At 40.7% G+C, this 53,943-nt stretch carries 55 protein-coding genes and 1 rRNA gene; 54 read left to right on the plus strand and 2 right to left on the minus strand.

Going from position 1 to position 53,943, the window contains the following annotated elements:
- Positions 1 to 149: 149 nt before the first annotated feature.
- The 11 genes from rrf (at position 150) to rsmI (ending at position 7,818) form a co-directional block, all read left to right on the plus strand.
- Positions 150 to 266 (plus strand): 5S ribosomal RNA (gene rrf / locus AC59HZ_RS29645).
- Between the two features lie 324 nt (positions 267 to 590).
- A complete protein-coding gene (locus tag AC59HZ_RS29650; RefSeq protein WP_496549316.1) occupies positions 591 to 809 on the plus strand; it encodes a sigma factor G inhibitor Gin in 219 nt (72 codons plus the stop codon).
- Between the two features lie 163 nt (positions 810 to 972).
- Entirely contained in the window at positions 973 to 2,400 is a 1,428-nt protein-coding gene (locus AC59HZ_RS29655) for an aminotransferase class I/II-fold pyridoxal phosphate-dependent enzyme (RefSeq protein ID WP_496549317.1), read from the plus strand.
- Positions 2,401 to 2,429: 29 nt separating this feature from the next.
- Complete coding sequence (gene tmk, locus AC59HZ_RS29660) at positions 2,430 to 3,053, plus strand: dTMP kinase (protein ID WP_496549318.1); 624 nt, start codon at positions 2,430 to 2,432, stop codon at positions 3,051 to 3,053.
- Positions 3,054 to 3,159: 106 nt separating this feature from the next.
- Positions 3,160 to 3,489 carry a cyclic di-AMP receptor DarA gene (gene darA, locus AC59HZ_RS29665; protein WP_223596413.1) on the plus strand — a complete coding sequence of 110 codons (330 nt, stop codon included), beginning with the start codon at positions 3,160 to 3,162 and terminating at the stop codon, positions 3,487 to 3,489.
- Between the two features lie 203 nt (positions 3,490 to 3,692).
- Complete coding sequence (gene holB, locus AC59HZ_RS29670; protein WP_496549319.1) at positions 3,693 to 4,700, plus strand: DNA polymerase III subunit delta'; 1,008 nt, start codon at positions 3,693 to 3,695, stop codon at positions 4,698 to 4,700.
- On the plus strand, positions 4,693 to 5,520 hold the full coding sequence (locus AC59HZ_RS29675) for a PSP1 domain-containing protein (RefSeq protein WP_223596411.1): 828 nt from the start codon (positions 4,693 to 4,695) through the stop codon (positions 5,518 to 5,520). Before holB ends, AC59HZ_RS29675 begins: the two co-directional genes overlap by 8 nt.
- Positions 5,521 to 5,532: 12 nt before the next feature.
- On the plus strand, positions 5,533 to 5,904 hold the full coding sequence (gene yabA, locus AC59HZ_RS29680) for a DNA replication initiation control protein YabA (protein WP_496549320.1): 372 nt from the start codon (positions 5,533 to 5,535) through the stop codon (positions 5,902 to 5,904).
- Positions 5,905 to 5,950: 46 nt separating this feature from the next.
- Positions 5,951 to 6,691 carry a tRNA1(Val) (adenine(37)-N6)-methyltransferase gene (locus AC59HZ_RS29685; RefSeq protein ID WP_496549321.1) on the plus strand — a complete coding sequence of 247 codons (741 nt, stop codon included), beginning with the start codon at positions 5,951 to 5,953 and terminating at the stop codon, positions 6,689 to 6,691.
- Complete coding sequence (locus tag AC59HZ_RS29690) at positions 6,681 to 6,968, plus strand: GIY-YIG nuclease family protein (RefSeq protein ID WP_496549322.1); 288 nt, start codon at positions 6,681 to 6,683, stop codon at positions 6,966 to 6,968. The genes AC59HZ_RS29685 and AC59HZ_RS29690 overlap by 11 nt, the downstream gene beginning before the upstream one ends.
- Positions 6,946 to 7,818 (plus strand): 16S rRNA (cytidine(1402)-2'-O)-methyltransferase, encoded by an 873-nt coding sequence (gene rsmI, locus AC59HZ_RS29695; RefSeq protein WP_496549323.1) that lies wholly within the window; start codon positions 6,946 to 6,948, stop codon positions 7,816 to 7,818. Before AC59HZ_RS29690 ends, rsmI begins: the two co-directional genes overlap by 23 nt.
- A gap of 77 nt (positions 7,819 to 7,895) precedes the next feature.
- Here rsmI and abrB read toward each other — a convergent pair whose 3' ends face one another.
- Complete coding sequence (gene abrB / locus AC59HZ_RS29700; protein WP_223596406.1) at positions 7,896 to 8,180, minus strand: transition state genes transcriptional regulator AbrB; 285 nt, start codon at positions 8,178 to 8,180, stop codon at positions 7,896 to 7,898.
- A 481-nt stretch (positions 8,181 to 8,661) separates the two neighbouring features.
- On the opposite strand from abrB, the gene metG reads away from it, so the two are divergent.
- From metG to cysK, 37 genes are all read left to right on the plus strand, one after another.
- The gene (gene metG / locus AC59HZ_RS29705) at positions 8,662 to 10,620 is read left to right on the plus strand and encodes a methionine--tRNA ligase (RefSeq protein ID WP_496549324.1); all 1,959 of its coding nucleotides are present in this window, start codon (positions 8,662 to 8,664) and stop codon (positions 10,618 to 10,620) included.
- A gap of 342 nt (positions 10,621 to 10,962) precedes the next feature.
- Complete coding sequence (locus AC59HZ_RS29710) at positions 10,963 to 11,730, plus strand: TatD family hydrolase (RefSeq protein ID WP_496549325.1); 768 nt, start codon at positions 10,963 to 10,965, stop codon at positions 11,728 to 11,730.
- Between the two features lie 237 nt (positions 11,731 to 11,967).
- The gene (locus AC59HZ_RS29715; RefSeq protein ID WP_496549326.1) at positions 11,968 to 13,149 is read left to right on the plus strand and encodes a ubiquitin-like domain-containing protein; all 1,182 of its coding nucleotides are present in this window, start codon (positions 11,968 to 11,970) and stop codon (positions 13,147 to 13,149) included.
- Between the two features lie 495 nt (positions 13,150 to 13,644).
- Positions 13,645 to 14,826, plus strand: coding sequence for a ubiquitin-like domain-containing protein (locus AC59HZ_RS29720; protein ID WP_496549327.1), 1,182 nt, complete (start codon positions 13,645 to 13,647; stop codon positions 14,824 to 14,826).
- Positions 14,827 to 15,029: 203 nt separating this feature from the next.
- Positions 15,030 to 15,590 (plus strand): ribonuclease M5, encoded by a 561-nt coding sequence (gene rnmV, locus AC59HZ_RS29725; RefSeq protein WP_496549328.1) that lies wholly within the window; start codon positions 15,030 to 15,032, stop codon positions 15,588 to 15,590.
- Positions 15,583 to 16,461, plus strand: coding sequence for a 16S rRNA (adenine(1518)-N(6)/adenine(1519)-N(6))-dimethyltransferase RsmA (rsmA, locus tag AC59HZ_RS29730; RefSeq protein WP_496549329.1), 879 nt, complete (start codon positions 15,583 to 15,585; stop codon positions 16,459 to 16,461). Before rnmV ends, rsmA begins: the two co-directional genes overlap by 8 nt.
- Before the next feature lie 274 nt (positions 16,462 to 16,735).
- Positions 16,736 to 17,653, plus strand: a complete 918-nt coding sequence (yabG, locus tag AC59HZ_RS29735) for a sporulation peptidase YabG (protein WP_496549330.1) — start codon at positions 16,736 to 16,738, stop codon at positions 17,651 to 17,653.
- A gap of 202 nt (positions 17,654 to 17,855) precedes the next feature.
- Complete coding sequence (gene veg / locus AC59HZ_RS29740) at positions 17,856 to 18,119, plus strand: biofilm formation stimulator Veg (protein ID WP_205181638.1); 264 nt, start codon at positions 17,856 to 17,858, stop codon at positions 18,117 to 18,119.
- 109 nt (positions 18,120 to 18,228) lie between these two features.
- Positions 18,229 to 18,414, plus strand: coding sequence for a small, acid-soluble spore protein, alpha/beta type (locus tag AC59HZ_RS29745; protein ID WP_496549331.1), 186 nt, complete (start codon positions 18,229 to 18,231; stop codon positions 18,412 to 18,414).
- Positions 18,415 to 18,604: 190 nt separating this feature from the next.
- Positions 18,605 to 19,474, plus strand: coding sequence for a 4-(cytidine 5'-diphospho)-2-C-methyl-D-erythritol kinase (gene ispE, locus AC59HZ_RS29750; protein ID WP_496549332.1), 870 nt, complete (start codon positions 18,605 to 18,607; stop codon positions 19,472 to 19,474).
- A 97-nt stretch (positions 19,475 to 19,571) separates the two neighbouring features.
- Positions 19,572 to 20,405, plus strand: coding sequence for a pur operon repressor (purR, locus tag AC59HZ_RS29755; protein WP_496549333.1), 834 nt, complete (start codon positions 19,572 to 19,574; stop codon positions 20,403 to 20,405).
- Positions 20,402 to 20,776 (plus strand): 2-iminobutanoate/2-iminopropanoate deaminase, encoded by a 375-nt coding sequence (gene ridA, locus AC59HZ_RS29760; protein WP_496549334.1) that lies wholly within the window; start codon positions 20,402 to 20,404, stop codon positions 20,774 to 20,776. Before purR ends, ridA begins: the two co-directional genes overlap by 4 nt.
- Positions 20,777 to 21,052: 276 nt before the next feature.
- On the plus strand, positions 21,053 to 21,343 hold the full coding sequence (gene spoVG, locus AC59HZ_RS29765; protein WP_003347151.1) for a septation regulator SpoVG: 291 nt from the start codon (positions 21,053 to 21,055) through the stop codon (positions 21,341 to 21,343).
- A gap of 198 nt (positions 21,344 to 21,541) precedes the next feature.
- The gene (gene glmU / locus AC59HZ_RS29770) at positions 21,542 to 22,915 is read left to right on the plus strand and encodes a bifunctional UDP-N-acetylglucosamine diphosphorylase/glucosamine-1-phosphate N-acetyltransferase GlmU (protein ID WP_496549335.1); all 1,374 of its coding nucleotides are present in this window, start codon (positions 21,542 to 21,544) and stop codon (positions 22,913 to 22,915) included.
- A 24-nt stretch (positions 22,916 to 22,939) separates the two neighbouring features.
- Positions 22,940 to 23,896 carry a ribose-phosphate diphosphokinase gene (locus tag AC59HZ_RS29775; protein WP_430072537.1) on the plus strand — a complete coding sequence of 319 codons (957 nt, stop codon included), beginning with the start codon at positions 22,940 to 22,942 and terminating at the stop codon, positions 23,894 to 23,896.
- 142 nt (positions 23,897 to 24,038) lie between these two features.
- On the plus strand, positions 24,039 to 24,677 hold the full coding sequence (locus AC59HZ_RS29780; RefSeq protein ID WP_496549336.1) for a 50S ribosomal protein L25/general stress protein Ctc: 639 nt from the start codon (positions 24,039 to 24,041) through the stop codon (positions 24,675 to 24,677).
- Positions 24,678 to 24,809: 132 nt separating this feature from the next.
- On the plus strand, positions 24,810 to 25,370 hold the full coding sequence (gene pth / locus AC59HZ_RS29785; RefSeq protein WP_496549337.1) for an aminoacyl-tRNA hydrolase: 561 nt from the start codon (positions 24,810 to 24,812) through the stop codon (positions 25,368 to 25,370).
- 115 nt (positions 25,371 to 25,485) lie between these two features.
- Positions 25,486 to 25,716 carry an anti-sigma-F factor Fin gene (gene fin, locus AC59HZ_RS29790; protein WP_496549338.1) on the plus strand — a complete coding sequence of 77 codons (231 nt, stop codon included), beginning with the start codon at positions 25,486 to 25,488 and terminating at the stop codon, positions 25,714 to 25,716.
- A gap of 88 nt (positions 25,717 to 25,804) precedes the next feature.
- Positions 25,805 to 29,344, plus strand: a complete 3,540-nt coding sequence (gene mfd, locus AC59HZ_RS29795) for a transcription-repair coupling factor (protein ID WP_496549339.1) — start codon at positions 25,805 to 25,807, stop codon at positions 29,342 to 29,344.
- 632 nt (positions 29,345 to 29,976) lie between these two features.
- Positions 29,977 to 30,513: a stage V sporulation protein T gene (gene spoVT, locus AC59HZ_RS29800; protein ID WP_289989730.1), complete on the plus strand. Its 537-nt coding sequence runs from the start codon at positions 29,977 to 29,979 to the stop codon at positions 30,511 to 30,513.
- A gap of 187 nt (positions 30,514 to 30,700) precedes the next feature.
- Positions 30,701 to 32,329: a putative polysaccharide biosynthesis protein gene (locus AC59HZ_RS29805; RefSeq protein ID WP_496549340.1), complete on the plus strand. Its 1,629-nt coding sequence runs from the start codon at positions 30,701 to 30,703 to the stop codon at positions 32,327 to 32,329.
- A 1-nt stretch (position 32,330) separates the two neighbouring features.
- A complete protein-coding gene (gene yabN / locus AC59HZ_RS29810; RefSeq protein ID WP_496549341.1) occupies positions 32,331 to 33,797 on the plus strand; it encodes a bifunctional methyltransferase/pyrophosphohydrolase YabN in 1,467 nt (488 codons plus the stop codon).
- Positions 33,798 to 33,812: 15 nt separating this feature from the next.
- Positions 33,813 to 34,091 (plus strand): RNA-binding S4 domain-containing protein, encoded by a 279-nt coding sequence (locus AC59HZ_RS29815; RefSeq protein WP_496549342.1) that lies wholly within the window; start codon positions 33,813 to 33,815, stop codon positions 34,089 to 34,091.
- A gap of 75 nt (positions 34,092 to 34,166) precedes the next feature.
- On the plus strand, positions 34,167 to 34,469 hold the full coding sequence (yabP, locus tag AC59HZ_RS29820; protein WP_496549343.1) for a sporulation protein YabP: 303 nt from the start codon (positions 34,167 to 34,169) through the stop codon (positions 34,467 to 34,469).
- A complete protein-coding gene (gene yabQ, locus AC59HZ_RS29825; RefSeq protein ID WP_496549344.1) occupies positions 34,466 to 35,107 on the plus strand; it encodes a spore cortex biosynthesis protein YabQ in 642 nt (213 codons plus the stop codon). The genes yabP and yabQ overlap by 4 nt, the downstream gene beginning before the upstream one ends.
- 12 nt (positions 35,108 to 35,119) lie before the next feature.
- Positions 35,120 to 35,503 carry an FtsB family cell division protein gene (locus AC59HZ_RS29830; protein ID WP_496549345.1) on the plus strand — a complete coding sequence of 128 codons (384 nt, stop codon included), beginning with the start codon at positions 35,120 to 35,122 and terminating at the stop codon, positions 35,501 to 35,503.
- A 95-nt stretch (positions 35,504 to 35,598) separates the two neighbouring features.
- The gene (locus AC59HZ_RS29835; RefSeq protein ID WP_289989718.1) at positions 35,599 to 36,039 is read left to right on the plus strand and encodes a S1 domain-containing RNA-binding protein; all 441 of its coding nucleotides are present in this window, start codon (positions 35,599 to 35,601) and stop codon (positions 36,037 to 36,039) included.
- A gap of 223 nt (positions 36,040 to 36,262) precedes the next feature.
- The gene (gene spoIIE / locus AC59HZ_RS29840) at positions 36,263 to 38,737 is read left to right on the plus strand and encodes a stage II sporulation protein E (RefSeq protein ID WP_496549346.1); all 2,475 of its coding nucleotides are present in this window, start codon (positions 36,263 to 36,265) and stop codon (positions 38,735 to 38,737) included.
- 94 nt (positions 38,738 to 38,831) lie between these two features.
- On the plus strand, positions 38,832 to 39,569 hold the full coding sequence (locus AC59HZ_RS29845; protein ID WP_496549347.1) for a VWA domain-containing protein: 738 nt from the start codon (positions 38,832 to 38,834) through the stop codon (positions 39,567 to 39,569).
- Positions 39,538 to 40,539 carry a serine/threonine protein kinase PrkT gene (prkT, locus tag AC59HZ_RS29850; protein ID WP_496549360.1) on the plus strand — a complete coding sequence of 334 codons (1,002 nt, stop codon included), beginning with the start codon at positions 39,538 to 39,540 and terminating at the stop codon, positions 40,537 to 40,539. The genes AC59HZ_RS29845 and prkT overlap by 32 nt, the downstream gene beginning before the upstream one ends.
- Positions 40,540 to 40,684: 145 nt before the next feature.
- Positions 40,685 to 42,070: a tRNA lysidine(34) synthetase TilS gene (tilS, locus tag AC59HZ_RS29855; RefSeq protein ID WP_496549348.1), complete on the plus strand. Its 1,386-nt coding sequence runs from the start codon at positions 40,685 to 40,687 to the stop codon at positions 42,068 to 42,070.
- A 25-nt stretch (positions 42,071 to 42,095) separates the two neighbouring features.
- A complete protein-coding gene (hpt, locus tag AC59HZ_RS29860) occupies positions 42,096 to 42,641 on the plus strand; it encodes a hypoxanthine phosphoribosyltransferase (RefSeq protein ID WP_496549361.1) in 546 nt (181 codons plus the stop codon).
- Positions 42,642 to 42,760: 119 nt separating this feature from the next.
- Positions 42,761 to 44,719 carry an ATP-dependent zinc metalloprotease FtsH gene (gene ftsH / locus AC59HZ_RS29865; RefSeq protein ID WP_496549349.1) on the plus strand — a complete coding sequence of 653 codons (1,959 nt, stop codon included), beginning with the start codon at positions 42,761 to 42,763 and terminating at the stop codon, positions 44,717 to 44,719.
- A 109-nt stretch (positions 44,720 to 44,828) separates the two neighbouring features.
- A complete protein-coding gene (locus AC59HZ_RS29870) occupies positions 44,829 to 45,596 on the plus strand; it encodes a type III pantothenate kinase (protein ID WP_496549350.1) in 768 nt (255 codons plus the stop codon).
- A 33-nt stretch (positions 45,597 to 45,629) separates the two neighbouring features.
- Positions 45,630 to 46,508: an Hsp33 family molecular chaperone HslO gene (gene hslO / locus AC59HZ_RS29875; protein ID WP_496549351.1), complete on the plus strand. Its 879-nt coding sequence runs from the start codon at positions 45,630 to 45,632 to the stop codon at positions 46,506 to 46,508.
- 24 nt (positions 46,509 to 46,532) lie between these two features.
- Positions 46,533 to 47,426, plus strand: a complete 894-nt coding sequence (locus AC59HZ_RS29880; RefSeq protein WP_496549352.1) for a peptidyl-prolyl cis-trans isomerase — start codon at positions 46,533 to 46,535, stop codon at positions 47,424 to 47,426.
- A 144-nt stretch (positions 47,427 to 47,570) separates the two neighbouring features.
- Positions 47,571 to 48,500 (plus strand): cysteine synthase A, encoded by a 930-nt coding sequence (cysK, locus tag AC59HZ_RS29885; protein ID WP_496549353.1) that lies wholly within the window; start codon positions 47,571 to 47,573, stop codon positions 48,498 to 48,500.
- A gap of 2 nt (positions 48,501 to 48,502) precedes the next feature.
- Here the strand turns inward: cysK and AC59HZ_RS29890 are convergent, their stop codons facing one another.
- The gene (locus AC59HZ_RS29890; protein WP_496549354.1) at positions 48,503 to 48,634 is read right to left on the minus strand and encodes a hypothetical protein; all 132 of its coding nucleotides are present in this window, start codon (positions 48,632 to 48,634) and stop codon (positions 48,503 to 48,505) included.
- Between the two features lie 206 nt (positions 48,635 to 48,840).
- Between AC59HZ_RS29890 and folP the strand changes: the two genes are divergently transcribed.
- The 6 genes from folP to lysS all read left to right on the plus strand — a co-directional run bounded on the left by folP (position 48,841) and on the right by lysS (position 53,359).
- Positions 48,841 to 49,614 (plus strand): dihydropteroate synthase, encoded by a 774-nt coding sequence (gene folP, locus AC59HZ_RS29895; protein ID WP_496549362.1) that lies wholly within the window; start codon positions 48,841 to 48,843, stop codon positions 49,612 to 49,614.
- Positions 49,607 to 49,966 carry a dihydroneopterin aldolase gene (gene folB, locus AC59HZ_RS29900; protein WP_496549355.1) on the plus strand — a complete coding sequence of 120 codons (360 nt, stop codon included), beginning with the start codon at positions 49,607 to 49,609 and terminating at the stop codon, positions 49,964 to 49,966. The genes folP and folB overlap by 8 nt, the downstream gene beginning before the upstream one ends.
- Positions 49,967 to 49,968: 2 nt before the next feature.
- Positions 49,969 to 50,496, plus strand: coding sequence for a 2-amino-4-hydroxy-6-hydroxymethyldihydropteridine diphosphokinase (gene folK, locus AC59HZ_RS29905; protein ID WP_496549356.1), 528 nt, complete (start codon positions 49,969 to 49,971; stop codon positions 50,494 to 50,496).
- A complete protein-coding gene (locus tag AC59HZ_RS29910) occupies positions 50,448 to 50,654 on the plus strand; it encodes a helix-turn-helix domain-containing protein (RefSeq protein ID WP_496549357.1) in 207 nt (68 codons plus the stop codon). The genes folK and AC59HZ_RS29910 overlap by 49 nt, the downstream gene beginning before the upstream one ends.
- An 11-nt stretch (positions 50,655 to 50,665) precedes the next feature.
- Positions 50,666 to 51,667, plus strand: coding sequence for a tRNA dihydrouridine synthase DusB (dusB, locus tag AC59HZ_RS29915; RefSeq protein ID WP_496549358.1), 1,002 nt, complete (start codon positions 50,666 to 50,668; stop codon positions 51,665 to 51,667).
- Between the two features lie 207 nt (positions 51,668 to 51,874).
- On the plus strand, positions 51,875 to 53,359 hold the full coding sequence (gene lysS / locus AC59HZ_RS29920) for a lysine--tRNA ligase (protein ID WP_496549359.1): 1,485 nt from the start codon (positions 51,875 to 51,877) through the stop codon (positions 53,357 to 53,359).
- Positions 53,360 to 53,943: the final 584 nt, after the last annotated feature.

The raw sequence follows: 53,943 nt of genomic DNA on the forward strand, positions 1-53,943 counted from the left end.
TTGATAGGTCAGAGGTGGAAGCGCGGTGACGTGTGGAGCTGACTGATACTAATCGTTCGAGGACTTAACCAAGTCATTAAGGTGAACTCGTTTTTACAAACTTCTTCTGCATTATCTAGTTTTGAGGGAATGAACCCTTAAAAAACAAGTCTGGTAATTATGGCGAGAAGGTCACACCCGTTCCCATACCGAACACGGAAGTTAAGCTTCTCAGCGCCGATGGTAGTTGGGGCACGCGCCCCTGTGAGAGTAGGACGTTGCCAGGCACAAGAAAGAGACAATCCGAGAGGGTTGTCTTTTTGTATTGGGATTAATCTTTTTTCGTAAAATGAAAACTGGACTTTATTGTGGACACGGGAACTGAAAAAATAGAAGGCTGAGTCCACAATAGAGCTTATAGAGGACACGAGCAGTAGAAAAATGAAAAGTCAAGTCCACAATAGTGATCATCAATAAAAACAAACAAAAATTTACGGATTTTGAAAAGAATTCACCTATAGACATACACCCAATTGTGAAACGCAACATAATATAATAAAGAGTATTCAAAAAATTGTATACAAATTAAAATTGCCGGGCAGAATGGGTGTATGGAGGTGGAGGAATTGAGTTCATTTTTGGCACATAAACGTATTGAAGAGACGTGTGTGATTTGTGAGAATCTAAAACCAAAAGGCATACATCTATATACTTCTTTTATTTGTACCGACTGTGAAAATGATTTGATTCAGACAGATACAAATGATCCAAAATATAAATATTTCCTTAAACAGCTAAAAAAAATAAATACTCCAGAAATATTTTCATAACAAGTCCTTATGGGCTTTATTTTTTTGCCCTGAACTTAGTTGTTGATTTGCGCTCCAGGCGCTTCGCCTTCCGCTCCAATCAACAGTGTTAAAAAAGTCAACACTGCCCTTTAACTTGGCTTTTTGTTAAAATAGATGAGACTAAGTAAAGGAAGTATAAAAAATGACTCAATCCCAGAAGCCCTTATATGAAGCATTAATAAAACATATAGAACAGAAGCCTATTTCCTTTCATGTACCTGGGCATAAATATGGGGAAATTAACCTATCTCCATTTTTTCAGCCAATTCTGCAGCTCGATGCAACAGAACTGACGGGGCTGGATGATCTGCACTCGCCTGAAGAAGCCATCTTAGGGGCAGAAACCCTTTTAACTGACCTTTTTCAAGTAGAAAAAAGCTATTTTCTTGTAAATGGATCAACCGTCGGCAACCTAGCGATGATCATGGCAGCTTGTACAGAGGACGATACAGTTCTTGTTCAAAGAAACTGCCACAAATCTGTTCTAAATGCCTTAAAAATAGCAAAAGCAAACCCAATTTTTTTAGAACCGGAGTATAACCGGGAGTGGAAGGTGGCAGCTGGGATTACTCCAGAAACAGCAGTAAAAGCGATAAGCCAATATCCCAATGCAAAAGCCATCATATTGACCTATCCGAATTATTATGGGTTAACCACCCATGTACAAGAAATTATTGAACAGGCCCACCGGCATCAAATTCCCGTTTTAGTAGATGAAGCACACGGTGCACATTTTATCATCGGCCAGCCCTTTCCGGCTTCAGCTGCACAAATGGGAGCAGATTTGGTAGTGCAATCCGCACATAAAACCCTGCCGGCCATGACGATGGGTTCATACCTGCATTTTAATAGTAAACTCATTGAAAAAACCAAAGTAAAAGAATACTTAGAAATACTCCAATCCAGTAGCCCTTCCTATCCGATTATGGCGTCGCTTGATCTAGCCAGACATTATTTAGCCGGCTATGAGCAAAAGGACATAACCTTTTTACTAAAAGAAATCAATCGCTTTAAAGAGGAATTGGCAAAAATCACGCAGATTAAAGTCTTAGAGTATCCCAATCATCATGGAGATTGTTTAAAAATAACACTTCAATCCCGGTGCAGATTAACCGGCTTTCAAATTCAGAAGAAATTGGAAGAACACGCTATCTATACAGAATTAGCCGATCCCTATAATGTCCTTCTGATCCTTCCATTATTAAAACAAGGACAGAACTATCCATTGGAAGAGACGGCATTAAAAATCAAAACCATATTAGAAGATCTTCCTTGCCAAGAATGGAAGGATGACTATCAGACAGATTCCGGCAGGATTACAGGTCTGGCGATCCCTTACAAAGAGATGGATAGCTTAAAAGAGCAAGATATACATATAAATAATGCCGTGGGTCATGTTTGCGCTGAAACCATTATTCCTTACCCTCCCGGTATTCCCTTACTGTTAAAGGGTGAAAAAATAACAGCAGAAACACTGACTCAGCTTAAATCATTGTTAGAAGCAGGGGCGAGATTTCAGGGCGGCACAAACTTAAGAAAAGAGTTCATTAGCGTTTATATACATCATTAGATTTTAACAGTTTTGGAGGTTTTATTTGAATGAACAACGGAACATTTATTACATTTGAGGGGCCGGATGGTGCCGGTAAAACAACGATCATCAGCATGGTGGCCCAAAAGCTTGACCACGCCCTATTAACAAGGGAGCCAGGCGGCATTGATATTGCCGAACAAATTAGAAGAGTAATTTTAGACAAAGAAAATACCGCGATGGATCCCAGGACAGAGGCTTTGCTTTATGCAGCAGCGCGCAGACAGCACTTGATCGAACGAGTGAAACCAGCACTAGAGGCGGGAAGAGACGTTCTATGTGACCGGTTTGTCGACAGCTCCCTTGCCTATCAAGGCTATGCGAGAGGATTAGGAATCGACGAAGTATGGAGTATCAACCAATTTGCCGTTCAGAACTTAATGCCGGAGTTAACAATATACTTTGATATCGAGCCGGAATTAGGGCTGACGCGCATTAATAAAAATAAAGGCCGGGAAATTAATCGGTTAGATTTGGAAAATCTTGATTTTCACCATAAAGTCCGAGATGGATACCATCTCTTGATCGATCGCTTTCCAGAGCGAATTGTCAAAATCGATGCTTCTGGAACAATAGATGAGGTTTATAAAAAGACCTTAAAGATTGTCGAAACAAAATTAGCTGAAAAATAGCCTTCAAGTGAAGGCTTTTTTTTATGGCTAAATTTCCACTTAACATAAATCTGCTATAATATAGATATAGGAAATAGAATCGGTTTAATAGAGGAGAGGTTGTTCGATGAAACTAATTATCGCTGTTGTACAAGACCAAGATAGCAACCGGTTATCAAAGGCATTAGTAGAGAATAATTTCAGGGCGACAAAACTTGCCAGCACAGGTGGATTTTTAAAATCAGGCAACACAACCTTTATGATCGGGACCGAAGATATTCGCGTGGACCGTGCTCTCCAGATTATTAAGGATAACTGCAGGGCCAGAGATCAGCTCGTTTCCCCTGTCTCTCCAATGGGCGGGAATGCGGACTCTTATGTTCCATATCCAGTAGAAGTGGAAGTAGGCGGAGCCACGGTATTCGTCTTGCCAATCGAGCAGTACATGCATTTTTAAATATAAAGAATTAAATTTTGACTTTGAGAATTGTCTAGCTTCAGCGCCTAGGGGCTCGGGGTCATAAGCCAATCCGCCAAGAAGGCTAAAAGGCAAGCCTTCTCGTAGGCTCGTCTTATGCCTGTCGCCCCAGGGAAAAAATGAACTGCTTTTTTCCCTGGTCAAGGCGCTTCCGCATTTCTTTAATAAAGTGAGTGATAATTGTGGTTAAAACATGGGATCAACTAGAAGGGCTGCAGCCAGCCGTATTAAAGATGATAAAAAACAGCTTTGTAAAAAATCGAGTGGCCCATGCATATCTTTTTGAAGGCATGAAGGGGACCGGCAAAAAAGAAATAGGGCTTCTTTTGACGAAGTCCCTTTTCTGTGAGTCATTAAAAGATGGCTTTAAACCATGTGAGGATTGTAAAAATTGCCGTCGGATCAACCATGGGAATCATCCCGATGTCCATATTGTTGAACCGGACGGACTGTCGATAAAAGTCGATCAAATCAGAAGCCTGCAAACAGAGTTTGCAAAAAAGGGCTTAGAATCCTTGAAAAAGGCATACCTGATCATTCATGCTGATAAAATGAGCAATAGTGCTTCTAATAGCCTATTAAAATTCCTTGAGGAACCCAATGCTGAGACCGTGGCGATTTTAATAACCGAGCAGCCTCAGCAAATATTACCTACGATTCTTTCAAGGTGTCAAACATTAAAATTCCATCCATTATCTCCGCAGATTATGATTAAACAATTGGTGGAAAACGGTGTAGCACCCCAAATGGCACCGCTGTTAGCCCAGCTTACAAACAGCATCGATGAAGCGCTTGAACTAAATACCAATGAATGGTTTGCACAAGCCCAAAAAATAATGTTAAAATTATATGAAGTGTTGAGAAAGAATCCGTTAGAGGCGATGGTAACGCTTCAAAGCGATTGGTTCCCGCACTTTAAAGAGAAAGAACAGATTCAGCGTGGTTTAGATCTTTTACTTCTTATTTTTAAGGATTTACTATATATACAATTAGATAGGCAGGAGCAAATTGTTTTTAAAGGGGAAAGTGAGCGGTTAAATCAATTTGCCTTGCAAACATCCGGACGGCGTATATCGGAACAAATGTCAGCTATCCTTGAGGCAAAAAGGAAGCTTGCGGCTAATATGAATCCTCAGCTGATGATGGAACAGCTTGTGTTAAAATTGCAGGAGGGATCTTCATTTGTATGATGTTGTAGGAGTACGCTTTAAAAAAGCGGGGAAAATCTATTATTTTGATCCTGGAGACCTCTCAATTCAAAAAGATGATTTTGTCATTGTTGAAACGGTACGCGGCGTCGAATATGGAAGGGCAGTCATTCCCCGCAAGCAGGTAGGGGAGCATGATGTTGTTCTCCCATTGAAAAAGGTCGTTAGAATTGCAGACCCGAAGGATCGAATGATTGTTGATGAAAATAAACAAGCTGCCCAGGAAGCCTATGAAGTATGTAATGAGAAAGTAAATGAACATCAGCTGGATATGAAGCTAGTCGATGTTGAATATACATTTGACCGCAATAAGATCATCTTTTACTTTACGGCCGATGGAAGAGTCGATTTCCGGGAGCTAGTGAAAGATTTAGCGGCCATATTCCGGACAAGGATTGAACTCCGGCAAATTGGTGTCCGCGATGAAGCGAAGATGCTTGGCGGGATAGGCCCATGCGGCAGAATGCTTTGCTGTTCCACTTTTCTGGGTGACTTTGATCCCGTATCCATCAAAATGGCGAAGGATCAAAATTTATCGTTAAATCCTACGAAAATATCTGGTTTATGCGGCAGGCTTATGTGCTGTTTAAAATATGAAAATGATGAATATGAATCTGCTAAGGAGCAGCTCCCTGATTTAGGGGAAATCATTGAAACACCACAGGGTGCCGGCAAAGTGGTAGGATTAAATATATTAGAACGGGTTCTTCAGGTTGAACTAAAGGAACAAGAACGGGTTCTGGAGTATACTTTGGATGAAATCGTTAAAGAAGGGGCCTTTTCTATACAATCCACAGATTAAGAGGTGTACGCCGTGGATAAAAAAGAAATATTTGAATCAGTAAGTAATATGGAAACACAAATTGGAAGTCTTTACCAACAGCTTGGAGAATTGAAGCAGCATTTAGCCGAAATACTAGAAGAGAATCATTATTTAAAGCTTGAAAATGAACATCTAAGGCGCCGTTTAGATGTAACCACGGAAACAGAAAAGAAAGAAACAGGGGTTAAAAAAGGAGCTGCCCAATTGGGGGCACCTGTTATGAAGCCTTTTGATGTTGGGGAAGGATACGATAATCTTGCCCGTCTTTACCAAGAAGGCTTTCATATTTGCAATCTTCACTTTGGAAGCTTGCGCAAGGAAGGCGATTGCTTATTTTGCCTTTCCTTCCTTAATAAGAAATAGCTAAAGCCTTCCTTCAACAGGGAGGCTGTTTTTTTAGGAGGAATCTATGGTTATATTGAAGGAAGATGAGCGGCTTGATTATTTGCTTGCTGAAAATTTAAGGATTATTCAAAGTCCATCTGTATTTGCCTTTTCACTAGATGCCGTTTTGCTGGCAAGGTTTACGTATGTCCCGATTCAAAAGGGGAATTTAATTGACCTTTGCAGCGGCAATGGTGTGATCCCGTTGTTTTTAAGTGCCCGGACAAAGGGGAAGATTACAGGTATAGAAATTCAGGAGCGGTTGTATGATATGGCGGTTAGAAGTATTGAATATAACAAGCTTCAGGACCGATTAACCATGATTCATGGCGATATTAAAGAAATGCCCAAACAATTAGGCTTTGGAAAATTCGATGTTGTCACCTGTAATCCACCTTATTTTACGACACCCTCCGGGGAAGAAATCAATCCGAATGAGCATTTAGCTATTGCTCGCCACGAGATTCTCTGTACGCTCGAGGATGCAGTAAAAGCTTCAAGCCAATTGGTGCGCCAGGGCGGCAAAGTAGCCTTTGTACATCGGCCAGGGCGTCTCCTAGATATGATTACGTTGATGCGTCAATATAGGCTTGAGCCCAAGCGAATTCAGTTTGTCTATCCAAAGAAGGGGAAGGAAGCCAATACCCTTTTAGTCGAGGCAATTAAAGACGGCAGTCCCGATTTAAAAATACTTCCGCCGTTATTCGTCTATAATGAAAAGGATGAATACACACCTGAGATCCGAGAGATTTTATATGGTGCATAACGAACATTACTTTTATGTGTTAACCTGCCGGGATGGAAGCTTCTACGGGGGCTATACGAATAATCTTGAGCGCCGCCTAAGGCTTCATAATGAAGGAAAAGGGGCAAAATATACAAGGGGACGAGGCCCGGTTGAGCTGACCTTTTATAAAGAATACGATAATAAAACGGATGCCCTTAGAGCGGAGTACTACTTCAAAAGGTTATCACGGAAGAAAAAAATAGAGTTTTTAATGGAAGAAACGGGTGGATATAATGTGGCAGCAGAAAAGCTTTGAAAACGAAGAACACAAAGGTATTCTCTATCTAGTTCCTACTCCAATCGGAAATTTAGAGGATATGAGCTTTCGGGCTATCCGAATATTAAAAGAGGCAGACATGATTGCTGCTGAGGATACACGAAATACAAGAAAGCTCTGTAATTATTTTGAAATTGAGACGCCTGTTGTCAGTTATCACGAGCACAACAAAGAGACAAGTGGTGAAAAATTACTTCAAAAGGTTAAGGAAGGCCAAAAAATTGCCCTTGTCAGCGATGCGGGTATGCCGACGATTTCAGACCCGGGTTATGAGCTTGTGCAGGCCGCTATATCTGAAAAAATGACGGTAGTACCTTTACCAGGTGCTAATGCCGCACTCACTTCCTTAATTGCCTCAGGGCTTAGCTGTCAGCCGTTTTACTTTTATGGATTTCTAGGCAGAAGTAAGAAAGAAAAACGCTCTGAGTTAGAGGTTTTAAAAAAACAAACGGCAACGATCATTTTCTATGAATCACCGCATCGTTTGAAAGAAACATTAGCAATTATGCTTGAGATACTTGGAAATCGGAACATCGCCCTATGCCGGGAGCTGACTAAGAAATTTGAAGAATTTATTCGCGGCACCCTTGAGGAAGCAATAAAATGGGCCAATCAAGACGAAATTCGCGGGGAATTTTGTTTAATTGTAGAAGGGGCCACCGGTGAAGTTGAGGAAGAATCCAGTTGGTGGGAGAGTTTTACAATTGAAGAACATGTGAATCACTATATTTCAGAAAAAAAGATGGCATCAAAAGAAGCCATCAAACAAACGGCAAAAGACCGTGGCTTAAACAAGCGTGAGGTTTATCAAACGTATCATATTGAATAAAATTAAAAGCTCCAGAACCAATAAGGGTCTGGAGCCATTTATATTAAAGAAGTAAAAAGAAAATATCCGCTTTATTCTTATTTTGCTAATTCAAAGCTATTTTGAATTTCTTGAAGTAATTGCTCTGCACCTTCACGGCTAAGAATTAATTTCCCGCCAGCAAGTGCTAAATTATCATCAGAAACTTCACCAGTTACTTGACAAGTCATGTTTGGCTTATATTTCTTAAGGATGATACGATCATCATCAACATAGATTTCAAGAGCATCTTTTTCAGCAATACCAAGAGTACGTCTTAATTCAATCGGAATAACCACACGGCCTAATTCATCAACTTTACGAACGATACCAGTAGATTTCATTTATTATAATCTCCTCTCACTAATAAAAAAGTATATTTTCTATTCTACAATTCGTCATTATTCGACAAATTTTTCTTACCTTCATAATACCAGCCATTCCCATATTCGTCAATTATTTTTATTTTGAAAAATTAAGGAAAATTTTTCTCTATAATAAAACTACTGATTTAATAGGGTTTAACTGAAAAATTCTGCAATTAAACACTGTTTTTAATATTATCGTAGTGTAAATTCATTGCCATACGAATTCTACAATATTCGACAAATATCTACATAATCAGCATTTAAACAACATATATTTCGCTGTATGTCCTAATTTTATGGGTGTATAAGGAAAATATTTTAAAATGTTGGAAGTGAGGGATGGCGCTTTCTTGCACAAAAGTCCTTTTTTCGGTATATTTTGAGGATAGAAGCGGGAAGAAAGAGGCAATAATGGTCAGTAGGGTTAATGATTGCCGACCTAATAGGAGGAGTAAAAATGGAGGAAAAATTAAAGACTTTTTACCTAACGACACCAATTTATTATCCAAGTGGAAATTTACATATTGGTCATGCTTATACCACTGTTGCGGGTGATGCAATGGCCCGTTATAAGCGGATGCGAGGGTTTGATGTCAGGTATTTAACTGGAACAGACGAACATGGACAAAAGATTCAGCGTAAAGCGGAAGAATCGGGGATTACACCACAGCAGTATGTAGACGGGATGGTTGATGAAATTAAGGTCCTCTGGAAAAAGCTCGATATTTCTTATGATGATTTTATCCGGACGACAGAAGAAAGACATAAGCAAATTGTTCAAAAGATTTTTGCGAGATTGCTTGAACAGGGCGATATTTATCTCGATCAATATGAAGGATGGTATTGTACACCTTGTGAATCCTTTTACACCGACCGTCAGCTTGTCGATGGCAACTGCCCGGATTGCGGCCGCCCCGTTGAACTTGTAAAAGAAGAATCCTACTTTTTTAGAATGAGCAAGTATGCCGACCGCCTCTTGCAATATTATGAGGAGAATCCTGAGTTCATTCAGCCGGAATCCCGTAAAAATGAAATGATTAATAATTTTATTAAGCCTGGTTTAGAGGATTTAGCAGTTTCAAGAACGACGTTTGATTGGGGGATTAAAGTCCCTGGCAATCCGAAGCATGTCATCTATGTTTGGATTGATGCGCTATCTAACTATATTACGGCATTAGGGTATGGCACAGAAAACGACGCTAACTATTTGAATTACTGGCCTGCTGATGTCCATTTGGTTGGGAAAGAGATTGTCCGTTTCCATACGATTTATTGGCCAATTATGTTAATGGCCTTGGATATTCCGCTGCCAAAAAAGGTGTTTGCGCATGGCTGGCTGTTAATGAAGGATGGAAAAATGTCAAAGTCAAAAGGAAATGTAGTCGATCCGGTTACGTTAATTGATCGCTACGGCCTTGATGCACTCCGCTATTATTTATTAAGGGAAGTCCCATTTGGTGCAGACGGAGTTTTCACACCTGAAGGCTTTGTTGAAAGAATTAATTTTGACTTAGCAAACGATCTCGGAAATCTGTTAAATCGAACTGTTGCGATGATCGAAAAATATTTTGCTGGTGTGATTCCAGCGTATTCAGGTTCTGTCAGTGAATTTGATGATTCCTTGCTTCAAGTAAATCGTGAAACAGTCACAAAATACGAAGAAGCTATGGAGAAAATGGAGTTTTCTGTTGCGTTAACGTCCATCTGGCAGCTAGTCAGCCGGACTAATAAATATATCGATGAAACCCAGCCATGGAGTTTAGCTAAGGATGAGGCTAAAAAAGGTGAGCTTGCTAGTGTAATGATTCATTTAGCGGAATCGCTGCGCAGAACGGCCATTCTGTTAAAACCGTTTTTAACACGGACTCCTGATGGGATTTTCAAACAGTTAGGAATAGAAGAGGAAGGTCTAAAAGCATGGGAAGGTCTTGAAAATTTCGGATTGATTCCAAGCGGAACGAAGGTAGCAAAGGATGCTCCGCTATTCCCAAGACTTGAAATTGCAGAAGAAGTAGAATTCATTAAGACAAAGATGCAGGGCGGAACACCTGTTGCGGCTGAGGAAAAGAAAGAGGAAAAACCTGAGGCTATTGATGAAATCTCGATTGATGATTTTATGAAAATTGACCTGCGTGTAGCTGAAGTTATCCTGGCAGAGCCGATTAAAAAAGCGGATAAACTGCTAAAGCTGCAGCTGGACCTTGGCTATGAAAAGCGCCAGGTTGTTTCGGGTATTGCTCAATATTATAAGCCGGAAGAATTAGTGGGACGTAAGGTTATTTGTATAACAAATTTAAAGCCAGTTAAATTACGCGGTGAACTATCACAGGGCATGATACTAGCAGGTTCTAAGGACGGTCAGCTATCCCTTGCAACCGTTGACCAAACCCTGCCAAATGGTTCTAAAGTAAAATAATGTCTAAAGTGTCTAGTTCCACAAGTAATGCTTCGTCAGCATTAGCATCGCACGACTGAAAGCGATAGCTTTTAGGAGGAGCGCCTAGGGGCTCGGGGTCATAAGCCAATCCGTCGAGAAGGTTAAAAAGCAACCTTCCCGCCGGCTCGCTTATGCCTGTCGCCCCTGGACACTAAGGAAAGCTCCTTGGAATAATCATCGCAGGAACAAGCTGTGCTTGTTCCGAAGGCGCTTCCACTTTTCGATATAGAAATGTTCCACGTGAAACAAATTTCGGGACATTTCTATTTTTTTATTTATGGTATGACAAGGATATCTATTGTGAAAAAAGGAGCATATGAAATGTTATTCGACACACATGTACATTTAAATGCAGAACAATACAACGAAGACTTGCAAGAAGTGATTGAAAGAGCTCAAGCAGAGGGAGTTTCGAATATGGTTGTTGTCGGTTTTGATCGGCCGACGATTGAAAAAGCCATGGAATTGGCGGAAAACTATGAGTTTCTTTATGCCTGTGTTGGCTGGCATCCCGTCGATGCTATTGATATGACGGATGAGGATTTAGCCTGGATTGAGGAATTATCCCAGCATCCAAAGGTAGTCGCAATCGGAGAAATGGGCTTGGACTACCATTGGGACAAGTCTCCAAAGGAGATCCAAAAAGAGGTTTTTCGAAAGCAAATCAGGCTGGCTAAAAAAGTGAAGCTTCCTATTGTCATCCATAATCGGGAGGCGACAGCAGATATTGTGGAAATATTAAAAGAGGAAGAGGCTGAGGAAGTAGGGGGAATCATGCATTGCTTTAGCGGCAGTCCAGAAGTGGCGAAAGAATGCGTGAAGATGAACTTTTACATTTCACTTGGCGGTCCGGTAACGTTTAAAAATGCAAGAAAGCCGAAGGAAGTAGCGGCTGAAATTCCGTTAGATAAATTGTTAATTGAAACAGACTGTCCTTATTTAGCTCCGCACCCATACCGTGGCAAGCGGAATGAACCGGGTTATGTTAAGCTGGTTGCTGAGCAAATTGCCGAAATTAAGGGGCTAACATTAGCGGAAGTTGCCGAAGTAACGACACGAAATGCTAAAAAATTATTCGGCATAAACTGATAAGAGATTTTGTCGAATGGGCTAGAAGCTTGTCTTAATTTTTTCTGATAACAAAAAGTTCTACACGTCTCCTTTTCAACATAGGATTACCGTGTCGATAAGTTTTCCTTTGCAATTTTCCCAATATTATGCATAATTAAAAATACGTTCACAGGATAAGCAAGGGTTGACAGCCGGCAGCATGGTTCTCAATAATCTCTCCGAGAAAAGGAGGCGTTTTTCATCGTATTCAAAAACATGAAAAACCTGTTTTTCATGTCTTTGAGCGGGAGAAATTTGACCATTGCTTTTGCTAGTTTTGTAGTTTTGTTAACAACTCTTGGAATTCTTTTTTTTGAAGGATCAAAGAAAACTGTTGCAATTACTCTTAATGGCGAGCAAAAGGTCGTTAATACACATGCAGATACCGTCAAAGAGTTATTTGATGAACTGGATGTTTCACTTCGCTCACAGGACTACTTGTTTCCAAAGGCGAACGCAAAGGTGAAGGACCACCTTAAGGTCGTTTGGAAGCAGGCGAAACAGGTTACCATTGTCAAGGACAACGAGAAGAAAACGATTTGGACAACAGCCGGGACAGTGGCTGAGTTCTTAAAAGAGCAGAAAATTGTTTTGAACGCACATGATCAAATCTCACCAAAACCAGAAGCGGCAATCCAAAATAAGCTGAAGGTCGGCATTAAAAAAGCCTTTAATCTAACCTATGTTGACAAGGGCAAAGCACAACAAGTTTGGACCACTTCGACTACGGTCGCTGACTTTTTAACGCAGCAGGGTATCAAGGTAAATCCATTAGACCGAGTTGAACCAACACTGACAGAAAGAGTGAAAGAAAATGGTGTTGTTAACGTCATCCGAGTAGAAAAGGTCACCGATGTAGTGGAAGAACCTGTTGAATTTGCCGTGGTAACGAAAAAGGATGAAGGTTTAGAAAAAGGTAAAGAGAAGATCTTATCAGCTGGTAAACATGGCCGTGTTTCCAGGCAATATGAAGTTTTACTTGAAAATGGCAAGGAAGTTTCAAGAAAATTACTTAATGAGCAGATGATTGCAGAGAAGCAAGATAAAGTTGTGGCTGTCGGAACGAAGGAATTATCTTTACAAGTTTCCCGTGGCGCAGTGGAAACGGGAAAAGAGTTTTATGTTAATGCAACCGCCTATACAGCAAATTGTAACGGCTGTTCAGGACGTACTGCAACCGGTCTTAATCTCCGTGCTAATCCAAACATGAAAGTTATTGCTGTTGATCCGAGAATTATTCCGCTCGGAACAAAGGTTTATGTCGAAGGCTATGGCTATGCTGTTGCAGCTGATACAGGCGGGGCAATTAAAGGGTATATCATTGATGTATTCATGCCGTCTAATGCAGATGCATATCGCTGGGGACGTAAGAAAGTCAAAATTACAATTTTACAGTAATTTACTTAGGTGCAGAGGGTCCTATCCTCTGCATTTTTACTTTTTCATTATTTTTTTATACTTAACAACGAATAGTTACTAGGATTTTTTCACTATGTTTTATACTTTAATGTATGATTGCTTTTGATAATATAGACGATTGATATTACAAAAATGTTTCAATTTTTTTTCAAATATTTTTATTTAATTTGCAGGAAGAAAAACGGACGGAATTTGAATTAGAGATCTTAAAGAATCAAACGGCAACGAGTAGCCTAAAAATCCATAAAAATAAAAGGCGGCAGCTTATCCCTGAAGCGGTGTTAGAAATAATGTTTTCTGATTATTCGTTTATTTCGGACATGTTATTGCAATATAAATGCCACGAATGTAAACGATTTAATATCTCCCTGTTCTTTGTTTCAGAAAAATCTATGTTACGTTTATGTTAACTTAGCAACCAAAGAGTCACCTAAGGAGATTCAAAAGGAGGCGTTTTTCATCGTATTCAAAAACATGAAAAACCTGTTTTTCATGTCTTTGAGCAGGAGAAGTTTGGCCATTGCTATTGCTAGTTTTGTAGTTTTGTTAACAACTCTTGGAATTCTCTTTTTTGAGGGATCAAAGAAAACTGTTGCAATTACTCTTAATGGCGAACAAAAGGTCGTTAAAACACATGCAGATACCGTCAAAGAGTTATTTGATGAACTGGATGTTTCACTTCGCTCACAGGACTACCTGTCTCCAAAGGCGGATGCAAAGGTGAAGGACCACCTCAATGTCATTTGGAAGCAGGCGAAACAGGTTACTATTGTGAAGGACAACGAGAAGAAAACAATTTGGACAACAGCCGGGACTGTGGCTGAGCTCTTAAAGGAGCAGAAAATTGATTTGAATGCACATGATCAAATCTCACCAAAACCGCAAGCGGCACTCCAAAATAAGCTGAAGATTGGCATTAAAACTGCCTTGAATTTAACCTTTGTTGATAGCGGTAAATCCCAGCAAGTTTGGACCACTTCGACTACGGTCGCTGACTTTTTAACACAGCAGGGAATCAAACTAAACACATTGGACCGAGTTGAACCAGCACTGACAGAAAAAGTGAAAGACAATGGTGTTGTTAACGTCGTCCGGGGAGAAAAAGTCACCGATGTAGTGGAAGAACCTGTTGAATTTGCCGTAGTAACAAAAAAGGATGAAGATTTGACAAAGGGCACAGAAAAAACATTAAAAGCTGGTAAACAAGGCCGTGTTTCCAAGCAATACGAAGTTTTATTTGAAAATGGCAAGGAAGTTTCAAGAAAGTTAATTAGTGAGCGGATGATTGCAGAAAAGCAGGATAAAGTTGTGGCTGTCGGAACGAAAGATTTATCTTTGCAAGTTTCCCGTGGAGCAGTAGAAACGGGAAAAGAGTTTTACGTTACAGCAACGGCCTATACAGCGAATTGTAATGGCTGTTCTGGGCGGACTGCGACGGGTCTAAATCTCCGCGCTAATCCAAACATGAAAGTCATTGCTGTTGATCCAAGAATTATTCCGCTCGGAACGAAGGTTTATGTCGAAGGCTACGGCTATGCTGTTGCAGCTGATACAGGCGGGGCAATAAAAGGCTATATCATTGATGTTTTTATGGCGTCTAATTCTGATGCGTATCGCTGGGGACGTAAAAAGGTAAAAATAAAAATTTTAAATTAATATTTTTCAATGATGCAGAGGGTCCTTTCCTCTGCATTTTTACTTTTTGTTTGTTTTTCATTATACTTAAATTCGAATACATACTAGTATTTTTTCACTGCGTTTTATACTTTAATGTATGAATGCATTGATAATATAGACGATGGACATTACAAAAATGTTTCAAGTTTTTTTCGATTATTTTTTTTATTTTTGGAGGAAGAATGAAAATCCGAGAAATTATTGTAGTGGAAGGCAAGGATGATACGACAGCGATTAAAAGAGCGGTAGATGCGGATACAATTGAAACGAATGGTTCTGCAGTCAATCAAGCTACCATTGAAAAGGTACGGCGCGCCCAGGAAACAAGGGGTGTGATTATTTTTACAGATCCAGACTTTCCCGGCGAAAAAATCAGAAAAACAATCGCCGAAAAGGTCCCTGGTTGCAAGCATGCTTTTTTACCGAAGGAAGAAGCGCTTGCTAAACGCGGCAGGGGACTTGGTGTTGAGCATGCCAAGCCTGATGCGATCCGTGAGGCCTTGAAGGATGCGCAAGTCATGCATGAAACGATTTCAGAAGAAATTTCCCAAGAGGATTTAATCACAGCCGGACTTATTGGCGGTGAAGGATCTAAAGAGCGCCGAATCCTGTTAGGAAAACTTTTGAAAATAGGTTATACAAATGGAAAACAGCTTCATAAACGCTTAATGATGTTTCAAATTAGCAAACAGGAATTTGCAGAAGCATTGGCTATTGTTAGGCAGGAGGAAAACAATGAATAAAGATATTGCAACACCCGTTAGGACAAAAGCGATTCTTGAAAAATACGGATTTTCGTTTAAGAAAAGCCTGGGACAGAATTTCTTAATTGATACAAATATCTTAAAAAAAATTGTAAGTTTCGCGGATTTGACCGAGGACTCTGGAGCGATTGAAATTGGGCCGGGGATTGGGGCGCTTACAGAGCAGCTCGCTCGTTCTAGCAAAAAGGTCGTTGCGTTTGAAATCGACCAAAGATTGCTGCCGATTTTAGCGGATACCCTTTCACCATATCCGAATGTCAGCATCATTCATAAAGACGTGCTAGCAGCGGATGTCCAGGCTGTGATGGCTGAACACTTTGCCGGCATCGACGATGTTATGGTGGTGGCGAACTTACCTTATTATGTGACGACCCCGATTATCATGAAGCTGCTGGAGGATCAGCTCCCAATCCGCGGCATCGTTTGTATGCTCCAAAAAGAGGTCGCAGACCGGATTTCGGCCAAACCTGGGACAAAGGATTATGGCTCGCTTTCTATTGCTGTTCAGTACTATACAGAAGCTGAGACGGTGATGATTGTTCCGAAAACGGTGTTCGTGCCGCAGCCAAATGTTGATTCAGCAGTAATCAGGCTGATTAAGCGGGAGAACCCTGCTGTCAGTGTCAAGGATGAAACATTCTTTTTCCAAGTGACAAAGGCTAGTTTTGCACAAAGAAGAAAAACTTTGCTAAATAATTTAACGAGTCAGCTGCCGGACGGGAAACAAAAGAAAGAGGACATCCTAGCGGCACTAGAAGCCAGCCGAATCGAACCTTCACGAAGAGGCGAGACCCTGTCATTAGAGGAATTCGGCCGCCTCGCAGACGAACTATATCCGTATTTCCATTAGACCTTTTTAGAAGGTCTTTTTTTATTTGGCACAGTGCCCGTGAAAGCATATTAAACGGATCATAGTCCCTGTGAAATCTTCAAAAGGACAATAAAGCAAACTTTAATCACATCTTAGGCATTATGAGTTATCCGCCTAAGAACCTATCAATAAAATCCTTATCATAAATAATCCTATTTATCGTTCGTCACAGGGACAAAGCCGGCGGCATAGCCTATGGGAGAAACTTTTATTTTGAAAGGCCTTCTTTGCTGGTCTAATTGGAGTGACGGCAGTGGATATAAAATTAATGGATATTGTCGGCAGACGTTCGTACAACTGTGACATTCTTTTTCGTGTTATCGATTTTCGAAAAATAAATGACCAGAAATTTGCGATCCTTTACGGGGAAGATTTTCGCATCGTAGCAGATGCTCCATATAATGATTTGGTTGTCATTAACCAAGCCGAGAGATTAAAGCTCACAAAAGAATATAGGACACTTGAAGAACAGTCACTAAGACTTTTTACACAGGATGTTGATTTACTGAAACAGAGACAAGAATATCATGCAACAGGCGGGTATGTGAAGCCAAGCAATTATTTTCAGATCCCAGGCAAAGTCCTGCATTTAGATGGAGATCCCTCTTATCTAAAAAAATGTATGACTCTGTACGAAAAAATTGGAGTCCCTGTTTTAGGCATCCATTGCAATGAAAAGGAAATGCCGAATAAAATCGGCGAATTAATGGATTATTACCGGCCGGATATTCTCGTCATCACCGGGCATGACGCCTACTCAAAGGCAAAAGGAAAAATGAACGATATCAACGCCTATCGGCATTCAAGGCATTTTGCCCTAGCCGTTAGGGAGGCAAGGAAAAAAGTGCCTCATCTAGATCAACTGGTTATCTTTGCGGGTGCATGCCAATCACACTTTGAATCCCTGATTCATGCAGGTGCAAACTTCGCAAGCTCTCCCACAAGAGTCAATATACACGCACTTGATCCAGTATACATCGTTGCCAAAATTAGCTTTACCCCGTTTATGGAAAGAATCAACGTTTGGGAGGTTTTGCGAAATACGTTAACAGGAGATAAGGGGCTGGGCGGCATCGAAACAAAAGGTGTTTTAAGAACAGGTATGCCTTATCGACCAATCCCGGACGAGGATGAAGAAGAAAATAAAAATCAAGATACTGAGACAGTATAAGCCTTTGAATCCCTGAGGCTTATTTTTTTTAATAATGTACACATATTCCATTGACATTAAGGTAACGATAGGAATGTTGAAATTTAGAAGAAAAAGTAGAAGAAAAAATATTGACAAACTTTTTGTCGGACTGATATAATTTATATTTTTGTTTGACAGAACTATGTCAGTGTGTTATACTTTACATAGTGAGGTGGACCGAATGCCAAAAACCTTAGCCGATATTAAAAAGGCTCTTGACACAAATTTAGGGAAAAGATTATTGCTGAAAGCAAATGGCGGACGCAGGAAAACAATTGAACGTTCAGGTGTTTTAGCTGAAACTTACCCATCTGTTTTTGTTATTGAATTAGATCAGGATGAAAATTCATTCGAGCGCGTGTCTTACAGCTATGCGGATGTATTAACAGAAACAGTTCAAATTACATTCTACGATGAAGCAGCAGGACATGTAGCATTAAGTTAGTATATAAGCAATGAGTGGCAGTAAACTTAGGTTTACTGCTTTTTGCTATCATGAAAAACCATTTTTCCCCCCATACTAATAATGCTGCAGCTGGAAAGGGGTTGTTTAGATGGGCAGAAGAAGAGGGATTATGTCAAGCCAATTTAAAGAAGAGCTTGCAAAAGACCTTGGTTTCTATGATGTTGTTCAAAAAGAGGGTTGGGGCGGCATCCGGGCAAAGGATGCAGGGAATATGGTCAAACGCGCCATAGAGCTTGCAGAAGCACAGTTGGCCGGCAGAGGCCGTCAGTCTTAAGCCTAACAAACGCACTTCCGCTTGTAATTTAAACGAATCACTGCTGCAGCAGGGCCAGGGGGATATTTCCTCTGGCCTTTAAATTTCACCATATAACCCCAATGCGCTTGCGCTTTACTAGTCGTTTTGTGGTAAAATGGACAAAATGTGGATTGCGGAATATTGCACTATATAGAAGTAGGTGGACCTATTGAAGCTTTTAGTCAAAGCACCGGCTAAAATCAATTTAGCACTAGATGTTTTACATAAACGTTCCGACGGCTATCACGAGGTTGAAATGATCATGACGACCATTGATTTAGCCGATAGGGTGGAACTGACCTTATTAAATAAAGATCAAATACATATTCTTTCCCATAATCGCTATGTACCGGATGATCAAAGAAACTTAGCCTATCAAGCAGCACAGCTGTTAAAGACACGCTTTCAGGTGAAAAAAGGTGTCATGATCGCCATTGAAAAAACCATTCCTGTCGCAGCTGGGCTTGCGGGCGGGAGCAGTGATGCTGCCGCTACTTTACGAGGCTTGAATAAGCTATGGGATCTCGGCTTATCACTAGATGAATTAGCAGAGCTCGGGAGCGAAATTGGTTCGGATGTGTCCTTTTGTGTTTATGGGGGCACAGCTTTAGCGAAAGGCAGAGGAGAAATGATTACCGAACTTCCGCCGCCGCCGACATGCTGGGTGATTCTCGCTAAACCCTTTATCGGAGTTTCGACGGCTGAGGTCTATCGACGCTTAGATATCAACAGAATGAACCATCCCGATATCGGACAAATGGTCGAGGCGATTAACAGCCGTGATTATCAAAAGGTTTGTCAAAATGTAGGTAATGTGTTAGAGGATGTTACCTTAAATCTTCATCCTGAAGTGGCGCAAATAAAGGAGCAAATGAAGCGTTTTGGAGCGGATGCCGTCTTAATGAGCGGCAGCGGGCCAACCGTTTTTGGAATTGTCCAGCATGATTCGAGAATGCACCGAATCTATAACGGCCTTCGAGGATTTTGTGACCAGGTATTTGCAGTTCGTATGCTGGGAGAACGGCACTCACTTGATTAAATCCGAACATTATTGGTATTTTTATGGCAAACACTTGATTAGAAGCGTACAATAATGATATCCTCTAATTAGAATATTCGGCTTTTGGGGGTTTGTTATGAAATTTCGTCGCAGTGAACGTTTGATTGATATGACCAACTATTTATTGGACCATCCTCGCCAATTAGTACCGCTAACGTATTTTGCCGAGCGCTATGCTTCGGCTAAGTCTTCCATCAGTGAGGATTTAGCCATCGTCAAGGAAACCTTTGAACAAAGAGGAATCGGAACTCTGCAAACAGTGCCCGGAGCCGCTGGCGGGGTTAAATTCATTGTAAAAATTAGTAAAGAAGAAGCACAGCCATTCATGAATGAGCTTTGCGGCTTAATTGCCAAACCTGATAGGCTCTTGCCTGGAGGGTATTTATATTTAACGGATATTTTAGGAAATCCTTCCGTTGTGCAGCAAGCCGGACGAATTATTGCCTCAGCCTATGCAGAAGCCAAAATTGATGTGGTGATGACCGTTGCCACTAAAGGAATTCCGCTGGCCTACGCAGTAGCCAGTCAATTAAATGTTCCGGTAGTTATTGTCCGAAGGGACAGTAAAGTTACTGAAGGGCCAACCGTCAGTATTAATTATGTGTCTGGGTCAGCTAAGCGAATCCAAACCATGGTTCTCTCAAAGCGAAGCATGAAGGAAGGTTCGCGCGTTCTTATTGTTGATGATTTTATGAAGGCTGGCGGCACTGTCATGGGTATGATCAGTATCATTGAAGAATTCAATTCCCAAGTCGCCGGCATTGCTGTATTAGTGGAAGCGGAAAAAATTGAAGAGCGGTTGGTTGATGAATATATATCGCTTGTCCAATTATCTGATGTGGATGTAAAAGAAAAAAAGATTAATGTTCAAATAGGGAATTATTTTAATAAACAGGGGGAGATCGTATGAAAGTAGTTCAAACGAATCAAGCGCCAGCAGCCATCGGGCCATATTCTCAAGGAATCATTGTCAACAATTTATTTTACAGTTCAGGACAAATTCCGCTAACAGCAGAAGGTACATTGGTGACTGGAGACATTAAAGAACAAACCCATCAGGTTTTCCGCAATTTGCAGGCTGTGCTTGAAGAAGCAGGAGCATCCTTTGAAACCGTTGTAAAAGCTACTGTATTTATTAAAAATATGGATGAATTTGCGGCAGTTAATGAAGTATATGGGGAATATTTCTCCACGCATAAACCGGCACGGTCCTGCGTTGAGGTTGCCCGTTTGCCAAAAGATGTGTTAGTTGAAATTGAAGTAGTAGCGCTCGTGAAATAAACGAGCGTTTTTTTTTATTACTTTGAGAATTGTCCAGCTCCAGCGCCTAGGGGCTCGCAGGTCTACAGCCAATCCGTCGAGAAGATTAAAGAGCAACCTTCCCGCCGAATCGTCTTATGCTTGTCGCCCCTGAACAAGGCGCTTCCGCTTTTCTGTCAAAAGTTCACAATTTCGTCCTATTTTTTAAAAAAATTTTGAAAATAAAGAAGGAATAAGCAATTTATTTGTTGAATTTATTTAACTAGCTTTTTATCTTTAGGAAAAGGGTGTGAGCACATGGAAGTAACTGACGTAAGATTACGCCGGGTTAATACGGATGGAAGAATGAGAGCGATTGCATCAATCACATTGGACAATGAATTTGTTGTTCATGACATTCGTGTTATTGACGGGAACAACGGTTTATTTGTAGCTATGCCAAGTAAACGTACTCCTGATGGAGAATTTCGTGATATTGCGCATCCAATCAATTCAGGAACACGCGGTAAAATCCAAGAAGCTGTATTGGCTGAGTACCACCGTTTAGGTGAATTGGAAGTAGAATTTGAAGAAGCCGGAGCTTCCTAAGGATTATTGCAACTAGGGCCTTTCTTCTAAGTAAGGCTCTTTTTTATTGTTTTCAAAAACCCACGAAACGATCTTCTGTCCTCTACTAAAAAAACTCAAAATTACAACAATAGACACATATCCTTCATTCCTTGAAAAGCCGCCCCATTTACGTTAATATTTTTAGTGGATAAAAAGGTTACATTGGAGGACTTGAACATGCCCAATCGTTATGCTGTGATTTTGGCCGCAGGACAAGGAACGCGGATGAAATCTAAGCTTTATAAAGTATTACACCCAGTTTGCGGTAAACCGATGGTCGAGCATGTGGTTGACCATGTGGAAAAGCTGAATGTCCAGGAAATGGTCACCATCATTGGACATGGAGCGGAAATGGTGAAAGCCCAGTTAGGCGGCAGGAGCCATTATGCACTTCAGGAGAAGCAATTAGGTACAGCACATGCCGTTATGCAGGCTGCAAGCATGCTGGAAGGAAAAGAAGGCGTTACCATCGTTGTGTGTGGTGATACCCCGTTAATTAAGGCTGAAACGATGGAGTCCTTGTTTAAACACCATGAAGATTTAGCGGCCAAAGCAACGATCCTTACAGCTAGAATTGACGACCCAACAGGATATGGCCGAATCATTCGGAATGAAAAAGGCCTTGTTGAGAAAATTGTCGAACATAAAGATGCTACGGAAGACGAGCGTAAAGTAAATGAAATCAATACAGGAACCTACTGTTTTGACAATGCTGCTCTCTTTGAAGCATTAAAAAATGTTTCTAATGACAATGTACAAGGAGAATACTATTTACCAGATGTCATTGAAATCCTGAAAAAACAAGGTGAAATTGTTACAGCCTTTCAAACGGAGACAATCGAAGAAACGCTGGGCGTCAATGACCGGGTTGCCTTGTCGGAAGCAGAGCGAATTATGCGAACTCGTCTGAATGAGATGCATATGCGCAATGGGGTGACAATCATAGATCCTGCCAACACCTACATTGGAACGGATGTTGAAATCGGTCAGGATACCATTATTTATCCTGGCACTATTTTAACAGGAAAAACCATTATCGGTGCGGAATGTAAAATTGGACCAAACACAGAAATTGACACGTGTGAAATTGGGGATGAAACGGTCATTCGTCAATCAGCAGCCTTTAAAAGCGCGATTGGTTCCCACGTCAATATTGGACCATTTGCTCACATTCGCCCTGATTCAAATATTGATGACGATGTAAAAATCGGAAACTTCGTCGAAATTAAGAAGGCTGTATTCGGAAAAGGAAGCAAAGCCTCACACTTAAGCTATATCGGCGATGCCGAAGTCGGCAGTGATGTAAACATCGGCTGCGGCTCGATTACAGTGAATTACGACGGAAAAAATAAGTATTTAACCAAAATTGAAGATGGAGTCTTTATTGGCTGCAACTCCAATCTTGTTGCCCCGGTCACGATTGGAAAAGGAGCCTATGTAGCTGCCGGATCCACGATTACAAAAGACGTACCAGGCGAGGCTTTATCCATTGCCCGTGCTAAACAAGTGAATAAAGAAAATTACGTTGCAAAGCTTAACTTAAAGAAATAAGCGAATGATTCCAGGAGGGCCCTCATGTCAAATCAATATTTAGATCCAAATTTAAAGGTATTCAGTTTAAATTCAAATCTTCCGCTTGCAAGAGAAATTGCAAAAGTAATTGGTGTCGAGCTTGGAAAGAGCTCGGTAACAAGATTCAGTGATGGAGAAATTCAGATCAATATCGAGGAAAGTATCCGCGGCTGTGATGTATATGTTATTCAGTCAACCAGTTCACCAGTGAATGAAAATATCATGGAATTATTAATCATGATTGATGCCCTAAAAAGAGCATCAGCGAAAACGATTAATATCGTAATGCCTTATTATGGCTATGCACGTCAGGACCGTAAAGCGCGCTCCCGCGAGCCAATCACGGCGAAGCTTGTTGCAAACCTGCTTGAGACAGCTGGTGCAACCCGTGTCCTTTGCTTAGATTTACACGCACCACAAATTCAAGGTTTCTTCGACATTCCGATTGATCACTTGATGGGTGTACCTATTTTAGCAGATTATTTTTCAAATAAAGAATTAAACGGTGATATTGTTGTTGTTTCACCGGACCATGGCGGGGTTACAAGAGCCAGAAAAATGGCTGAACGTCTAAAAGCACCAATTGCGATTATTGACAAGCGCCGTCCAAGACCGAATGTGGCTGAGGTTATGAATATCGTTGGTAATATTGAAGGGAAAGTAGCGATATTAATTGATGATATCATTGATACCGCAGGAACGATCACATTGGCAGCTAACGCATTAGTAGAGAATGGTGCATTGGAAGTATATGCATGCTGTACACACCCTGTCCTTTCAGGCCCAGCGATTGAAAGAATCCAAAATTCAAAAATTAAGGAATTAGTGGTGACTAACTCTATTGCTCTACCAGAAGAGAAAAAGACCGATAAAATCATTAATTTATCTGTCGCACCGTTAATTGGGGAAGCGATTATCCGTATCCACGAAGAACAATCTGTAAGTACCCTATTTGATTAATAGGCCATAATTAGGATCTGACTTTTTGGGTCAGGTCCTTCTTCGCTATAAGTGTTATTTTTTGCAAAAAAATGTTTAGTCCTTCCTATTTTAGGGCAATTTTATATAGAATGTTTTATCCAAAATAGGAAGGTGACAATTCATGAGTACTGTTTTACAAGCAAAAGAACGGAAAGAACTCCGCCATTCGGCATTACGGAAAATCAGAGATAATGGGAACATTCCTGCGGTCATCTATGGAGCAAGAGTGGATAGCAAGCCTGTCTATGTCAGTTCAGCTGATTTAACGAAGACAATCCGCGCTGTCGGCCGTAATGGGGTCATTTCACTTGATGTTGAGGGCAGCAAACAGGATGTTATCTTAACCGATTATCAAGAGGATTTTATTAAAAAAGAAATTCTTCATGTTGATTTCTTAGCAGTAGATAAATCATCCAAGATCAACGTTAATGTAAGACTTGCTCTTGTAGGTGAAGCAATCGGAGTAAAGGATGGAGGGGTCCTTCAGCAGCCGCTTCATGAAATTTCAATCACGGCAACCCCTGATAATATTCCACAGCAAATTGAAGTCGATATCACGAACCTACAGGTCGGCGAAAACATAACTGTTGGCGATATTCCATCGGGAGGTGGTTTCAGCATTAACAACGAGGATGAAGAAGTCGTTGCGTCTATCCTGCCTCCTAAGGCCGAAGAGGAAATTAATGCTGGGGAGCAGCAAGAGGGCGGCCACCCTGATAATGAAGAAGGAAGAGAAACCACTCCAGTTGGAGAAGAATAGAAAGAAAGACGTAACCTATCCTTGGTTACGTCTTTATCGCATTTCCATAGAAAATATATTATATTATGGGAGATAGCTATGTTCCGAAATTTTTTTAAAAGGTTGGCTAAACCAAAAGAGGAGGGACCACCTATGAAATTAATTGTTGGTTTAGGAAACCCGGGGAAACAGTATGACCAAACAAGGCATAATATCGGTTTTGAAGTCATTGATGCCTTATCAAGCAAAATGAATATACCGCTTAATCAATCCAAATTTAAAGGATTATATGGGATTGGTTTTCATAAAGGAGAAAAGATTCTTCTCTTAAAACCTCTTACATACATGAATTTATCTGGAGAGTCGATCAGAGCTGTAATGGACTATTACCAAATCGAGTTAGAGAATCTGCTAGTTATTTATGATGATCTCGATTTGCCCGTCGGAAAAATCAGACTGCGTCAAAAAGGAAGCCCTGGCGGACATAACGGAATTAAATCAACTGTGGCCCATTTGGGCACGCAGCAGTTCAACCGCATACGAATTGGAATTGACCGCCCTGAGCCGGGAATGAGCGTTCCGGATTATGTTTTAGGACGTTTCCGTCAGGATGAAAGGCCTTTGACACAGGAAGCTGTGAAAAAAAGTTCTGAGGCTTGCGAAGTGTGGCTCGAGAAGCCTTTCTTACAGGTGATGAATGAATATAATCAGTAAGTATTCATGATACGAGCCAATATGTCATAGAATAAAATGCATAAGAAACTAGTTGAATAAGTTCCTCCTATCAGGTTAATACTAGAAGGGAATCGTAGATTAGGGAGGGACATGTGTGGCCATCCATTACCATTGTCGGCATTGTGGTACGAACCTTGGTTCCATTGATAAAGCATCTATACACTCAGAATCCCTTGGTCTTCATAAATTAACGGATCAGGAAAGAACTGATATGGTTGCATATGATGCATCTGGCGATATTCATATCACGGCTATCTGTGAGGACTGTCAGGAGGCTTTAGAACGGAATCCAGACTACCATCAATACGATTACCTTATTCATTAACCAGCTTTGGATGCTACTCCAAAGCGTTTTTCTATTTATATTTTTCTAGTAATGAAACATAAATATTTTTAAGAAGGGAGGAGAAACCTTGAACGGTTTAAAGTCATTATTCCTGAAGCAGGAAGATGTACACTCCATCATCGCCGGTGTGCAAGAGGGCTTAAGGGAACAGTTGATAGCCGGATTATCAGGTTCATCCAGGACGGTCCTTACGGCTTCGGTCTATGAACAATTGAAACGGCCGATTATGCTCGTTACCCACAATCTATTACAAGCCCAAAAACTCTATGATGATATTGTAAATCTATTAAGTGAGAAAGAAGTGTTTCTTTTTCCGGCTAATGAATTGATTGCCGCTGAAATGAGCATTGCCAGTCCAGAATTAAAGGCGCAGCGGATTGAGGCCTTAAATCACTGGAGCAAGCAGCAGAAAGGCATATTAATTGTCCCGATTTCCGGGTTAAAGAAAATCCTTCCACCCAAGTCGTTATGGAAGGAATACCAGCTATCTTTAAAAATAGGCGAAGATTTAAATATTGATAAAATGTTAAATACCTTTGTCCAAATGGGCTATATTCGGGCTGAAATGGTCACGACACCAGGGGAATTCAGTGTTAGAGGCGGAATTATTGATATCTATCCGCTTACCGAAACGAATCCGCTCCGAATTGAATTATTTGATACAGAGATAGATTCGATTCGCTATTTCTCCTTAGAGGATCAGCGTTCCAAAGAGAAGGTTTCGGAGATTCTGATTGGTCCGGCAACGGAGGTATTGCTAGAAGCAAAGGATTATAGCCGAATTATCGACAAATTGGAAGATGGTTTATCCAAAAGTCTTAAAAAATTAAAAGATGATAAAGCAAAAATCCAGTTATCGCAAAATATCAGTTTCGAACTGGAGCAATTAAAAAATGGCCATAAGCCTGATCAAGTCTTCAAATACCTCTCGCTGGCGTATGACAGGCCTAATAGTTTACTAGACTACCTGCCAAGTAATGGATTGGTATTTATTGATGAAATCAGCAGGGTTCAAGAGATGAACGACTCCCTTGTTAAAGAGGAGGCTGAATGGTACACCTCTCTGCTTAGTGAAGGTCAAATCATTCATGATTTACAAATCTCTCATGATTTGCAGTCGATGCTGCAAAAAAAGGATTTTCCAATCCTGTACATGTCCCTGTTTTTACGGCATGTAGCCAATACTAGTCCGCAGAATATTATTAATATCTCTTGCAAGCAAATGCAAAACTTTCATGGACAAATGCATGTGTTAAAGGCAGAGATTGACCGTTGGAAAAAAGGCAATTATTCTATTTTATTTTTAGGACCAGACGAAGAACGGGTCAAAAAGCTTGAGCGAGTGTTAGAGGATTATGAAATTGATGCCAGCATTATAAAGGGAGATCAGCAGCTGCTCCCTGGAAAAGTTCAGATTATGAAAGGGAACCTTCAATCAGGTTTTGAGCTTTCAATTCAAAAAATTGCCGTCATCACAGAAGAAGAACTCTTTAACAAACGGGTGAAAAAGTCCGCCAGCCGTCAAAAGCTATCAAATGCTGAAAGAATCAAAAGTTATTCCGAGCTTAGAATTGGCGATTATGTTGTTCACGTCAATCACGGAATTGGCAAGTACTTAGGAATTGAAACACTGGTCATTAACGGAATTCATAAGGATTATCTCCATATTCGTTATCAGGGGACAGATAAACTATATGTTCCGGTTGAACAAATTGATCAGGTCATGAAGTATGTAGGCTCAGAAGGAAAAGAGCCAAAAATCTATAAACTGGGCGGGACTGATTGGAAGAAGGTTAAGAAAAAGGTTCAATCCTCGGTTCAGGATATCGCCGACGATTTAATCAAGCTGTATGCGGAACGGGAAGCGGCCGTTGGATATGCTTTTACACCGGATGGTGATATGCAGAGAGAATTTGAAACCTCCTTTGCGTATCAAGAAACGGAAGATCAATTGCGCTCGATTCATGAGATTAAAAAGGATATGGAACGGTCACGGCCAATGGATCGCTTATTGTGCGGCGATGTTGGTTATGGAAAAACAGAGGTCGCCATCCGTTCCGCTTTTAAGGCGATAGCTGATGGCAAGCAGGTTGCGTTCCTTGTGCCGACAACGATTTTGGCGCAGCAGCATTTTGAAACTCTCCGGGAAAGATTTCAAGATTATCCGATCAATATTGGCCTGTTAAGCCGTTTCCGCTCGAAAAAACAACAGACTGATACCATAAAAGGCCTAAAGGCTGGCACATGTGACATTGTCGTCGGAACCCACCGCTTGTTATCAAAGGATATTGTCTATCGAGATTTAGGGCTGTTAATTATCGATGAGGAACAACGATTTGGTGTTACCCATAAGGAAAAAATTAAGAAGTTAAAAACCAATGTCGATGTCCTTACGTTAACGGCAACGCCAATCCCAAGGACGCTGCATATGTCGATGCTCGGTGTCCGCGACTTATCAGTCATCGAGACGCCGCCGGAGAATCGATTCCCTGTCCAGACTTATGTCATGGAGTACAATGGATCATTGGTCAGAGAAGCAATCGAAAGAGAGCTAGCCCGCGACGGACAAGTCTACTTTTTATACAACCGGGTAGAAGACATTGAACGGAAGGCAGAGGAAATTTCCATGCTTGTCCCGGACGCGCGTGTAACCTGTGCACATGGCCAGATGACGGAAAATGAATTGGAATCAGTGATGATTAGTTTCTTAGCCGGGGAATTTGATGTGCTCGTTAGTACGACGATTATTGAAACAGGGGTCGATATTCCAAATGTGAATACGCTGATTGTCTTTGATGCCGACCGCATGGGGCTGTCCCAGCTTTATCAGCTGCGCGGCCGTGTTGGCAGGTCAAACCGCGTTGCCTATGCCTATTTTACCTACCGCAAGGATAAGGTGCTAACGGAAGTGGCCGAGAAACGCCTGCAAGCAATCAAGGAATTTACTGAATTAGGCTCTGGCTTTAAAATCGCGATGCGTGATTTATCCATCCGCGGGGCCGGTAATTTATTAGGAGCCCAGCAGCACGGCTTCATTGATTCAGTAGGGTTTGACTTATATTCGCAAATGCTGAAGGAAGCGATTGAGGAGCGCAAAGGTGAACTAGTTTCCGCAGAGGTAAAAACAAATGTGGAAATTGATCTTGAGATTGATGCTTACATTCCGGATGCGTATATTAAGGATGGCCATCAAAAGATAGAGATGTATAAGCGGTTTAGGGGCGCCCAAGCGCTTGAGGATATTGAAGAGCTCCAGTCAGAAATGCTGGACCGTTTCGGCGAATATCCGGATGAGGTTTCTTACCTTTTCCAAATTGCTGAAATGAAGATCTATGCTGCACTAAGCGGTATCGAGCAAATTAAGCAGATCAAACAAGATGTAACCATCTTAATCAACGAAAAGGTTACCAACACCATTGATGGAAGCAAGCTTTTCAGAATCGCCAATCAATTCGGCCGGAATGTCACACCGGGAATGGAAGGCCAAAAATTAAAAATTATGATCAAGACGAAAGAATATGAAACTTCCGAGTGGCTGAACATTGCTTTTGAAATGATAAAAGCGATTCCAACTGCTAAAAGAGAGCAGGAAAATCCGGTGAATTAAAAAGAGTCCTCATGGATTGTTCATGAGGACAAAATTCATAATGAAGAAGCAGAACCTGTCCTCATGGAGCATTCATGAGGACAAAATCCATTTAGAAAAAGCAGAACCTGTCCTCATAGAGCGTTCATGAGGACAAAATTCATATAGAAAAAGCAGAATCTGTCCTCATAGAGCGTTCATGAGGACAAATCCCAGTTAGTAAAAGCAAAACCTGTCCTCATAGAGCGTTCATGAGGACAAATCTCAGTTAGTAAAAGCAGAATCTGTCCTCATAGAGCGTTCATGAGGACAAGATCCATTTAGAAAAAGCAGAACCTGTTCTCATAGAGCGTTCATGAGGACAAATCCCAGTTAGTAAAAGCAAAACCTGTCCTCATAAAACACTTGGAAACCCAGACCCTCAAAAATTCTCTTAAATCAAGACCTATTTTTACCATTTAATACAATTTCTCTTATTCTCATCCCATTCTCTTTGGGAAATTTTCCTGTAAATGTGAAATTTATATGTCGATTGTGTATAGAACTTTCCAGTTGAAAGATACTAAGTTCAAAGTTGGTGATGATTGCTATTAAAGGAAACGCGAGTCTTCACCAAGTTGAAAAATCATCAGATGAAAGAGAGGCAACATTGGATGAAAGCAACTGGAATAGTTCGTCGAATCGATGATTTGGGTCGTGTTGTAATTCCTAAAGAAATACGCAGAACCTTACGTATCCGTGAAGGGGATCCGTTAGAGATTTTCGTTGATCGGGATGGAGAAGTTATATTAAAGAAGTATTCACCAATCAGCGAATTAAGCGATTTTGCCAAAGAATATGCAGAAGCCCTATTTGATAGCCTCGGTAACCCAATTTTAATTTGTGATAGAGACGCCTTCATTGCAGTAGCAGGCGGTTCCAAAAAGGATTATTTAAATAAAAATATTAGTGATTTAGTTGAAAAAACAATGGAAGAACGTAATTCAGTCCTAGTTAACCAGCAAGGTGAAATTGCTTTAGTCGATGGCAATGATGAAACTGTATCATCGTATACCATTGGACCGATTATAGCAAATGGAGATCCAATTGGAGCGGTCATTATCTACTCCAAAGAAGGCTCTCTTGGTGAAGTAGAACAAAAAGCTGTAGAAACAGCGGCAGGATTCCTGGCAAGACAAATGGAGTCATAATACTTTCAATTAAAAAGGCAGCATCGGCTGTCTTTTTTATTTAATTAGAAAGTATTAATTTCCTTAGAATATTCATCGCAGGAACAAGCTCTGCTTGTTCCGAAGGCGCTTCCGCTTTTCTTATTAGCATAAAACAAGCCCCACTGTGCTATAATTACTGTCGAGTTTGTTTATAGTAGGTGAACTAATGAATTCGAAGTCCGTAAACCCTTCAAAAACTTTATTTAGAGGGGCCTTTATCTTAACCATTGCAGCCATCATAACCAAAATACTAAGCGCTTTTTACCGGATTCCATTTCAGAACATTGTCGGCGATATTGGTTTTTACATATATCAGCAAGTATACCCGTTTTATGGGATCGCCATGGTCCTGTCAACTACAGGCTTTCCAGTAGTGATCTCGAGGCTTTATGCAGAACAAAAAGCAAAAGGGGACGATGAAAAATTCCGGCTCCTTTTGCTTATATCGTTTATTTATTTACAGTTATTCGGATTTGTCTGCTTCCTTGTCCTTTATTTAGGGGCGAATCAAATCGCCTTATGGATGAATGATCCTCATTTATCCATCCTATTAAGGGTAGTTGCGATTGTTTTTTTAACCTTTCCATTTGTTTCGCTCCTCAGGGGCTATTATCAAGGAATCGGCGACATGGTGCCGACAGCTCTATCCCAGGTAGGAGAACAAACAACGAGGGTACTTACAATTATCCTTTTATCCTACTTGTTTATGCAAAAGGGATACTCTCTTTATCTTGTTGGCGGCGGAGCAATGTTTGGCTCTATTACCGGTAGTCTGATTTCAGCCATTATTCTGTTTATGTTTTTATGGATTCGTAAAGAATGGAAATGGATAGCGCCCAAAAAGGCAATATTCCAAAGTTATACTGAAGATGCAAAAAAGATTTTTAAGTCGCTGCTTTTTCAGGGTCTGACCATCTGCTTGAGCGGAATGCTGCTAATTTTCCTCCAATTAGGCGATTCTTTGAATCTGTTTTCTTTACTTACTTCTAGTGGAATCGAGCAAGATATCGCGAAAGGGTTAAAAGGAGTATTTGACCGCGGTCAGCCTTTAATTCAGTTAGGAACAACCGTGGCTACCGCGATGTCCTTAACATTGGTTCCCATGATAACACAGGAGCGTATGACGCATAAACCACAATTTTTACATCATAAAATAAAACTGGCCATCAAGGTTAGCATCGTCATTGGTCTTGGCGCCTCTGCCGGTTTATGGGCCATCATTGAACCGACGAACACCATGCTGTTTGAGAATGAAGCGGGTTCAGCTGTCTTGGGAACTCTAGGATTTGTAATTTTATTTACTTCGATTATTTTAACGCTGATTGCCATTATGCAGGGGCTGGGAAATCTTATTTTTCCAGCATTAGTTGTCCTATCTGCATTTCCAATGAAGTATTTCCTTAATATTATTTTTGTCCCCAAGTTTGCAACAATGGGAGCGGCACTTTCTTCCTTGATTACCTTAGCCATTATAAGTGTTCTATTGTTTATGAGATTAAAAAGAATGGTCAAAATCCCGTTGTTTAACTCTCATTTTTTAGGGACTGTGCTAGCGGCAACAGTTTTGATGGTTCTTTTTTTAAAGGGCTATTTAATTGTATCAGGTTTCATTATCAGCTCATTGGACTTAGGCCGGATAGGGGCAGCTTTTCAAGCAATCAGCTCTGCCAGTTTCGGAGGCTTGCTGTTTTTACTAATTATCATTAGAGGAAGCGTGTTTCTTGAAGAAGAACTCTCCCTGTTTCCATTGGGAAGTAAGCTCCTCCATTTAATGGCTCGAAAGGATAGAAGATAAAATGGTGAAAAAAATTGAAATATTAGGCTTAGGGGCAGGCGACTTAGAACAGCTGCCAATGGGAATTTATAAAAAATTATTGAATGCCAGCCATCTTTTTTTAAGAACAAAAGAACATCCTGTAGTAAACGAATTAGAAAAAGAAGGGATGAACTATTCTTCCTTTGATTCCGTTTATGAAAAACATGATCAATTTGAGTCGGTATACCAGGAAATCGCAAGGACTCTTTTGGAAAAGGCACAAACGGAAGACATTATTTATGCGGTTCCAGGCCATCCGCTTGTCGCCGAGCAAACTGTTCAGCTTCTTTTAGAAAACGGATCAAAACAAGGTGTAGAAATTATCATCGGCGGCGGACAAAGCTTTATTGATGCCATATTTGCTTCGTTAAAAATTGACCCGGTTGATGGATTTCAGCTGCTTGACGGGACGATGCTCCGGGCCAGTCAGCTGAATTTGAACCAGCACATGATGATTAGCCAAGTCTATGATCAATTTGTCGCCTCCGATGTGAAATTAACCTTAATGGAAAAATTACCTGATGATTATGAGGTATGGATTGTGACGGCAGCTGGCAGCAAAGAGGAAGTCATTGAAAAGGTCCCGCTGTATGAGCTTGACCGGAATGTATCGCTAAATAATCTCACCTCTGTCTATGTCCCTCCTGTGAAGGACGAACAAATCTTGTGGAAAAATTTCTCCAAGCTGCGCGAGATTATTGCTGAATTAAGAGGACCGGAGGGCTGCCCGTGGGATAAGGAACAAACCCATGAATCCCTGAAAAAGTACTTAATTGAAGAAACCTATGAAGTCATCGAGGCAATCAATAGTGAAGATATCGACCATCTCGTTGAGGAACTTGGAGATGTTCTCCTTCAAGTGATGCTTCATGCCCAAATTGGTGAGGACGACGGTTATTTTTCCATCGATGATGTAATTGAAGGACTTTCTGCAAAAATGGTCCGCAGGCATCCCCATGTGTTTGGTAATGCCAAAGCAGACAATGCTGAAGAGGTAGTCCAAAACTGGCAGGAAATTAAAAGGCAGGAAAAAGGTGAAACAAGGTCAACAATATTGGAAGGTGTTTCAAAATCACTGCCGAACTTGCTCCGGGCTTATGAACTGCAAAAGAAAGCTGCCAAAGTTGGTTTTGACTGGCAGGAAATTACTCCAGCTTTGGAGAAAGTGAAGGAAGAGCTTGAGGAATTTGTGCAAGAATTAAATGGAACTGAAGAAAGCAGCGAGCTAGCCAAAAAGGAATTTGGCGATTTATTATTTGCATTTGTTAATGTAGCAAGATTTTTAAAGATTCATCCCGAAGAAGCCCTTTTTGAAACAAACGAAAAGTTCACGCGCCGGTTTCAATATGTTGAAGAAATGGTGGAAAAGAGCGGCCGGCCGTTTGAAGATCACACGCTAGAAGAGCTGGATCAGTACTGGGATGAAGCAAAGTTAAAAGGATTATAGAACGGGGGACGAAGCATGCGTCTAGATAAGTTTTTAAAAGTTTCAAGATTAATAAAAAGAAGAACATTAGCTAAAGAGGTATCCGACCAAGGCAGAATTGAAGTAAATGGGAAAGAAGCTAAGGCCAGTACAACGGTCAAGGTGGGCGATGAATTAACGATTCGCCTCGGGCAAAGAAAGGTTACCGCCAGAATCGACCGGATTCAGGAAACCACTCGTAAGGATGAGGCGGCTGAGATGTATACAATCATAAATGAGGAACGGCTGGGTTCATTTGAAAATCCACTAAATTAATGAAAGTTCTAATTTCTCCTATCCCCACATAAAAATGTACAAAAAGGTTGTACAAATGATTGTGAGGGATGAAGGATGAGCCAATATTATGATAGCAATCCACAAAAGAGCAGTGTTCCTGATCATGATGTGATTATGCGGGGAAGAAAGCTGCTTGATATTACCGGCGTTAAACAAGTAGAAAGCTTTGATAATGAGGAATTTTTATTAGAAACGTCAATGGGGTTTTTAGCCATTAAAGGGCAAAACCTGCAAATGAAGAATCTTGATGTCGAAAAGGGCATTGTCTCCATCAAGGGAAAGGTTTTTGATTTAGTATACTTAGATGAGCAGCACGGGGAGAAAGCTAAAGGCTTCTTTAGCAAGTTGTTCCGATGACCCTTTCGACGCAATTTTTAACGATGCTTTCGATGATTGGAATGGGGTCGCTGTTTGGCGCCATGTTTGATACGTATCAGCGTTTTTTAAACCGCCCCAAACAAAAACGCTGGATTGTTTTTTTGAATGATCTATTATTTTGGATGATTCAAGCGTTGATTATTTTTTATACACTCTTCCTCGTTAATAATGGAGAATTACGATTTTATATTTTTATTGCCTTAATTTGTGGATTCGCAGCCTATCAAAGCTTGTTTAAGGGGATCTATCTCCGGTTACTTGAGTTTTTTATTAAAACAATTATTTCCATTGCCAAATTTATCAAAAAGACCTTTCATCTCCTTGTGTATAAACCAGTCGTTGGTTTAATCCAACTGGTCATCATCATACTTCTTTCCATTGGCAGGGGGCTTTTAACCCTTGTCAAATTTCTTTTTAAGGTTTTATTGTCCATCGTTAAAATCCTTCTCATAATTATCCAAAAGATATTATTAATTTTTTGGAAACTTTTGCCGAAAAGTCTTAAAAAATCCGTCGAGAAGTTATATAATAGAACGGCAGGAAAATTAAAGGAAATCGTGAATTATATTGTAAAGTGGATAGATAAGTGGAATAAATGGAAAAAGAAAAAAGAGTAAAGGGGGAAGGGAATGGGAACGCCAGCCCAAAGAAATGTATCCAAGATTCAGACAACCTATGTTGCCCAGCAGGAGTACGCGGAAATTGCCTCGGCTAGGAAAAAGAAGCAGGTTATAAGACGACTTTCAGTGTTTTTTGTTTTTGCCGGCTTACTATCATACCTGATGATTTCCAGTTTTCTTTCCCAAACCACTAAGCTCGAGGCCAAAATAGCACAAAAAAAACAGGTGGACAACCAGCTTGCTGATCTAAAAAAAGAACGGAATAGTTTAAAACAGGAAATTATTAATTTAAATGATGATGACTACATTGCTAAATTTGCCAGGAAAGAGTTCTTTTTCTCTAAGGAAAATGAAGTCATCTTTACTATCCCAGACGAAAAGAAGGAAAAATGAACCAATGTTTAGTCATATTGACACTCAATTTTTTCTTTCTGTATAATATAGAGTAAGATTGATTTTTTAAATTATTAAGGAGGAACATTCTTTTTATGTCAATTGAAGTAGGCAGCAAGTTACAGGGAAAGGTAACAGGGATTACAAATTTCGGAGCGTTTGTGGAGCTGCCGGATGGCTCAACAGGACTCGTTCACATCAGTGAGGTTGCAGACAACTATGTAAAAGATATTAATGACCATCTTAAAGTTGGCGACCAAGTTGAGGTAAAAGTCATCAATGTTGAGAAGGATGGAAAGATTGGCCTATCCATTAAAAAGGCAAAGGATAGACCTGAACAGCCGGAAAGAGAGAGAAGACAGCACTCACATTCGCAACGTCCTCGTCAAGGTAGATCAAACGATCGTAACAATGCTAGACCAGAAAACTTTGAAACAAAAATGGCAAAATTCTTAAAAGATAGTGAGGATCGTTTAACTTCCTTAAAGCGCCACACGGAGTCCAAGCGTGGAGGAAGAGGAGCTAGACGGGGTTAACTTGCTGCTCGCTTTTATCGGAATAAGCAGGTTCCACTAAATATCTAATAGATCAAGACAGGTCCTAATCGACTTGTCTTTTTTGTTTTTTCCGACATTAATTGATTAAAAATAGTGAAAACCGTCGAACGATTTTCCATATTCTATTCACTATTTTGACAAACTTCTAAATCTAGCAAACTTATAATAGACTCCAACGATGAATTAGTAGGGAGTGTGATTTATGGAAAAGCTGGAGCGGAGTTTAATAGAACCAATCGGAGAAGTCAACCTTCATTCATCAAAGTGGGACCCAGGGGTTGGAGTCAAAAAAGTTCAATTATTACTAGAGTCCTTTTTTATAAAGAAAGGTTTTCTATTATTATTAGTAGGGTTTTTGCTAGGAAGGGCGCTGATCCTAGCAAAATTAACCCCATTTACCCTTCCGTTTTTTGCCTCCGTCTATTTAATTAGAAGGGATCGGGCACCGCTTGCCTTAATTGGGTTGATCGCAGGAGCAGCCACCCTTTCTTTAGCTAATGCAGCCTCAGCCTTTGCAATCTCAATCCTTTTTCTAGTCATCTATCGGGTTAGCAAGAAATGGCTGAAAAATGAAATGAGGGCCTTGCCACTTTTTGTCGGAATTATTTTAGGAATTGGAAAATTAGCAGAAAGCTTCATCCTCTCAAAGCAATTGACCTTATATGATGCGATGATGGTCGGTGTCCAGGCAAGCCTTGCCTTTATTTTAACGTTAATCTTCTTACAAAGTATCCCGCTCTTAACCTTAAATAAACGAAGACAATTATTAAAAACAGAAGAAATCGTCTGCCTCATCATCATGCTTGCTTCGATAATGACGGGAACAATTGGCTGGAAGCTATATGATTTGTCGATAGAGCATATTATGTCACGTTATTTGGTATTAGTCTTTTCCTTTATAGCAGGGGCAACTGTCGGCTCAACCGTTGGGGTCGTGACAGGATTAATTTTCAGCCTTGCAAGCGTATCGAGCTTTTATCATATGAGTTTACTGGCCTTTTCAGGTGTTCTGGGCGGTTTACTGAAGGAAGGGAAAAAAATCGGTGTTTCGATCGGCTTATTTATTTCTACTCTATTAATCGGTATGTACGGAGAGGGTGGCGGTTCGATCACACTGACGGTTTTAGAAACGTCAGCGGCAGTACTTTTATTTCTGCTAACTCCACAAAGTCTGACCTCAAGATTAGCAAAATATATTCCGGGGACACCTGAATATACGGCAGAACAACAAAAATATATGCGCAAAATGCGTGATGTTACCGCACAGCGGGTCTCGCAGTTTTCAAGTCTATTTCATACTCTTTCAAAAAGTTTTTCACAAACGGAAGTTTTACCGAACGAAGATTATGACCAGCGCGAAATGGACTATTTTATGAGTAATGTAACGGAAAAAACGTGCCAAACCTGCTTTAAGAAGGAGCAATGCTGGTCAAAGAACTTTGCGGGAACTTATTCTTATATGGAAGAAATCATCCATGAAATGGACCAAAACGATGGCAATGTCTCTTTAAAGCTATCAAAGGAATGGGAAAAAATATGTTCCCGTCCGAAAAGGGTATATGAAACCATTGGTCAGGAATTAACGTTTTTTCAAGCCAATCAGAAATTAAAAAAGCAGGTGCATGAATCCAGAAAGCTTGTCGCTGACCAATTGCTGGGTGTATCCGAGGTGATGGATAATTTCGCAAAGGAAATTCAGCGGGAAAGGGAAAATCATTATAAACAGGAAGAACAAATTATGGAAGCGCTTCAAGGGTTCGGCATCCATATTGAACAAGTGGAGATTTATAGCCTGGAGCCTGGGAATGTCGATATTGAAATGAGTGTCCCGTTCTGCAATGGCCACGGTGAATGTGAAAAGCTGATTGCCCCGATGCTATCAGATATTCTAGCAGAAACAATTATCGTCAATAAGGAGGAGTGTGCCACATATCCAAATGAGTTATGTTATGTTACCTTTAGGTCGTCAAAGGCTTTTACAGTTGAAACGGGGGTAGCCCATGCAGCCAAGGATGGCGGCTTAGTCTCAGGTGATAGTTATTCAACCATTGAGCTCGGCTTCGGGAAATTTGCAATTGCAATCAGCGATGGTATGGGAAATGGGGAGCGAGCCCATTATGAAAGTAAAGAAACGCTGCAGCTATTACAAAAGATTCTCCAGTCAGGTATTGATGAAAAGGTGGCAATCAAATCGATCAATTCAATCCTTTCACTAAGAACAACGGATGAAATTTTTTCTACCCTAGATTTAGCGATGATTGATTTAAAAAATGCTGCCGCTAAATTTCTTAAAATTGGGTCGACTCCAAGCTTTATTAAAAGGGGTAATAAAATTATTAAGATTCAAGCGAGCAATCTGCCAATTGGGATTCTACAGGAATTTGAAGTGGATGTTGTTAGCGACCAATTAAAAGCAGGCGATTTGTTAATTATGATGAGCGATGGGGTGTTCGAGGGTCCAAAGCATGTTGAAAATTATGATTTATGGATGAAACGGAAATTACATGAATTAGAAACAGAAGATCCTCAAGAAGTAGCTGATTTGATTATGGAAGAAGTGATTCGCTCCAGAGCAGGAGTTATCGCTGACGATATGACAGTGACCGTTGCAAAAATAAAACATAATACCCCAAAATGGGCTTCCATCCCGGTTTATAAAAAAAGAAAGCATGCATAAATGTTTATTTTATGCATGACCTTCCTTAATTATGTATAAATCACCCCCACACGGTCGAAAATGGTACCAATACATGTAGTGGAGGGAGAAGGTTATGTATACAGGGAAAATCCGGCAAATTTTGTTGATCACGGATGGATGCTCCAATCAAGGAGACGATCCGGTATCGATGGCCGCACTCGCCAAGGAACAAGGAATTACTGTAAATGTCATTGGTGTGATGGAGCATGATGTTATTGATGAAAAAGGAATGACTGAAATTGACGGGATCGCGATGTCAGGCGGAGGTGTCAGCCAAATAGTCTATGCCCAGCAGCTTTCACAAACCGTGCAAATGGTCACTCGAAAAGCGATGAATCAAACGATTCAAGGTGTAGTTAACCGCGAGCTTCAACAGATTTTGGGCCGTTCGCAAACAATGGAAGACCTGCCTCCTGAAAAACGCGGTGAGGTCATGGAGGTTGTCGATGAATTAGGGGAAACTGTCGAATTAGAAGTGTTGATTCTTGTCGACACAAGTGCAAGTATGAAGCATAAGCTAGAAACGGTAAAAGAAGCGTTGTTAGACCTTTCGCTTAGCTTAAATGCCCGGACAGGAGAAAACCAATTTTCTGTTTATGTATTTCCCGGGAAAAAGAACGATGTCGAAAAATTGCTGGATTGGACGCCAAAACTACAATCTTTGACAAGCATCTTTTCGCAGTTATCAACCGGAGGGATTACCCCTACAGGCCCGGCCTTACGTACCGCTCTTTCTGCTTTCAGTCAAAAACGTTCATTAAGGAGTCTGCTTGCACGTGATGATGAATCATTCTTTGAAGAATCAATGTAAAGTCAGTCCCGGAACCGTCATTTCAGGAAAATGGCATGGAAATAAATATTCGATTATAAAGGAATTAGGATTTGGAGCAAACGGGGTTGTCTACCTTGCAAAACACAATAACACTCAAGTAGCGTTAAAAATGAGTGATAATGGCATGTCGATCACCTCTGAGGTTAATGTTTTAAAATCCTTTGCAAAGGTCCAGGGGCCCTCATCCCTCGGGCCTTCTTTGCTTGATGTAGATGATTGGCAAACGAGTAGCGGCCGCATTTCCTTTTATGTAATGGAATATATTCACGGCCCTGATTTTCTTTCTTTTTTACAACAAAAGGGGAAATCATGGACGACCGTTTTATTTTTGCAGCTTCTCAATGATTTAGATAACCTGCATGAAAACGGCTGGGTTTTCGGTGATTTAAAACCTGAAAATTTAATTGTCACTGGGCCGCCTCCCAAAATTAGATGCATTGATGTGGGGGGAACGACCATCCAAGGCAGAGCGATTAAGGAATTTACCGAGTTTTATGACCGAGGCTATTGGGGGATGGGCGGAAGAAAGGCGGAACGCTCTTATGATTTATTCTCCGTCGCCATGATCATGATCAACACTGCCTATCCAAAACGTTTTACCAAAACAACGGGTGGAATCGCTCAGCTAAGAGAGGCAATTCACCAAAAATCAGAGTTAATTCCCTTTGAAAAAGTAATGTTAAAAGCACTGCAGGGGTATTATACGACCGCCAAACAAATGCGGACGGACTTATTAGATTTACTGAACGATCATCCAAGTTTTAATCCGAAACAAAGCCCGCCAAAGGCACACACCACGGTCCAGTCGAAGCCATCACAGGGAAGTCCGCCCATTTCAAGGCGCCATTATCGGAAAAAGAAGAAAAAGACCGGCTGGATTGAATTTTTTGTGATTGCGGCAGTATTAGCCGTTTTATATAGCGGATATATTTTTTTAAAACTACTATAAATATTGAAACCATTTTGAAGGTTATTCGTATTAAAATGAAGAAAATATTTCTATATGAATAGTAAAGCCTAAATTTTGATAGTTCCTTCGTTATAGTGGTATGCTATTGATATTCTCATCTTATTTTAATAAGGAAGTTTTTTATATGTTGGAAACAAAGGTCACGGCTTTTCTCGAACGCCAGTCTTTCAAACTGAACAATAAAAAAATTGTCGTTGGTATATCAGGCGGGCCTGATTCTTTAGCATTACTTCACTTCTTGCTGGGGGAAAGAGATAAAAAAAATCTTTCCATTGTAGCAGCCCATGTTGACCATATGTTCCGCGGTCAGGAATCCTATGAGGACGCGATGTTCGTCCAAAACTTTTGTGAACAGAATCAGGTCCCTTTTGAAATGGCCCGGATTAATGTTCCAAAAATCATGGAAGCTTCCGGGATGAGCTCGCAGCTTGCAGCAAGAGAAGCGCGATATGATTTTTACTTAAGTACTATGAAAAAATATGATTTCCCTTTTTTAGCCCTAGGTCATCATGGGGATGACCAAATCGAAACGATGCTGATGCGGGCAACTAGGGGAAGTACGGGGATGGCACGAGCAGGAATTCCTTTCTCTCGCCCGTTTCATAAAGGCCTAATCTTTCGCCCATTTATGTGCTTGTCAAAGGATGAGATTTGGAACTATTGTAAATCCAATGAGCTTACACCAAGGCTGGACCCGAGTAATGAAAAAGGGATTTATAGCAGGAATCGATTTCGTAAGGAGGTTCTCCCGTTTTTGAAAGCGGAAAATCTCCATGTGCATGAGAATTTCCAACGATTTAGTGAAGATTTACAATCTGATGAAACCTATCTTATGGAATTAACCGAAAGGCACATGAATACAGTAGTGAAAATAAGGGAAAAGAGCAAAATAACCATTGACCTTAACCAGTTTCTAGAAGTGCCTTTACCTTTACAAAGAAGAGGGATTCAACTAATATTAAACTATCTTTACATGGGGAAATCGGCTGAGCTTTCTGCTGTACATATTGAGCAAGTATTTCACTTAATTCGTCATCGTGAACCGTCAGGTAAACTTGACTTTCCCGGTGGTTTAAAAGTGATTCGCTCTTATCACCAATTATCCTTTCAATTTCATGCGGAACAGGTTAACCCATATTATTTTGAAGTAAACGAGCCAGGAACGATATTACTGCCAAGTAAAGAGAGTATTAGGATAGAACGCACTAACAGTGAAATTCCCTCTAACAAGTCGTACATGGCCTTGTTTAATGAGGGGGAATTGAAATGGCCGATTATCATTCGGACGCGGCGTATTGGCGACCGGATGACATTAAAAGGAATGCAGGGATCGAAAAAGCTAAAGGATATTTTTATTGATCAAAAAATTCCTGTTCATGACCGGGATAACTGGCCGGTGATAACGGACAGTGAGGGAAATATTATTTGGCTTCCGGGTCTGAAAAAATCATCATTCGAAGGCATAGATTCAGCAGCAAAGCAATATATACTACTCACATATAATAAGTAATGATCTTCTAGGGGGCACAATTATGATGAACCAGGATATTGAAAAGGTATTAGTTTCAGAAGAGGAAATACAAGGGAAAATTAGGGAGCTTGCGGCGCAATTAACCGAGGAATATCAAGATCGTTTCCCGCTCGCAATTGGGGTTTTAAAGGGAGCCATGCCTTTCATGGCTGATTTATTAAAACGAATGGACTGCTATTTAGAAATGGACTTCATGGATGTTTCCAGCTATGGAACGGGATTAGTATCCTCCGGCGAAGTCAAAATCATTAAGGACTTAGATACTTCTGTTGAAGGCAGAGATATTTTAATTATCGAGGATATCATTGACAGCGGGCTGACGCTTAGCTATTTAGTCGATTTATTCCGTTACCGTAAAGCGAAATCCATCAAGATTGTCACTTTACTTGATAAGCCAACCGGAAGAAAAAGCAAAATTCAAGCAGATTATGTAGGATTTATTGTTCCTGATGAATTTGTTGTCGGTTATGGGTTAGATTACATCGAAAAATATCGAAACCTTCCATATATTGGGGTACTAAAACCAGAGGTATACAGCAATAATCATTAATAAGGATTTTTCTTGAACAATTGCTAGTTAACCTTTGTCGTTAAGGGCAATTCCTTGAATTTGTAAGATTTTCTATGATACTATTTATTATAGTTTTTACCCTCGGGAGGAGGTAAGAGATGAATCGGATTTTCCGTAATACCATCTTTTATTTATTGATATTTTTAGTCATTATTGGCGTTGTGAGCTTTTTTAATGGAAGCAGCGAATCGACCAAACATATTACGTATGATAAGTTTGTTTCGCAGTTAGAAAATGGCGAAGTAAAATCATTTTCCATGCAGCCTGAACGAGGTGTTTATGAAGTTCGGGGTGAATTAAAGGCAAAAGGTGAAAAATTTCTAACCTATATTCCAAACAGTGAAAAGATTATTGGAAGCATCCAGGATTCAGAAGCTAAAGTTGACGTAATGCCTGCAAAGGAAACAAGTGGTTGGGTTACGTTCTTTACGTCCATTATTCCGTTTGTCATCATCTTTATTTTGTTTTTCTTTTTATTAAACCAAGCTCAAGGCGGCGGCAGCCGGGTTATGAATTTTGGTAAATCTAAAGCTAAGCTTTATAACGATGATAAGAAAAAGGTCCGTTTCAGAGATGTAGCCGGAGCAGATGAAGAAAAGGCTGAATTAGTCGAAGTGGTTGAGTTTTTAAAAGACCCTCGCAAATTTGCTGAACTTGGGGCCCGTATTCCAAAAGGGATCCTTTTGGTTGGACCTCCAGGAACAGGTAAAACGCTATTAGCAAGAGCATGTGCTGGTGAAGCAGGAGTTCCATTCTTCTCGATAAGTGGTTCTGATTTCGTTGAGATGTTCGTTGGAGTCGGTGCATCCCGTGTTCGTGACTTATTTGAAAATGCAAAAAAGAATGCTCCATGTATTATCTTCATTGACGAAATTGATGCCGTTGGTCGTCAGCGTGGTGCAGGTCTTGGCGGCGGTCACGATGAACGTGAGCAAACCTTGAACCAGTTGCTCGTTGAAATGGATGGTTTTGGTGCCAATGAAGGAATTATTATTGTAGCAGCAACAAATCGTCCGGATATTCTCGATCCAGCTCTTTTACGTCCGGGCCGCTTTGACCGCCAAATTACGGTTGACCGTCCAGATGTTATTGGACGTGAAGCAGTCCTCAAGGTTCATGCACGCAACAAGCCTTTAGATGAATCGGTAAATTTAAAAAATATCGCGATGCGTACACCAGGCTTTTCAGGGGCAGATTTAGAAAATCTATTAAATGAATCCGCATTGGTGGCAGCTCGTCAGAATAAAAAGAAAATCGAAATGTCCGACATTGATGAAGCAACGGATCGTGTCATTGCTGGTCCAGCTAAAAAGACTCGTGTTATTTCTCAAAAAGAAAGAAACATTGTTGCCTTCCATGAAGGCGGTCATACCGTTATTGGATTAGTGCTTGATGAAGCCGATATGGTTCACAAGGTAACGATTGTCCCGCGTGGCCAGGCAGGCGGATATGCGGTAATGCTTCCTAGAGAAGACCGCTACTTTATGACAAAACCGGAATTGCTTGATAAAATTGTTGGTTTATTAGGCGGGCGTGTGGCAGAAGAGATTGTCTTTGGTGAGGTAAGTACTGGGGCACACAATGATTTCCAGCGTGCTACGGGAATTGCACGCCGCATGGTGACAGAATTTGGAATGAGTGATAAGCTTGGACCATTGCAGTTCGGTCAAGGGTCAGGCGGTCAAGTTTTCCTAGGCCGTGACCTTCATAATGAACAGAATTATTCAGATGCGATTGCCTATGAAATCGATCTTGAAATTCAGCGTATTATTAAAGAACAATACGAAAGAGCTAGAAAGATTCTTACTGAGAATCGAGATAAGCTTGATCTTATTGCCAAGACTCTTCTTGAAGTGGAAACACTTAATGCTGAACAAATTCGCTATTTAGTTGACCATGGCCATATGCCAGACCCTTCTGTTACTTTAGAAGCGGTAAAGGTTGAACCTAAAAAAGCAGAAGATGTAAAGGTAAATATCAACACCAAAAAGGATGAGTCTGAAAAGGATGAAAAATCCTTCTTAGATACTCCTCCTGATGAAATTGACTATAAGTAATGTAGAAAGAGTGCTTCGATGAAGCACTCTTTTTTTTCCTGAAGCAGATAATTATGGTATGATATGTGCAATATGAGAAAAGAAAAATCCGATAAAGTGAGTGATAGATTTGATTTTTGTTTTTGATGTGGGAAATACGAATATTGTACTTGGTGTTTATCAAGGAGATGCACTGAAATACCATTGGCGGATCGAAACAAATCGAAACCGGACAGAGGATGAGTTTGGGATGAATGTAAAAGCATTGTTTGATCATTCCGGTCTTTCCTTTTCAGATATTGATGGCATTATCATTTCTTCAGTTGTTCCGCCGATTATGTTTGCGTTAGAGCGCATGTGCCAAAAGTATTTTCATATTAAACCACTTGTTGTCGGCCCAGGAATTAAGACTGGCTTAAATATAAAATATGAAAACCCTCGCGAAGTTGGAGCGGACCGAATTGTTAATGCCGTTGCGGCCATTCATGAATATGGAAGCCCATTGGTTATTGTCGATTTTGGAACCGCAACCACTTATTGTTATATTAATGAGGAGCGTCAATATATGGGTGGTGCGATTGCTCCGGGAGTGGGCATCTCTACCGAAGCTCTATATTCTAGAGCGGCGAAATTGCCGCGGATTGAAATTGCCCGCCCTGAAGGTGTTATTGGAAAAAATACCGTTGCGGCAATGCAGGCAGGGATTGTCTATGGGTATGTTGGGCAAGTTGAAGGCATTGTAAGGCGGATGATGGAGCAAGGTGAGAAAAAGCCAACTGTTATTGCAACAGGCGGCTTGGCTAATCTAATTGCCCAAGAATCAACGGTTATTGATATCGTAGACCCATTTTTAACATTAAAGGGCTTGCAGCTTATCTATAAGCGCAACATAGGATAACCTAAGAGGGGACAGCACGAAAGGAGTTTGACAATGAAGGATTATCTAGTTAAGGCGCTTGCCTATGATGGAAATATTCGCGCTTATGCAGTTCGTACAACTGAAACAGTCCGTGAGGCGCAGCGCCGCCATCAAACCTGGAGAACAGCATCGGCAGCTTTAGGCCGCGCGATGACCGCAGGGCTCATGATGGGTGCAATGTTAAAGGGAGACGAAAAGCTGACCATTAAGATTGATGGCGGCGGGCCGCTTGGACCTATTTTAGTTGATAGTAATGCTAAAGGAGAGGTCCGCGGCTATGTGACTCACCCGGAGGTTGATTTTGAATCGAATGAACACGGCAAGCTTGATGTCCGCCGCGCGGTCGGTACCGATGGTCTGTTATCCGTCGTGAAGGATGTTGGGTTGCGTGATTTCTTTTCTGGACAGGTGCCGATCGTATCAGGGGAAATAGGTGAAGATTTTACTTACTACTTTGCTACTTCTGAGCAGGTTCCATCGTCCGTGGGTGTCGGGGTTTTAGTGAATCCAGATGATTCCATTTTAGCGGCAGGAGGCTTTATTTTTCAGTTAATGCCGGGGATTAAAGATGAAATTATCTCCAAGATGGAAGAACGGTTGAAAACGATTGAACCGATATCTAAATTAATTGAACGAGGCTTAACTCCAGAGGATATATTAGCTGAGCTTTTTGGCAAAGAAAATGTAAAGATACTTGAAACCATGCCGGTTGGATTTCGATGTTCATGTTCCAAAGAGCGTTTTGCTGGTGCGATTGTCGGTCTAGGTGCAAAGGAAATTAATGATATGATCGAAGAAGACGGTCAGGCTGAGGCACACTGTCATTTCTGTAATGAAAAATACTTATTCACAAAAGAAGAATTAGAAGAACTTAAAAAAGAGGCGAAATAAGAGATTCAATAGGGGGAGAACCGGTTGGGCAGGAAGCAGCTTTGGATGGTAATTGCTGCCCTCATTATGCTCAATTGCCTGACGGCTGCCTTTTTCTTATCAAAGGTGAACGAGGCAAATGGAGCATTGGCCAATGAAGAGGCGGTAGCGACAATCGGGAAAAAGACCATCTCGCGACAAGATTGGCTGAATGAACTTGAAGCAAGATATGGCAAAGATGTGTTAAAGGAAATGGTCGATCAAAAGGTCATTGAAGAAATGGCGGCAAAATACGATATTGAAATATCGGACGAAGATGTTGAACGGGAATATCGCATGCTGCAGACCACTTATAATACTTTTAGTCCAAAAAAACAGGCCAATGAGAAAAAGTGGAAGGAACAAATTCGCAGCACTCTTTTATTAGAAGAGCTTTTAACGAGAGATGTAGAGGTTTCTAATAAAGAATTAAAAAGCTATTATGAAAAGAATAAAAATCTTTTCGATGTTCCGGCTGCCTATCACTTGTCGCATATCATTGTGAAAACAAAGGCAGAGGCAGTGAAGGCATCAAAGGAATTAGCCCATGGTTCTAGCTTTTCCGCACTGGCAATGGAAAAGTCCATTGATGAGTTTTCCGCAAATGAAGGCGGGGATATCGGCTATATCGCGGAGGAGGACGAGCGCTACCCGAAACTTTATCTTCAGACAGCTAAAAAGCTAAAAAAGGGGAAATACAGTAAACCACTTAAAGTGGAGCAAGGGTATGCTTTAATTAAGCTTGAAGGGAAAATTAGCGGAGAAACCTATTCTTTTTCCGAGGTAAAAGATCAACTCCGCAGGCAAATTGCCCTCGATCAGATGAAAAAACCAGCCTCTGCTGCCACTTTCTGGGACGAAGCAAAGGTAGACTGGTTTTATGGCAAGGATAAGGAATAAAAGAAAACACATTGCGATTCTGTGTTTTCTTTTTTTATAATATTTTCACAATTCTACAAACAAAACAATTGACAATAGGAAGATATAACTGGTAAATTTAATGATATAAATCCAATAAAAATACTCGGAATAGGGGTGTCCTTTATGGTACGTGTTGCAAATTCTGTAGCAGAATTAGTTGGTCAAACGCCAATCGTAAAATTAAACAGATTAGTAGATGAAAATAGCGCTGAGGTTTACTTAAAGCTTGAATATTTTAACCCTGGCAGCAGTGTAAAAGATCGTATTGGTTTAGCGATGATTGAAGCGGCTGAAGAACAAGGCTTAATTAAGCCTGGTGTCGATACCATTATTGAGCCGACAAGTGGTAATACTGGTATTGGACTTGCGATGATTGCAGCAGCCAAAGGATACAAAGCAATTTTTGTAATGCCGGAAACAATGAGCTTAGAAAGAAGAAACCTTCTTCGTGCCTATGGCGGTGAGCTTGTGTTAACACCAGGACCAGAAGGGATGAAGGGTGCAATTGCCCGTGCAGAGACTCTTGCAGCAGAAAATGGCTATTTCATGCCGCAGCAGTTCAAAAACCAAGCTAACCCTGAGGTTCACAGAAGAACAACAGGTAAAGAAATTGTTGAACAAATGGATCAGTTAGATGCGTTTGTTTCAGGTATTGGAACAGGAGGAACCATTTCAGGAGCTGGAAGTGTTCTTCGCGAAAAATTCCCTAATGTTAAAATTGTTGCCGTTGAACCACTGGATTCTCCAGTCTTATCCGGTGGAAAACCTGGCCCTCATAAGCTGCAAGGACTTGGAGCAGGCTTTATCCCTGAAACACTAAATACAGAAATTTATGACGAAGTTATTCAAATTAACACAGAAGAAGCATTTGAAGCTTCCCGCCGTGCAGCAAGAGAAGAAGGAATTCTAGGCGGTATTTCTTCTGGAGCCGCTATTTCTGCAGCATTAAAGGTTGCTAAACAATTAGGCAAAGGTAAAAAAGTGCTTGCGATTATTCCGGATAACGGAGAACGTTATTTAAGTACACCGCTTTATCAATATGAAGCTGAGTAAATTTACTGTAGAAGTGTTGGCATTTGCCGACACTTCTTTTTTGTAAAGGCTATTTTCGCAGAGATTGTTGTTTTTCGAATAAGTCCATCAACCCGTATAACTAGATGCTTCGTGGCATCTTTTCGTAAGAACATTTGCGAAAATTGCCTACAAACTTAGTAAATGCCCTTTAATTAAGCCCCAAGAGCAACATAGTTTACGAAAAGAGCCTTTGTAAATAAAGGGCTATATCATGTATGATAATAGAAGTATTTAATAGGGGGGCATAGGGGTGTATACAGCTCAGGAACAAATTCATTGTGGTCCATATACCTTAGACTTTCGTAAAAAAACAATTGTGATGGGAATTTTAAATGCAACTCCAGATTCCTTTTCCGATGGCGGTAAATTTAATCAAATTGAACATGCTGTTCGCCATGCGAAGGAAATGGCGACAAATGGTGCGGATATTATTGATATCGGTGGTGAATCAACACGGCCGGGATTTGCGGCAGTTTCGGCTGAGGAAGAGCTTGAACGGGTCATTCCAGTTATTAAGGCTATTTCCGAGAACGTCCAAATACCGATTTCCATCGATACATATAAAGCAGAGGTAGCCAAGCGGGCGATTGAAGCAGGGGCCCATATCATTAATGATATTTGGGGAGCTAAAGCAGATGATCAAATGGCAGAAGTAGCGGCACAATATGATGTTCCCATTATATTAATGCATAATCGCCATGAACGAAACTACAACTCTTTTATGAGAGACGTATTAAACGACCTTTATGAAAGTATTGCAATCGTCAAAAAAGCAGGAGTAAAGGATGAAAAAATTATTATCGATCCGGGTATCGGTTTTGCGAGAAACTTCCAGGAAAATTTGCTAACCATGCAGAATTTAGATAAGTTTGTCATGCTGGGTTATCCTGTTCTTTTAGGTACATCTAGAAAATCCATGATTGGACAAGCGCTAAATCTCCCTGTTGAACAACGAATGGAGGGAACAGGCGCAACCATTTGTTATGGAATTCAAAAGGGCTGTCAAATCATCAGAATTCACGATGTCAAAGAAATGAGCCGTATGGCCAAAATGATGGATGTACTAATGGGGAAGGGTGAAGTGATTGGATAAAATATTTGTGAACCAAATGGAGTTCTATGGCTATCACGGAGTTTTCCCGGAAGAGACCAGACTTGGCCAGCGCTTTATCGTCGACTTAACCGTTTCCTTGGAGTTAAAAAGAGCGGGTGAAACCGATGAACTGCAGCATTCCGTAAATTATGGCGAGCTGTATCAATTATGTAAAGAAATTGTCGAAGGAAAACCATATAAATTACTGGAAGCTATTGCTGAAAAAATAGCTGTAAGTGTGCTGGCAGCATTCCAGCTTATTGGTGAGGTGACGGTGAAGGTAATTAAACCGGACCCGCCGATTCCCGGACATTACAAATCCGTTGCTGTAGAAATAACGAGGAGTAGATAAAAGTGGAAAATACAGCATTTATTGCCCTTGGCTCTAACATGGGAAGCCGTTATGATAATATGGTAAGTGCGATTAAAAAATTAACAAGTCATTCAGATATAAAGCTGGTAAATTACTCCTCTATTTATGAAACAGATCCTGTCGGATATGAAGACCAGGATTTATTTTTAAATATGGTTATTGAGATTATCACTGATTTAAGTGCAGATGAATTATTAGATAGATGTTTAATAACGGAAATTGAACTTGGAAGAAAAAGGGAAATAAAATGGGGACCAAGGACTATAGACCTTGACATTCTGACCTTTAACCAAGAAAATATTGAAACAGAGAAGCTAATTGTTCCGCACCCTAGAATGCTAGTGCGGGCTTTTGTGATGATTCCATTTTTAGAAATTAATCATGATAGTAGATTACCATTCAATAATAAACCTCTTGAAGCATGGTTAAATGAATTACCAGATAAAGAAGGAGTCAGAATATGGAAGCGGAAAAATGGGGAAGACGTATTCGAGCCTATCGAAAACTAAAGGGATATACACAAGAAAGCTTTTCGAGGCAATTAGGTGTATCAGTGTCCATTTTAGGGGAGATTGAAAGAGGAAACCGCCTGCCAGCAGGGGATTTACTCGAAAGGATTGCACATTCCTTGAAAATAACCATAGATGATTTAACGCCAAAAGAATAGGAGGTTGTTATATGTTGAAAATTGGCGATATTGAAATGAAGAATCAAGTCGTTTTAGCACCAATGGCCGGTGTATGTAACTCTGCATTCCGTTTAACGGTAAAAGAGTTCGGTGCTGGATTAGTTTGTGCGGAAATGGTTAGTGATAAAGGAATCGTTTTAAAAAATGAAAAGACGATGAATATGCTGTATATTGATGAGCGTGAAAAGCCGTTAAGCCTGCAAATTTTTGGCGGTGGAAAAGAAACGCTTGTAGAAGCAGCAAGATTCGTAGATAAAAACACCAATGCTGATATTATCGATATCAATATGGGCTGCCCGGTTCCAAAGATTACGAAATGTGATGCCGGGGCAAAGTGGCTCTTAGACCCAAATAAAATCTATGAAATGGTTTCTGCGGTTGTGGATGCCGTTGAAAAGCCGGTTACAGTGAAAATGCGGATGGGCTGGGATGAAGATCATATCTTTGCCGTCCAAAATGCACAAATGGTTGAAAAGGCTGGAGGAAAAGCTGTTTCCCTGCATGGCCGTACCCGCGTGCAAATGTACGAAGGAAAAGCCAATTGGGATATCATTCGTGAAGTGAAGCAGTCAGTTAATATCCCGATTATAGGCAACGGTGACGTTCAAACACCTCAGGACGCCAAGAGAATGTTGGATGAAACCGGTGTGGATGGTGTTATGATCGGCCGCGCAGCGCTCGGAAACCCATGGATGATCTACCGTACGGTCCAGTATCTAGAAACAGGCAAGCTAATGGATGAACCATCTGTCCGGGAAAAAATTGATGTTTGTATCCTTCATTTAGATCGATTAATTGCCTTGAAAAATGAAGATATTGCCGTTCGTGAAATGCGCAAGCATGCGGCCTGGTATCTAAAAGGAGTGCGCGGAAACGCAAGAGTACGTACCGCCATTAATGAGTGCAATACCCGTGAAGATTTAGCCCTCTTGTTAAATGGTTTGGTTCAAGAGGTTGAGGAGATGGAACAAAACCAGGCAATTGTTGGCTGAGTTTGACTTTCTTTTTCTCATTTTCTATAATACTTTTGTTTACGAATGCAAGCTGCCAGTAGAACAACTGGCAGTTTTTCTTCTATCTAAAAAACATTTTTAATGTCTGAATACTCAAGTTTGTGTAAAATAATATAGTATGTAAAAAAATTGGTGAGTATTCTTTTTAGTTTTACATAAAAAAGAAGTAATGGAGTTGAATTAGTCATGAGTCAGGAAGAATTAAATGACCAATTAAGGGTCAGACGGGAAAAAATGCACAGTATGCGTGAAAATGGACTTGACCCATTTGGCAAGCGTTTTGATCGTTCTCACAATACCCTTGAATTGATTGAACAATATGGTGAGCTGGAAAAAGAAGAACTTGAAGGAAAAAATGTTTCTGTTTCACTCGCAGGTCGTATTATGACAAAGCGTGGGAAAGGAAAAGCAGGATTTGCTCATATTCAAGACTTAACCGGCCAATTGCAAGTATACGTAAGGAAAGATGCTGTCGGTGAAGAACAGTATGAAATCTTTGATTCTGCTGATTTAGGGGACATCATTGCAGTAACAGGAACCCTTTTTAAAACCCAAGTTGGCGAGTTATCTGTAAAAGTTCAAGAATTCGTATTCTTAACGAAAGCACTTCGTCCGCTGCCGGATAAATTCCACGGTCTAAAGGATGTTGAGCAGCGCTACCGCCAGCGTTACTTGGATTTAATCATGAGCCAGGAAAGCAAAGCAACTTTTATTGCTCGCAGTAAAATTATTCGCGCGATGCGCCGTTATTTAGATAATCAAGGCTATTTAGAGGTAGAAACACCAATGATGCATTCCATTGCTGGCGGTGCGTCTGCTCGTCCGTTTATTACACACCATAACGCGTTGGATATGCAATTATTTATGCGGATTGCCATCGAGCTTCACTTAAAACGCCTGATTGTCGGGGGCCTTGAAAAAGTGTATGAAATTGGCCGTGTATTCCGAAACGAAGGTGTTTCTACTCGTCATAACCCAGAGTTTACAATGATTGAATTATATGAGGCATATGCTGATTACCGCGATATCATGAGCTTAACTGAAAATTTAATTGCCCATATTGCACAAGAAGTAGTTGGAACTACCACGATTCAATATGGCGATCACGAAGTAGACCTTAAGCCGGAATGGAAGAGACTCCACATGGTAGACGCAATTAAAGAATATACAGGAGTGGACTTCTGGAAAGAAATGAGCGTCGAGGAAGCGCGTGCGCTTGCCAAGGAGCACGCAGTAGAAATTAATGATAACATGCTTTACGGTCATATTGTGAATGAGTTCTTTGAGCAAAAAGTAGAAGAGAAGCTTATTCAGCCAACCTTTATTTTTGGCCACCCAGTGGAGATTTCACCGCTTGCCAAGAAAAATGATGAAGATCCACGTTTTACTGACCGCTTTGAGTTGTTTATCGTAGCGCGTGAGCATGCTAATGCCTTCACAGAGCTTAACGATCCAATTGATCAAAGAGAGCGTTTTGAAGCACAGCTAAAAGAGCGCGAGCAGGGTAATGATGAAGCCCATATGATGGACGAGGACTTCGTCGAAGCATTAGAGTATGGTATGCCTCCAACAGGCGGATTGGGAATCGGAATTGACCGCCTGGTGATGCTGTTAACGAATTCTCCTTCTATTCGTGACGTACTATTATTCCCATTAATGCGTCACCGATAATATAATTGAAAAAAAGTGCCGGTGAAAATCCGGTGCTTTTTTTGTTAGCTGTGTTATAAGTTGTTGTTGATTTTTTAACCCTGTTGATTGGAGCGGAAGGTGCGAGACTCCTGCGGGAGTGTGGGACAGGGGAGACCTCGCAGGCACTAAAGCGCTGAGGAGGCTCACCGAACTGCCCGTGAACCGCTCGCGCCTAGAGCGGAAATCAACAGAATAGTTAAACACAGCCCTTTTGTTAGAAGTAATTCGAATATTATTAATTTATCATTTGTCCAAAAAAAGTATAAAAAAGCTATTGCATGGGATGATAAATGGTGGTATATTAATAAACGTTGTTGCAAGACAACATGTTTTAAAAAAGAAAAACAAAAAAGTTGTTGACTTTAAGTTAATGACTTGGTATGATAATAAAGTCGCTTTTGGGCGATAATAAAATTGCTCTTTGAAAACTAAACAAACAAGAACGTCAACAAACAATAATATTCGTTTCTTTATGAAACGAGCCAACGTTTTATTTTATGAGCTAATCAACTTTCTTGGAGAGTTTGATCCTGGCTCAGGACGAACGCTGGCGGCGTGCCTAA

It is taken from the genome of Neobacillus sp. DZ-9, from assembly GCF_059587065.1.

What these genes read in the sequence shown, in the direction of transcription:
- AC59HZ_RS29650 (WP_496549316.1), top strand. Translation starts at nt 591, where the DNA reads ATGGAGGTGGAGGAATTGAGTTCATTTTTGGCACATAAACGTATTGAA.
- AC59HZ_RS29655 (WP_496549317.1), top strand. Translation starts at nt 973, where the DNA reads ATGACTCAATCCCAGAAGCCCTTATATGAAGCATTAATAAAACATATA.
- tmk (WP_496549318.1), top strand. Translation starts at nt 2,430, where the DNA reads ATGAACAACGGAACATTTATTACATTTGAGGGGCCGGATGGTGCCGGT.
- darA (WP_223596413.1), top strand. Translation starts at nt 3,160, where the DNA reads ATGAAACTAATTATCGCTGTTGTACAAGACCAAGATAGCAACCGGTTA.
- AC59HZ_RS29685 (WP_496549321.1), top strand. Translation starts at nt 5,951, where the DNA reads ATGGTTATATTGAAGGAAGATGAGCGGCTTGATTATTTGCTTGCTGAA.
- AC59HZ_RS29690 (WP_496549322.1), top strand. Translation starts at nt 6,681, where the DNA reads ATGGTGCATAACGAACATTACTTTTATGTGTTAACCTGCCGGGATGGA.
- rsmI (WP_496549323.1), top strand. Translation starts at nt 6,946, where the DNA reads ATGTGGCAGCAGAAAAGCTTTGAAAACGAAGAACACAAAGGTATTCTC.
- abrB (WP_223596406.1), bottom strand. Translation starts at nt 8,180, where the DNA reads ATGAAATCTACTGGTATCGTTCGTAAAGTTGATGAATTAGGCCGTGTG.
- metG (WP_496549324.1), top strand. Translation starts at nt 8,662, where the DNA reads ATGGAGGAAAAATTAAAGACTTTTTACCTAACGACACCAATTTATTAT.
- AC59HZ_RS29710 (WP_496549325.1), top strand. Translation starts at nt 10,963, where the DNA reads ATGTTATTCGACACACATGTACATTTAAATGCAGAACAATACAACGAA.
- AC59HZ_RS29715 (WP_496549326.1), top strand. Translation starts at nt 11,968, where the DNA reads ATGAAAAACCTGTTTTTCATGTCTTTGAGCGGGAGAAATTTGACCATT.
- AC59HZ_RS29720 (WP_496549327.1), top strand. Translation starts at nt 13,645, where the DNA reads ATGAAAAACCTGTTTTTCATGTCTTTGAGCAGGAGAAGTTTGGCCATT.
- rnmV (WP_496549328.1), top strand. Translation starts at nt 15,030, where the DNA reads ATGAAAATCCGAGAAATTATTGTAGTGGAAGGCAAGGATGATACGACA.
- rsmA (WP_496549329.1), top strand. Translation starts at nt 15,583, where the DNA reads ATGAATAAAGATATTGCAACACCCGTTAGGACAAAAGCGATTCTTGAA.
- veg (WP_205181638.1), top strand. Translation starts at nt 17,856, where the DNA reads ATGCCAAAAACCTTAGCCGATATTAAAAAGGCTCTTGACACAAATTTA.
- AC59HZ_RS29745 (WP_496549331.1), top strand. Translation starts at nt 18,229, where the DNA reads ATGGGCAGAAGAAGAGGGATTATGTCAAGCCAATTTAAAGAAGAGCTT.
- purR (WP_496549333.1), top strand. Translation starts at nt 19,572, where the DNA reads ATGAAATTTCGTCGCAGTGAACGTTTGATTGATATGACCAACTATTTA.
- ridA (WP_496549334.1), top strand. Translation starts at nt 20,402, where the DNA reads ATGAAAGTAGTTCAAACGAATCAAGCGCCAGCAGCCATCGGGCCATAT.
- spoVG (WP_003347151.1), top strand. Translation starts at nt 21,053, where the DNA reads ATGGAAGTAACTGACGTAAGATTACGCCGGGTTAATACGGATGGAAGA.
- glmU (WP_496549335.1), top strand. Translation starts at nt 21,542, where the DNA reads ATGCCCAATCGTTATGCTGTGATTTTGGCCGCAGGACAAGGAACGCGG.
- AC59HZ_RS29775 (WP_430072537.1), top strand. Translation starts at nt 22,940, where the DNA reads ATGTCAAATCAATATTTAGATCCAAATTTAAAGGTATTCAGTTTAAAT.
- AC59HZ_RS29780 (WP_496549336.1), top strand. Translation starts at nt 24,039, where the DNA reads ATGAGTACTGTTTTACAAGCAAAAGAACGGAAAGAACTCCGCCATTCG.
- pth (WP_496549337.1), top strand. Translation starts at nt 24,810, where the DNA reads ATGAAATTAATTGTTGGTTTAGGAAACCCGGGGAAACAGTATGACCAA.
- spoVT (WP_289989730.1), top strand. Translation starts at nt 29,977, where the DNA reads ATGAAAGCAACTGGAATAGTTCGTCGAATCGATGATTTGGGTCGTGTT.
- AC59HZ_RS29805 (WP_496549340.1), top strand. Translation starts at nt 30,701, where the DNA reads ATGAATTCGAAGTCCGTAAACCCTTCAAAAACTTTATTTAGAGGGGCC.
- yabN (WP_496549341.1), top strand. Translation starts at nt 32,331, where the DNA reads ATGGTGAAAAAAATTGAAATATTAGGCTTAGGGGCAGGCGACTTAGAA.
- AC59HZ_RS29815 (WP_496549342.1), top strand. Translation starts at nt 33,813, where the DNA reads ATGCGTCTAGATAAGTTTTTAAAAGTTTCAAGATTAATAAAAAGAAGA.
- yabP (WP_496549343.1), top strand. Translation starts at nt 34,167, where the DNA reads ATGAGCCAATATTATGATAGCAATCCACAAAAGAGCAGTGTTCCTGAT.
- yabQ (WP_496549344.1), top strand. Translation starts at nt 34,466, where the DNA reads ATGACCCTTTCGACGCAATTTTTAACGATGCTTTCGATGATTGGAATG.
- AC59HZ_RS29830 (WP_496549345.1), top strand. Translation starts at nt 35,120, where the DNA reads ATGGGAACGCCAGCCCAAAGAAATGTATCCAAGATTCAGACAACCTAT.
- AC59HZ_RS29835 (WP_289989718.1), top strand. Translation starts at nt 35,599, where the DNA reads ATGTCAATTGAAGTAGGCAGCAAGTTACAGGGAAAGGTAACAGGGATT.
- spoIIE (WP_496549346.1), top strand. Translation starts at nt 36,263, where the DNA reads ATGGAAAAGCTGGAGCGGAGTTTAATAGAACCAATCGGAGAAGTCAAC.
- AC59HZ_RS29845 (WP_496549347.1), top strand. Translation starts at nt 38,832, where the DNA reads ATGTATACAGGGAAAATCCGGCAAATTTTGTTGATCACGGATGGATGC.
- prkT (WP_496549360.1), top strand. Translation starts at nt 39,538, where the DNA reads ATGATGAATCATTCTTTGAAGAATCAATGTAAAGTCAGTCCCGGAACC.
- tilS (WP_496549348.1), top strand. Translation starts at nt 40,685, where the DNA reads ATGTTGGAAACAAAGGTCACGGCTTTTCTCGAACGCCAGTCTTTCAAA.
- hpt (WP_496549361.1), top strand. Translation starts at nt 42,096, where the DNA reads ATGAACCAGGATATTGAAAAGGTATTAGTTTCAGAAGAGGAAATACAA.
- ftsH (WP_496549349.1), top strand. Translation starts at nt 42,761, where the DNA reads ATGAATCGGATTTTCCGTAATACCATCTTTTATTTATTGATATTTTTA.
- hslO (WP_496549351.1), top strand. Translation starts at nt 45,630, where the DNA reads ATGAAGGATTATCTAGTTAAGGCGCTTGCCTATGATGGAAATATTCGC.
- cysK (WP_496549353.1), top strand. Translation starts at nt 47,571, where the DNA reads ATGGTACGTGTTGCAAATTCTGTAGCAGAATTAGTTGGTCAAACGCCA.
- AC59HZ_RS29890 (WP_496549354.1), bottom strand. Translation starts at nt 48,634, where the DNA reads ATGTTCTTACGAAAAGATGCCACGAAGCATCTAGTTATACGGGTTGAT.
- folP (WP_496549362.1), top strand. Translation starts at nt 48,841, where the DNA reads ATGGGAATTTTAAATGCAACTCCAGATTCCTTTTCCGATGGCGGTAAA.
- AC59HZ_RS29910 (WP_496549357.1), top strand. Translation starts at nt 50,448, where the DNA reads ATGGAAGCGGAAAAATGGGGAAGACGTATTCGAGCCTATCGAAAACTA.
- dusB (WP_496549358.1), top strand. Translation starts at nt 50,666, where the DNA reads ATGTTGAAAATTGGCGATATTGAAATGAAGAATCAAGTCGTTTTAGCA.
- lysS (WP_496549359.1), top strand. Translation starts at nt 51,875, where the DNA reads ATGAGTCAGGAAGAATTAAATGACCAATTAAGGGTCAGACGGGAAAAA.